At 66.8% G+C, this 57199-nt stretch carries 47 protein-coding genes (1 of these 47 cut by a window edge); 17 read left to right on the top strand and 30 right to left on the bottom strand.

Features of this window, described 5'->3' with window-relative positions; genetic code table 11:
* A partial coding sequence (locus ACK4MH_RS11805; protein WP_409718559.1) for a hypothetical protein occupies positions 1–232 on the bottom strand: 232 nt, incomplete at its 3' end.
* Positions 233–519: 287 nt separating this feature from the next.
* On the opposite strand from ACK4MH_RS11805, the gene ACK4MH_RS11810 reads away from it, so the two are divergent.
* Positions 520–2796 carry a WD40/YVTN/BNR-like repeat-containing protein gene (locus tag ACK4MH_RS11810; protein WP_409718562.1) on the top strand — a complete coding sequence of 759 codons (2277 nt, stop codon included), beginning with the start codon at positions 520–522 and terminating at the stop codon, positions 2794–2796.
* Entirely contained in the window at positions 2793–4412 is a 1620-nt protein-coding gene (locus ACK4MH_RS11815; RefSeq protein WP_409718565.1) for an alpha-L-fucosidase, read from the top strand. Before ACK4MH_RS11810 ends, ACK4MH_RS11815 begins: the two co-directional genes overlap by 4 nt.
* A gap of 4 nt (positions 4413–4416) precedes the next feature.
* On the opposite strand, the gene ACK4MH_RS11820 is transcribed toward ACK4MH_RS11815, so the two are convergent.
* From ACK4MH_RS11820 to ACK4MH_RS11835, 4 genes are all read right to left on the bottom strand, one after another.
* Positions 4417–6384 (bottom strand): sialate O-acetylesterase, encoded by a 1968-nt coding sequence (locus ACK4MH_RS11820; protein WP_409718568.1) that lies wholly within the window; start codon positions 6382–6384, stop codon positions 4417–4419.
* Positions 6385–6625: 241 nt separating this feature from the next.
* Complete coding sequence (locus ACK4MH_RS11825) at positions 6626–9562, bottom strand: TIM-barrel domain-containing protein (RefSeq protein WP_409718571.1); 2937 nt, start codon at positions 9560–9562, stop codon at positions 6626–6628.
* A gap of 25 nt (positions 9563–9587) precedes the next feature.
* On the bottom strand, positions 9588–11237 hold the full coding sequence (locus ACK4MH_RS11830; RefSeq protein ID WP_409718574.1) for a DUF5597 domain-containing protein: 1650 nt from the start codon (positions 11235–11237) through the stop codon (positions 9588–9590).
* Between the two features lie 75 nt (positions 11238–11312).
* Positions 11313–14186: a TonB-dependent receptor gene (locus ACK4MH_RS11835; RefSeq protein ID WP_409718737.1), complete on the bottom strand. Its 2874-nt coding sequence runs from the start codon at positions 14184–14186 to the stop codon at positions 11313–11315.
* Between the two features lie 296 nt (positions 14187–14482).
* Here ACK4MH_RS11835 and ACK4MH_RS11840 point away from each other — a divergent pair, with 296 nt between their 5' ends.
* Positions 14483–15994: a tryptophan halogenase family protein gene (locus tag ACK4MH_RS11840; protein ID WP_409718577.1), complete on the top strand. Its 1512-nt coding sequence runs from the start codon at positions 14483–14485 to the stop codon at positions 15992–15994.
* Complete coding sequence (locus tag ACK4MH_RS11845) at positions 15991–17502, top strand: tryptophan halogenase family protein (protein WP_409718580.1); 1512 nt, start codon at positions 15991–15993, stop codon at positions 17500–17502. The genes ACK4MH_RS11840 and ACK4MH_RS11845 overlap by 4 nt, the downstream gene beginning before the upstream one ends.
* A 24-nt stretch (positions 17503–17526) precedes the next feature.
* Here ACK4MH_RS11845 and ACK4MH_RS11850 read toward each other — a convergent pair whose 3' ends face one another.
* From ACK4MH_RS11850 to ACK4MH_RS11860, 3 genes are all read right to left on the bottom strand, one after another.
* Positions 17527–19311 (bottom strand): IlvD/Edd family dehydratase, encoded by a 1785-nt coding sequence (locus ACK4MH_RS11850; RefSeq protein ID WP_409718583.1) that lies wholly within the window; start codon positions 19309–19311, stop codon positions 17527–17529.
* A gap of 74 nt (positions 19312–19385) precedes the next feature.
* Positions 19386–20135: an SDR family NAD(P)-dependent oxidoreductase gene (locus ACK4MH_RS11855; protein ID WP_409718586.1), complete on the bottom strand. Its 750-nt coding sequence runs from the start codon at positions 20133–20135 to the stop codon at positions 19386–19388.
* 96 nt (positions 20136–20231) lie between these two features.
* Positions 20232–21005: an IclR family transcriptional regulator gene (locus ACK4MH_RS11860; RefSeq protein ID WP_409718589.1), complete on the bottom strand. Its 774-nt coding sequence runs from the start codon at positions 21003–21005 to the stop codon at positions 20232–20234.
* A 185-nt stretch (positions 21006–21190) separates the two neighbouring features.
* Between ACK4MH_RS11860 and ACK4MH_RS11865 the strand changes: the two genes are divergently transcribed.
* From ACK4MH_RS11865 to ACK4MH_RS11875, 3 genes are read left to right on the top strand one after another with little or no spacing between them, the layout of a single operon-like run.
* Complete coding sequence (locus tag ACK4MH_RS11865; protein WP_409718591.1) at positions 21191–22765, top strand: sodium/sugar symporter; 1575 nt, start codon at positions 21191–21193, stop codon at positions 22763–22765.
* Between the two features lies 1 nt (position 22766).
* Complete coding sequence (locus ACK4MH_RS11870; RefSeq protein ID WP_409718594.1) at positions 22767–23654, top strand: 2-dehydro-3-deoxygalactonokinase; 888 nt, start codon at positions 22767–22769, stop codon at positions 23652–23654.
* Positions 23651–24277, top strand: a complete 627-nt coding sequence (locus tag ACK4MH_RS11875; protein WP_409718597.1) for a 2-dehydro-3-deoxy-6-phosphogalactonate aldolase — start codon at positions 23651–23653, stop codon at positions 24275–24277. Before ACK4MH_RS11870 ends, ACK4MH_RS11875 begins: the two co-directional genes overlap by 4 nt.
* Before the next feature lie 347 nt (positions 24278–24624).
* Here ACK4MH_RS11875 and ACK4MH_RS11880 read toward each other — a convergent pair whose 3' ends face one another.
* The 3 genes from ACK4MH_RS11880 to ACK4MH_RS11890 are packed head-to-tail and all read right to left on the bottom strand — an operon-like array spanning position 24625 to position 26887.
* The gene (locus tag ACK4MH_RS11880; protein WP_409718740.1) at positions 24625–25218 is read right to left on the bottom strand and encodes a GNAT family N-acetyltransferase; all 594 of its coding nucleotides are present in this window, start codon (positions 25216–25218) and stop codon (positions 24625–24627) included.
* Entirely contained in the window at positions 25218–26324 is a 1107-nt protein-coding gene (gene aroB, locus ACK4MH_RS11885) for a 3-dehydroquinate synthase (protein WP_409718600.1), read from the bottom strand. The genes ACK4MH_RS11880 and aroB overlap by 1 nt, the downstream gene beginning before the upstream one ends.
* A complete protein-coding gene (locus ACK4MH_RS11890) occupies positions 26321–26887 on the bottom strand; it encodes a shikimate kinase (protein ID WP_135195364.1) in 567 nt (188 codons plus the stop codon). Before ACK4MH_RS11890 ends, aroB begins: the two co-directional genes overlap by 4 nt.
* Before the next feature lie 125 nt (positions 26888–27012).
* Here ACK4MH_RS11890 and ACK4MH_RS11895 point away from each other — a divergent pair, with 125 nt between their 5' ends.
* The 4 genes from ACK4MH_RS11895 to ACK4MH_RS11910 all read left to right on the top strand — a co-directional run bounded on the left by ACK4MH_RS11895 (position 27013) and on the right by ACK4MH_RS11910 (position 30120).
* The gene (locus ACK4MH_RS11895) at positions 27013–27933 is read left to right on the top strand and encodes a site-specific tyrosine recombinase XerD (RefSeq protein WP_409718604.1); all 921 of its coding nucleotides are present in this window, start codon (positions 27013–27015) and stop codon (positions 27931–27933) included.
* Positions 27934–28023: 90 nt separating this feature from the next.
* The gene (locus tag ACK4MH_RS11900; protein WP_159844693.1) at positions 28024–28971 is read left to right on the top strand and encodes an acetyl-CoA carboxylase carboxyltransferase subunit alpha; all 948 of its coding nucleotides are present in this window, start codon (positions 28024–28026) and stop codon (positions 28969–28971) included.
* A 121-nt stretch (positions 28972–29092) separates the two neighbouring features.
* The gene (locus tag ACK4MH_RS11905; RefSeq protein WP_159844698.1) at positions 29093–29644 is read left to right on the top strand and encodes a response regulator; all 552 of its coding nucleotides are present in this window, start codon (positions 29093–29095) and stop codon (positions 29642–29644) included.
* Positions 29641–30120 carry a chemotaxis protein CheE gene (locus ACK4MH_RS11910; protein ID WP_409718608.1) on the top strand — a complete coding sequence of 160 codons (480 nt, stop codon included), beginning with the start codon at positions 29641–29643 and terminating at the stop codon, positions 30118–30120. The genes ACK4MH_RS11905 and ACK4MH_RS11910 overlap by 4 nt, the downstream gene beginning before the upstream one ends.
* On the opposite strand, the gene ACK4MH_RS11915 is transcribed toward ACK4MH_RS11910, so the two are convergent.
* The 7 genes from ACK4MH_RS11915 to ACK4MH_RS11945 all read right to left on the bottom strand — a co-directional run bounded on the left by ACK4MH_RS11915 (position 30105) and on the right by ACK4MH_RS11945 (position 38686).
* On the bottom strand, positions 30105–31955 hold the full coding sequence (locus ACK4MH_RS11915) for an ABCB family ABC transporter ATP-binding protein/permease (protein WP_409718611.1): 1851 nt from the start codon (positions 31953–31955) through the stop codon (positions 30105–30107). The two genes, ACK4MH_RS11910 and ACK4MH_RS11915, sit on opposite strands and share 16 nt — an antisense overlap.
* A 110-nt stretch (positions 31956–32065) precedes the next feature.
* Positions 32066–33082, bottom strand: a complete 1017-nt coding sequence (locus ACK4MH_RS11920; protein ID WP_409718614.1) for a threonine aldolase family protein — start codon at positions 33080–33082, stop codon at positions 32066–32068.
* Complete coding sequence (locus ACK4MH_RS11925; RefSeq protein ID WP_409718617.1) at positions 33082–33978, bottom strand: mechanosensitive ion channel family protein; 897 nt, start codon at positions 33976–33978, stop codon at positions 33082–33084. Before ACK4MH_RS11925 ends, ACK4MH_RS11920 begins: the two co-directional genes overlap by 1 nt.
* A 117-nt stretch (positions 33979–34095) precedes the next feature.
* Positions 34096–35784, bottom strand: a complete 1689-nt coding sequence (locus tag ACK4MH_RS11930) for a cisplatin damage response ATP-dependent DNA ligase (RefSeq protein ID WP_409718620.1) — start codon at positions 35782–35784, stop codon at positions 34096–34098.
* Between the two features lie 96 nt (positions 35785–35880).
* Positions 35881–36357 carry an RcnB family protein gene (locus ACK4MH_RS11935; protein ID WP_409718623.1) on the bottom strand — a complete coding sequence of 159 codons (477 nt, stop codon included), beginning with the start codon at positions 36355–36357 and terminating at the stop codon, positions 35881–35883.
* Between the two features lie 124 nt (positions 36358–36481).
* A complete protein-coding gene (locus ACK4MH_RS11940) occupies positions 36482–38302 on the bottom strand; it encodes a response regulator (protein ID WP_409718626.1) in 1821 nt (606 codons plus the stop codon).
* A 78-nt stretch (positions 38303–38380) separates the two neighbouring features.
* On the bottom strand, positions 38381–38686 hold the full coding sequence (locus ACK4MH_RS11945; protein WP_409718629.1) for a BolA family protein: 306 nt from the start codon (positions 38684–38686) through the stop codon (positions 38381–38383).
* Between the two features lie 45 nt (positions 38687–38731).
* Here ACK4MH_RS11945 and ACK4MH_RS11950 point away from each other — a divergent pair, with 45 nt between their 5' ends.
* Positions 38732–39400, top strand: coding sequence for a J domain-containing protein (locus ACK4MH_RS11950; RefSeq protein ID WP_409718632.1), 669 nt, complete (start codon positions 38732–38734; stop codon positions 39398–39400).
* Positions 39401–39406: 6 nt separating this feature from the next.
* Here the strand turns inward: ACK4MH_RS11950 and ACK4MH_RS11955 are convergent, their stop codons facing one another.
* Together ACK4MH_RS11955 and ACK4MH_RS11960 are read right to left on the bottom strand one after the other, a co-directional pair.
* Positions 39407–40087, bottom strand: coding sequence for an SDR family oxidoreductase (locus tag ACK4MH_RS11955; RefSeq protein ID WP_409718635.1), 681 nt, complete (start codon positions 40085–40087; stop codon positions 39407–39409).
* 45 nt (positions 40088–40132) lie between these two features.
* Entirely contained in the window at positions 40133–41302 is a 1170-nt protein-coding gene (locus ACK4MH_RS11960) for an N-acetylmuramoyl-L-alanine amidase (protein WP_409718638.1), read from the bottom strand.
* 509 nt (positions 41303–41811) lie between these two features.
* Here ACK4MH_RS11960 and ACK4MH_RS11965 point away from each other — a divergent pair.
* From ACK4MH_RS11965 to ACK4MH_RS11975, 3 genes are read left to right on the top strand one after another with little or no spacing between them, the layout of a single operon-like run.
* A complete protein-coding gene (locus ACK4MH_RS11965; RefSeq protein WP_409718641.1) occupies positions 41812–44541 on the top strand; it encodes an Rne/Rng family ribonuclease in 2730 nt (909 codons plus the stop codon).
* Positions 44542–44600: 59 nt separating this feature from the next.
* Positions 44601–46001, top strand: a complete 1401-nt coding sequence (locus tag ACK4MH_RS11970; protein WP_409718644.1) for a M48 family metalloprotease — start codon at positions 44601–44603, stop codon at positions 45999–46001.
* 25 nt (positions 46002–46026) lie between these two features.
* Positions 46027–46809, top strand: a complete 783-nt coding sequence (locus ACK4MH_RS11975) for a thioredoxin domain-containing protein (protein WP_409718647.1) — start codon at positions 46027–46029, stop codon at positions 46807–46809.
* 151 nt (positions 46810–46960) lie between these two features.
* Here the strand turns inward: ACK4MH_RS11975 and ACK4MH_RS11980 are convergent, their stop codons facing one another.
* Both ACK4MH_RS11980 and ACK4MH_RS11985 read right to left on the bottom strand, forming a co-directional pair.
* The gene (locus ACK4MH_RS11980) at positions 46961–48682 is read right to left on the bottom strand and encodes a hypothetical protein (RefSeq protein WP_409718650.1); all 1722 of its coding nucleotides are present in this window, start codon (positions 48680–48682) and stop codon (positions 46961–46963) included.
* A gap of 62 nt (positions 48683–48744) precedes the next feature.
* A complete protein-coding gene (locus tag ACK4MH_RS11985; RefSeq protein ID WP_409718653.1) occupies positions 48745–50001 on the bottom strand; it encodes an ectonucleotide pyrophosphatase/phosphodiesterase in 1257 nt (418 codons plus the stop codon).
* 99 nt (positions 50002–50100) lie between these two features.
* Here ACK4MH_RS11985 and ACK4MH_RS11990 point away from each other — a divergent pair, with 99 nt between their 5' ends.
* Positions 50101–51012 carry an ABC transporter ATP-binding protein gene (locus ACK4MH_RS11990; protein WP_409718656.1) on the top strand — a complete coding sequence of 304 codons (912 nt, stop codon included), beginning with the start codon at positions 50101–50103 and terminating at the stop codon, positions 51010–51012.
* Entirely contained in the window at positions 51002–51859 is an 858-nt protein-coding gene (locus ACK4MH_RS11995; RefSeq protein WP_409718659.1) for an ABC transporter permease subunit, read from the top strand. The genes ACK4MH_RS11990 and ACK4MH_RS11995 overlap by 11 nt, the downstream gene beginning before the upstream one ends.
* Here the strand turns inward: ACK4MH_RS11995 and ACK4MH_RS12000 are convergent.
* The 8 genes from ACK4MH_RS12000 to ACK4MH_RS12035 form a co-directional block, all read right to left on the bottom strand.
* Positions 51831–52748, bottom strand: coding sequence for a LysR substrate-binding domain-containing protein (locus tag ACK4MH_RS12000; protein ID WP_409718662.1), 918 nt, complete (start codon positions 52746–52748; stop codon positions 51831–51833). The two genes, ACK4MH_RS11995 and ACK4MH_RS12000, sit on opposite strands and share 29 nt — an antisense overlap.
* A 189-nt stretch (positions 52749–52937) precedes the next feature.
* Positions 52938–53396 carry a GNAT family N-acetyltransferase gene (locus ACK4MH_RS12005; RefSeq protein WP_409718665.1) on the bottom strand — a complete coding sequence of 153 codons (459 nt, stop codon included), beginning with the start codon at positions 53394–53396 and terminating at the stop codon, positions 52938–52940.
* A gap of 89 nt (positions 53397–53485) precedes the next feature.
* Positions 53486–53905 carry a 50S ribosomal protein L17 gene (gene rplQ, locus ACK4MH_RS12010; protein ID WP_055753399.1) on the bottom strand — a complete coding sequence of 140 codons (420 nt, stop codon included), beginning with the start codon at positions 53903–53905 and terminating at the stop codon, positions 53486–53488.
* Between the two features lie 104 nt (positions 53906–54009).
* On the bottom strand, positions 54010–55029 hold the full coding sequence (locus ACK4MH_RS12015) for a DNA-directed RNA polymerase subunit alpha (protein ID WP_135195341.1): 1020 nt from the start codon (positions 55027–55029) through the stop codon (positions 54010–54012).
* Positions 55030–55122: 93 nt separating this feature from the next.
* Positions 55123–55512 (bottom strand): 30S ribosomal protein S11, encoded by a 390-nt coding sequence (rpsK, locus tag ACK4MH_RS12020; RefSeq protein ID WP_013268944.1) that lies wholly within the window; start codon positions 55510–55512, stop codon positions 55123–55125.
* A gap of 9 nt (positions 55513–55521) precedes the next feature.
* Positions 55522–55890 (bottom strand): 30S ribosomal protein S13, encoded by a 369-nt coding sequence (gene rpsM, locus ACK4MH_RS12025; RefSeq protein WP_135195340.1) that lies wholly within the window; start codon positions 55888–55890, stop codon positions 55522–55524.
* 128 nt (positions 55891–56018) lie between these two features.
* Positions 56019–56750 carry an energy transducer TonB gene (locus tag ACK4MH_RS12030; protein ID WP_409718671.1) on the bottom strand — a complete coding sequence of 244 codons (732 nt, stop codon included), beginning with the start codon at positions 56748–56750 and terminating at the stop codon, positions 56019–56021.
* Between the two features lie 27 nt (positions 56751–56777).
* On the bottom strand, positions 56778–57199 hold the 3' portion of the coding sequence (locus tag ACK4MH_RS12035; protein WP_409718673.1) for an adenylate kinase. 139 nt of this gene lie beyond the right edge of the window; only the last 422 of its 561 coding nucleotides appear in the window; its start codon lies beyond the right edge, outside the window; it ends in the stop codon at positions 56778–56780.

A 57199-nucleotide genomic window follows, 5' to 3' on the forward strand; every position in this document is an offset into this window, starting at 1 on the left:
TGACGAAGGCCTCGGTCCCCGCATCCGTCATCGCCGCCGGCGAGGCCGCACGGGGCCAAAGGCCGGGATGCGCACGCGCCGCGTCCGTCACGATCGAAGCCTGGGCCGTCACCGCCTGAACAGCCGCTTGGCGGGTCGAACCCGTCGCGGCGCAGGCGCCAGTAGCTAGCGCGACGCCCAAGGCGAGAGCGGAAACAGCGCTGCGGCGCGCGTTCGGGATACGCAGGGTCATGTCGGGTCCGTCAGGCTTTCGGCGAAAACGATGTGGCGAAAAACCCGGCGCGACCACGCGGGTCGCACCGGAAGTTCGCTCAGGGCTGCAAAAATCCGGGCGTCGCGCGACGCGCCGACAGCGGCGAAATCCGTTTGAACCCGAGGTTCGCTCCCGACACGTCTTTGATCGACGCCCTGATTTTTACAGACGCAACTTGATGCACCTATGACAATGATGTCAACTGCTCAAGTTAGCGCTAACATCGAGAGACGACTTAACGTCTCCGACCAGGGAGAGATGGCGACATGACGATAGGTGTGACACGACGCACGGCTGGCCTGTTGGCCCTGTCCGTCGGCGGGCTGGCGGCGACCGCCAGGGCGCAGGCGCGAGACGCAGTCCCCTATACCTGGCGCAACGTCGTAGTCGGCGCCGGCGGTTTCATTCCCGGCATCGTCTTCAGTCGCGTCGAACGGGGTCTGGCCTATGCGCGGTCGGACATGGGCGGCGCCTATCGGTTTGACGCCGCCGCCCGCCGCTGGAAGCCGCTGATGGATTCCAGCCCCCGGTCGGGCGACTTCGGCATCGAGAGCATCGCCGCCGATCCCATCGACGCTGATATCGTCCACGCGGCGGTCGGGGTCCACAAGGCAGACCCCGGCGCCATGCTGCGATCCTCCGACCGGGGCGAGACATGGCGGCGGACCGAAGTCCCCTTCCGCATGGGCGGCAACGAAGACGGGCGCGGCCTGGGCGAACGGCTGGCGATCGACCCGAACGACAACCGAATCCTCTATTTCGGATCGCGCCACGACGGTCTGCAACGCTCGACCGACGGCGGCGAAAGCTGGCGCAAGGTCGAAGCCTTTCCGCTGAAGGGGCTGGGAACGCCGACGGATCGCAGCACCCACGGCGGCCTCAGCTTTGTCGTCTTCGATCCCCGCAGCGGCCAGCGGGGCGAGGCATCTCGGACGCTGTTCGTCGGCGTCGCCGATCCGCACGAACACGCGCTGTATCGCTCGGACGACGCGGGGCAAACTTGGCGGCCGGTCGAGGGCGGGCCGCGCGCCGAACTGTCGGCCGCCAAGGCGGAGCTGGACGACCGGGGGGGCCTCTATGTCACCTGCACCCTTGGCATCGGCCCGAACGGAGTGACGGACGGCGAGGTCTGGCGGCTGGATGCGAACACCGGCGCCTGGACCGACATCACCCCGCCGCGACCCCAGACCACGCAAGGGGGTGGCTTCATGGGGGTGGCGCTGGACCAGAAACGGCCCGGCGTCATCATGGTCTCGACCCTGAACAGATGGCAGCCCGGCGACACCCTCTGGCGCAGCATCGACGACGGACGAAGCTGGACCAGCCTGCGCGAGGCCGCCCGCCACGACGTCAGCGCCACCCCCTATCTAAACTGGGGCAACGACGAGCCGGACTTCGGCTGGTGGATCGCGGCCCTGGCGCTGGATCCGTTCGACAGCGATCGGCTGGTCTATGCGACAGGGGCGACCGTCTATGAGACGCGCAATCTGTCCGCCGTCGATCACGAGCGGCCGACCGACTGGGCCCCTTGGGTCGAGGGGATCGAACAGACGGCCGTGATCACCCTAGTCAGTCCGCCCAAGGGACCGCATCTGCTGACCGGTTTCGGCGACATCTCGGGATTCGCCCATGAGGATTTGGACCGCTCGCCGCAGCGCCAGTTCACCACGCCTGTCTTCGCCAACACCAACCAGATCGACTATGCGGGCGCCGCCCCCAACATCGTGGTGCGCAGCGGTACGCCGCACGAGGGCGTCGCCTCGGAAGGTCACGACGGTTCGACCCTGGCCTGGTCAGACGATGCGGGGCTGAGCTGGAAGCCGCTGGGCCGCCCCCGGCCAGCCTCGGGCGAGACCGCGGCAGTCGCCGACAATCCGCGCATGGACCTGTATCGCGACGCGCCGATCACGGTGTCGGCCGATGGATCGACCTTTGTGCTGGCCACGCCTCAGGTCGTCTGGTCGCGGGATCGCGGCGCGACATGGAAGGCTTGCGCCGGCCTGCCGCCCCTGCTGAGGCCGGTCGCAGATCGCAAGGATCCGATGCTGTTCTACGCCTTGGATTTCCGCACCGGCGCCTGGTACGTCAGCGTGGATGGGGCCGAGAGCTTCGCCTTCGTGCCGTCACGCGGCCTACCCGATGTCTCCGGCGACCGCCCCACTTGGCGCGAGGTCGCCTTCCCGCTGAGGGCCGCGCCTGACCACGAAGGCGACCTGTGGTTCGTGTCGCACAGCGGCCTCTATAACAGCCGCGACGGTGGTCAGAGGTTCGACCGGATCGACGGGGGGTTGAGCGTCGAGATGCTGGACTTCGGCAAGCCCCCAGCCGGTTCGACCTACCCTGCCCTGTTCGCTATCGGCACGCGAGGAGATGTGCGCGGCGTCTTCCGGTCCGACGACCGGGGCCGATCCTGGGTCCGGGTCAATGACGACCAGCATGAGTATGGGCGCCGCTATCGCGCCATTGCGGGCGATCCCAGGGTGTTCGGCCGCGTCTATGTGGCCACAGACGGGCGCGGCGTCGTCTATGGAGAACCGGCATGACCCTGTCGCGACGCGGACTTCTGGGAGCCGGCGCATCAGCGTCAATGCTGGGCGCGTGCGCCACCACGCCTGGAGCGACGACGGCCGGGCCGTTCAAACCGACCTGGGACAGTCTGGCGGCGGGCTACAGGACGCCCGACTGGTTCCGGGACGCCAAGTTCGGCATCTGGTCGCACTGGGGCCCGCAGTGCGTGCCGGAGTTCGGCGACTGGTACGGCCGCCAGATGTATATCCAGGGCAACCCCGTCTACGACCACCATGTCGCGACCTACGGCCATCCCAGCCGGTTCGGCTTCATGGAGTTCATCGACCAGTGGAAGGCCGACCAGTGGGATCCCGAGGGCCTGCTGGATCTCTATCAGGCAGCGGGCGCCCGCTACATCATGTCGATGGCCAACCATCACGACAATCTGGACCTGTTCGACAGCGCCCATCACGACTGGAACGTGATGCGGGTCGGGCCAAAGCGCGACATCGTCGGCACCTGGGAGAAGGCGGTGCGGGCGCGGGGCCTGCGGTTCGCGGTGTCGAACCATGCGGCCCACGCCTGGCACTGGTGGCAGACGGCCTATGGCTATGACGCCGAGGGGCCTTTGAAGGGCGTGCGCTACGACGCCGCGCGGCTGACCAGGGCGGACGGCGCCGGCAAGTGGTGGGACGGGCTGGACCCGCAGGAGCTTTACACCGGCCCGACCTTCGCCCCGCCGGAGGGGATCGGCTCCATCGCCGAGATGAACGCCTGGCATGACGCCCGCGACGGTCAGTGGATCGAGACGCCGCCTGCGAACAACCCGGCCTTCGTGCGGTCCTGGGTGGCGCGTCAGCGCGACCTGATCACCAAATACAAGCCGGACATGGTCTATTTCGACAACTACGGCCTGCCGCTGGGGCGGTACGGGCTGGAGGCGACGGCCGAATACTACAACGCCTCGCTGGAGTGGCGCGGCGAACTGCCGGTCGTGAACGGCAAGCGGCTGGACGACCGCCAGCGCAAGGGCATCACGGAAACCATAGAGCGCGGCTTCTCCGACAGCCTGAAGCCCGAGCCGTGGCAGACCGACACCTGTATCGGCGACTGGCACTACAACCGTGCCCGCTACACCAGCCACACCTACGTCCCGGCCCACAGCGTGGTGCAGCGGCTGGTGGATGTCGTCTCCAAGAACGGCAATCTGATGCTGAACATCCCCCAGCGGGGCGACGGATCCATCGACAGCGACGAGCGCCAGATCCTGACGGACATCGCCGCCTGGATGAAGGTCAACGGCGAGGCCATCTTCGACACCCGACCCTGGCGCATCTATGGCGAGGGGCCGACGGCGGTCGTAGGCGGCATGCATGGCGAGGGCGCGGCGCGGCCGTGGACCGGCCAGGACATCCGCTTCACCGCCAAGGGCCAGACGCTCTACGCCTTCGCGCTGGACTGGCCCGCAGACGGACGGATGGTGGTGCGCGCCCTAAACCAGAAGGCGGGCCGCGTCGAGGCGGTCGAACTGCTGGGTGGGGGCGCCCTGCCCTTCCGCCAGACGGTCGAGGGTCTGGTCATCGACCTGCCGGCCGCGCGGCCGGTGGCGGTCGCGCCGGCGGTGCGGTTGAGTGGCGCGGGCCTAGTCTGAGCGCCTAGCGGATTTCGGCCTCGAACGGGACCGCCGGGAGGCCGGCGGGGCCGTAGAGGTTGCAGACCGGGCTGTCGGCCCAGCAGAAGCGGACCTTGAGGTCCGTCGCCATGGCCGAGGCCAGCACGACTTCGTCGGCCGCTAGCGTCGCATCGACGAAGCGGCAGGCATTGTCGGACCCGCACAGCTCGAACCCGACCGGGCGGTTCGAACCATGGGCGACCAACTGGGCCGAAGCGGCATAGCGGACGTGGACGCCGTCGGCGGCGCGGGTCACGGCGACCGGCTGGGGCGAGACGGGCTGGACCTGGCCGTCGAGGCGACGGGCCTCCAGCGCCAGACGGCGGCCGACCTCCAGCTTGTTGGTTGGATGGATGTCGTAGCGGTCGCCGATGTCGATGGCGACGGCGAGCCCTGCCAGAGGACCTTCGTTCACCACCGTGCGCTGGCTCTCGCGCAAGGCGGCCCAATAGGAGTTGGTCGGCTGGCTGGCGGCGGGACCGAAGTTCGCGAGTTGCACCACAAGCATCCGCATCTCGGGGTTCTCGAACTGCGCCCGCCAGTCGGCGAACAAGGCCCGCAGTAGGCGGCGATAGCCGACATAGTCGCCGATGTTCGATTCGCCCTGATACCAAGCCATGCCCTTCAGGCCGTAGGCGCCCAAGGGCGCGATCATGCCGTTGTACAGGGTCGTCGTGCCGCTGCCGCCGATCCAGGGCGTGCGCGGCGGATTGGGCAGGTCGCCCAGGGGCGCGGCGACGCGGTGACGCCAGCCCGAAGACAGGGCGACGGCCGTACCGTCCGCCAGCACCAGCCGCTTGTTCGCCGCCGGTCCCCAGGCGCCCCCGCCGCCGTTGGTGTCCAGCACCCCGACCGCGATCAGATTGCGACCCGCTTTCAGCGCGCCGGCGGGAATGGCGTACGTGCGGGGCGAGTCCCAGCCCTGCTGGCCGCCGACATATTCGCCGTTGACCCAGGTCACATCGGCGTCGTCTACCGGACCCAACTCAAGCGTCGCGCCCTGGCGCGCCTGGGCGGCGGTCAGCTCGACCTCTTTTCTCAGCCAGACGATGCCGTCGAAGGTGGCCAGACCCGGCACGGTCGATTCCCAGAACCCCTCGGCGGGGATCGGCGCCCAGTCGGCGTCATTCGTGCGGGGCAGATGCCAGCCCTGTTTTGTGCCGGGATCATTGGCGCGCCACCAGTCTTGGGTGACCTGCCGCCAGATGGCGTCGCCCCGGAGCGGGTCGCGAGCATAGGCGTCCAGCGCGTTCAGCGCCTCCTGATGGCCGCCCAGTTTTTCCACCGCGCTGCGGCTAAGCCAGTCCTCGATGATCGACCCGCCCCAGGAGGCGGCGATCAGGCCGACGGGGACATCTTCGGTACGGCGCAGGTCACGGCCCATGAAATAGCAGGCGGCCGAGAAGTCGCGCACGCTTTGCGGGCTGGTGGTGCGCCACTGGCCGACCGAATGCGGGGTCGATGACGGGGCCGGCAGGCTGGAGCGGCCGACCAGGAACAGACGGATTTTGGCGTCGTTGGCGTTGGCGATCTCGCTCTCGGCGTTGCTCGCCTGGCGAACGGCGAACTCCATGTTCGACTGGCCCGAGCACAGCCAGACGTCGCCGACCATGACGTCCGAAAGGGTCTGGATCGCGCCGCCCGACTGTGCCGTCAGGACATAGGGGCCGCCGGCGGTCAGGGTCGGAAGAGCGGCGCGCCAGGCGCCGTCAGGGCCGGCCGTGGCCTGAACCTGGGTCTGGCCGAGGCTGACCGAGACGGCGGCGCCGGGGGCCGCCCGGCCCCAGACATTGACGGGACGACCGCGTTGCAGGACGGCGTGATCCTGGAACATGGCGTCGAACAAGGGGGCGGAATCCGGCGCCTGCATCTGCGCTTCGGCCAGGGCCAGCGCCGGGGCGGATGTGGCGAGGACGCCCATGGCGACGGCGGTGAGCAAGAACGAGCGCATGCGCGCCTCCTGATGGTCCGCTTGGGGCGGAGGGTCCGAATTGCACTGCACCTCAAAAACGAGTGCAAAGTGCAAGAAAGTGCAATTTCGTCCGTCGGACGCAAGGATGTCAAAGACCGGACCGCCAGTATAAGGCCGTTCCGACCCCTGTATCGTCGATCGTCTTCGTTTCGAACGAACCCTATCAAAGACAAGGTGTTGAGGATCGACATCGTGTCAGATATCGATCCTCGCATATCCCCTAGCGGCGAACCTCGACCGTCTGCCCGTCGTACTGGATCGTCCTGGCCGGCGCGGCGTCGAAATCGCCGACATCGGCGCCCGGTCCGCTGACGAAGCGCACATTGATGGTGCGGTTCGCCGGCATGGTCGGATACGAACCCGTTCGCGCGCCGATGGTCAGGACGCCGGTCGCATCGTTCCAGGTCATGGGGATGTTGGAGAACTCGCCACGCTCGTAGGCATAGGTCGTGCCCTGATCCTCATAGAGGGAGAAGGTCCCGTTGGCGCCGGTATAGATCACCAGGGTCAACGGGCCGTCCAGCTTCTCGGCCGTGTACTGGATCGCCGGACCGGTGGGCAGGATGGAGCCGGCGCGCACGTAGACCGGGATCTTGTCGACCGCCGCCTGGACCGTGACCGAACGGCCGCCCGTGTATTTCTGGCCGGTCAGCATGTCGTACCAGTCGGCGCCTTGCGGGAAATAGACCGAGCGGCTGCGCGCCTTGTACTCCGTCACCGGCGCAACCAGCAGGGCATGGCCGAACAGATACTGGTCGTTGATGTCGCGCGCCTTCAGGTCGGACGGGAAGTCCATGACCAGGCCGCGCATGATGGTGCCGTCGCGCTGATAGACGTCGCCGGCCAGGCTGTAGATGTAGGGCATCAGCCGGTAGCGGGTGCGCATCTGCTCGGCATAGGCGTCGTACATCGGCGTGCCGGGCTGGGCCAGGTTGTAGACCTCACGCAGCGGGAACTCGCCGTGCGAGCGGAAGACCGGCGAGAAGGCGCCGAACTGGAACCAGCGCAGGTTCAGCTCGTCCCACTCGGCCTTGTCCTCGGGCTTCATACCGGCGGGATTGGAATAGCGGCTCTCGACCGAGAAGCCGCCGATGTCGTGGGTCCAGTTGGCCAGGCCCGACAGGCCGGTGTTCACGCCCGCTGAAATCTGGTCCTTCAGATTGTCCCAGCGCGCCACGACGTCGCCCGACCACAGGGTCGAGCCGGTGCGTTGCAGACCGCCCCAGGCCGAGCGGGTCAGGATATAGGTCCGCTCGTCGCCCTTCTCACGCCGGAAGTTGTTGTAGACGTTCTCGGCGTTGATCAGCGGATAGGAGTTGAAGACATAGGCGCCCGGACCGATGGCCGTCGGTCCCATGCGCAGGGTCCGCTCGGGGATGTCCAGGTTGGAGTGCATGTCCGGTTCGACCGAATCCAGCCACCAGCCGTCGAAGCCCATGCCCTTGAAACTGTCGGACATCTGCTTCCAGTACAGGTCGCGGGCGGCGGGCAGATAGGGGTCGTAGAAGCTGTTGGCGTAGCCGGGTCCGACCCAGTCGCGCGCGCCGACATCGACGTTGCGGGTGTACATGCCGCCGATGGCGTCCAGCTGCTTGTAGTGGTCGGTGGTCGGATAGAATTTCGGCCAGACCGAGATGATGATGTTGGCGTTCATGTCGTGAACGTCCTTGACCATCTGGGTCGGGTTCGGGAAGCGCGCGGGGTCGAACTGGTGCGAGCCCCAGGCGTTCTCGGGCCAGTAGAACCAGTCCTGAACGACGTTGTCGATCGGCAGGCCCAGCTCGCGATAGCGGCGCACCGTGTCCACCACCTCGGCCTGATTGTTGTAGCGCTGTCGGCTCTGCCAGAAGCCATAGGCCCAGCGGGGCAGCATCACCGACTTGCCGGTCAGGCCGCGGTAGTTGGAGATGACGCCGTCTAGGTTATCGCCGCCGATATAGTAGTAGTCGATGGCCGTGCCGACTTCCGAGGCCAGGCTGAGCGCGCCCTGGTCGGCGGCGGGCAGCGGGTCCTGGTGGCGCAGCGAGATATAGCCGTCCTCGGGGACCCATTCGATCTTGATCGGCACGCGGGCGTTTGCGGCCATCTGGACCTGGAAGTCGTGGTCGAACGGGTTCCAGTTCTGGCGCCAGTTGTCCTCGACCATCTGGCCGTCGATCCAGACCTTCACATAGCCGGACGAATAGAGGCGGAACTTGTGCAGGCCGGCCGTGGCGGTTTCCAGCGTGCCTTCCCAGACGACCTTGACCCCGGCCTGGCCGGGCTTGCCCATGTCGCCGGTCTGGACCGGCTGGCCGGGCTGCGACTTGAAGCCCTCGGGCCAGCGCGACCATTCGCGGATGAACTCGTAGTTCACCTCGGTCTCCTGGCGCTGAACCTTCAGCTGGTCGTTCTGATAGTAGCTGGCGGTCAGTCCGCCGAACCGGCCCGTGGCGTCGCGCACGATGAACTGGTCGGCGATCATGCCGTAGGGGCGCGGGTCGCCGAAGCGGGTGATCGAGTTGTTGTCCCACAGGACGCCGTAGTTGCGGCTGGATACGACCAGCGGAATGCCGACGTCGATATTGTGCTGGGCCAGCTGAACGTCGTGGCCCTTGTAGTTCATCACGCCCTGCTGGTGCTGGCCCAGGCCGTAGAAGGCCTCATCCTCTGGGCTTTCCCAGACCTGGCGCGTGGCCAGGAAGCGGTGGTCGCCCTTCTGGTCCTCGACGGTGACGGGGCTGAGCTCGCGGCTGCCGGGGCGCTCCTTCAGCACCTCCTGGCCATTCTCGTCGAGGAAGCGGATAGCCCCGGTCTCGCGCGAGACCTCGGCTGTGGCCTCGGCGGTCTTCAGCAGCACAACGTCGCCGCGCGTCTCGACCTGGAACGGGGTGGTGGTCGAGGGCTGGGCCGTGACCATCAGGCTGGCGGGCAGGTTCAGGTCGGCGTTCTCGGTCGCGGTGACGCGGATGGTCTCGGGGCCATAGACCTCCAAACGCACGCGGCGGGCGGCGCCCTCGGCCGGGGTGACGACGATGCCGCTCGCGGTGCGTTCGAACGCCGCCTGTTGGATCGCGCCGGCGGAGGCGCCGTTCATCAGCCCCTGACCTGCGCAGGCGGCCAGAGGCGCGGTCATCAGGGCGGCCAGGAACAGGCGGCGGGCGAGGATCGGGATCATGGCAGGCGCTCGCGTTTTCAAAGGATCAATAGGTGGCGGTGACGACGCGCAGCAGGCGCGGTCGATCGGTGAAGTTCAGGCCGTAATCAACCTGGTCGCCGTTCCAGATGCGTTCGAAGACCCATTTGCCGGCGTCGTCGAAATGACCTTCCTCGTAGCGTACGACCATGCGGCGCTTGCCATCGGTCGAGGGCTTTGCGTCGAAATCTACGCGGGCGTGCAGGCCGCTGACGAAGAACACATTGGGATCGTCGAGCTGGGCGACGACGACGCCGCCGTTGGGATTTTCGGTGCCGGACGCCGGCCCCTGTTCGCCCAGCCAGGTCCATTCCGGCAGTCCGAATTGCCACAGGCGATAGCGGACACGGGCGGTCCAGTCGCCGAGGTCGATCTTCTGCTCCGAACGGTCGTCTGGTTCGGATACGCCCCAGACGCGGCCCTCCCAGGCGGCGCGCGCCCAGACATGGGCCCAGGGCCGCACGACGGCATAGGCGGTCTTCAGCGGCGTCAGGGTTTCGGGCGTCACCGTCTTGGCGCCCAGCGGCCAGTTGGCGTAGCCGGTGTAATCGATGCCGAAGGCGGAATAGCCTACTCCGCCGCGTCCCAGCGTCGAGAAGAGGAAGCGTCCGAACGAAGGATCATTGCCGGTTTCGGCGACGAACAGGGCGTTGTCCGGTCGTGCGTATCGACCCAGCGTGCCTTCGTAGCTGACGGAGCCGCGGTCGTAGATGTCGGGCGCCAAGAGGTCGATGGAGGGTGCCGCCGCCTTCCAGACGTCGAGCACGGGCCAGACGGGGCCGCCGGACGCATAGTTGGTCGGCGAAACGCGCGTGATCGGGTCCGTCAGCGCTGCATTGACGTACATCGGCAGCGGATATTCACGCTTGCCCGCCTCGGTGACCGTGTTGACGTAGGCAGCGATGGACCAGGCGTGGAAGAACTCTTCCGCCTCGTCGCCGAATACGGCGGACCAGGTTCCGGCCGCCTTGCCCGTCCGGTCCAGCAGGGCCTGGGGCACGGGGCCATCGAAGGCGGCCTGGGCGGCGGGGGAATAGTCGCGCACCGAGCCGTAGGTGCCGACCTCGTTCTCGGGCTGGACCATGATGACGGTGCGCTGGCGCTCGTCGATCTGGCGGATATGACGCATCAGGGCGGCGAAGGCGCGGGCGTCGGCGGCCAGCGTCTCCGCGCCATAGGGCGACATGGCGTAGGATTCCGTCCCGTCCTTCTGGATCAGGTGCGGGAACCGCGCGGGGTTCAGCTTGACCCAGGCCGGGGCATATTTGGGCGCGGTGTTCTTCCAGGTGGCGAACCACAGGATGACGAGACGCACGTCGTTGCGGCGCGCCTCCTGCACCAGATGATCGACGAAGGAGAAGTCGAACTGGCCCTCGACCGGTTCGAGCTGTTCCCAGGCGATGGGCACCTGAACCGTATTGGCGCCGATGTGGTGGACGGCAGGCCAGGCCTCGGCCAGGGGCGCAGGGTAGTTGGAGGAGTTGTTGACCTGGGCGCCGAGGATGGTGAAGGGCGCGCCATCGACCATCAGGGCATGACGGCCGTTCTGCTCGACCAGCTGCGGGATCGGCGACTGCGCCAGAGCCGGCACCGAGGTCACGGCTGCCAGCGCGGCAGCGCCCAAGGCAAGATTCAATCCGCGTGCGAAAAAGCCCATCGCCGCCTCCCAACGTCGATAAGAAAACGATCGGGGCGCCGACGACTGCCGACGCCCCGTCAGGTCAGGCCGGGATCAGAAGGCGGCGCGAAGCACCACCGCGATCCGGCGATCGGTATCCACCCAGTTGTACGGCGGCTTGCGGGTCTCGTTGCCCACCTTCAGCACGGTCCGTTCGTTCAGGATATTGGTCGATTGAATGCCGATCTTCACTTCCGAGGTCAGGTTGTAGAAGATCGAGCCGTCCAGCTGGCCATAGTCACTGGCCCACACGGGCGCGTTCACGTTCGCGGCCGAGGTGGTCATCAGATACTCCTCGCGCCAGTTGTAGGCGAGGCGCGCCGAGATGCCGTATTTCTCGTACAGAAGCGCAGCATTGTAGCTGGTCCGCGACAGGCCTTCGAGCGGCAGTTCGGCGCCGGCCGCACCGTTCTGGATCGGGTCCAGAATGTCCTGGCTGGTGTTGCGACCGCCGCTGCTGTCGACGTAGGTGAAGTTGGCCTGGACGCCGAACCCGCTGAGGGGACCCGGCAGGAAGTCGTAGAACTGCTGATAGGCCAGTTCGAAGCCGTCGATCTTGCCGTTGTCGCCATTGGTGTAGCGCGTGATCAGGAAGTCGTTGGTTACGCCGCCGTTGGTGAAGGTCTCGGTCGAGCTGCCCGAGAAGATGTAGTCCTTCAGATCCTTGTGGAAGGCGGCGAAGGTGATGCTGCCGGTCGGGGCGAAATACCATTCCAGGCTGAAGTCGTAGTTGGTGGCCTTCAACGGCTCCAGGTTCGGATTTCCGCCCGTGCCCGTATAGGGCGTCGTCGGGTTCAGGGTAACGCCGTCGGGCTGGAAGTTGATCGCCAGGTTGGTGAACGGCTGAAGCTGATACATTTCCGGGCGCAGGATGGCGCGCGACACGGCGAAGCGGGCCTGAAGCGTATCCGTCAGAAAGGCCCGCAGGTTCAGGCTGGGCAGGACGTTGGTGTATTCCTTGCTGATGTCGGCGCCGTCCAGCGGGCCGCCATTGGCGAACTGGACCGCGCGGTTGAAGGCGGTGCAGTCGGCGCCGGGATTGGTCGCCGGCGGGCAGGCCGTCGTGATCGCCGGCAGGGTGATGACCTGGTTGGAATCCGTATTCGTCTTGACGACGCGGAGGCCGATGTTGCCGTCCAGACCGCGACCGAAGAAGGCCGTATCGTTGCCGAAGCGGGTGTAGACGTAGGCGGCCTCGGTCTTCTCCTGCAGTTCGGTGACGCCGCCGGCGCCGCTGCCCAGACGATAGCTGTCGAAGTCGTTCGACAGCGGGGTCCAGCCCCAGCCCGAGCTCTGGGTGTTCTTCAGGATGTCATAGGCGTGAGCCGTGCCCTGGTTGAGCAGGCCGGCGGTCGGGAACCAGGCGACGCCCGGAACGACCGTGTCGCCACGGAAGAAGTTGTCGAAGCGATAGAGGGTGGAGGATTCGATCAGGCGCGGATCCTGAACGCCGCCGGGGAAGCCGGTGTCGTCCAGATAGACCACGGCGCCGCCGCCGTTGCCCCAGTACTGGTTGGACAGCAGGCCCCAGTTATAGCCGGTCTGGCGGTTGGTGTAGTTCTTGTCGGTGGCGCGTACGCCGAACTCGACCGAGCGGAAGAAGCTGTTGTTCTGGAAGTCGTAGCGGGCGTCCAGGCGACCAGCCAGTTCGTCGGCCTCGTTGTCCTCGATGTGGTCCATCGCGGCGGCCCACCAGTAGCTCGACTTGTCTTCCATCGACCCGCCCGTGGAGGTGATGGTCGGCAGATCGCCGTCGATGGTGAACTGTAGACTGGGACGATCTTCCAGCTGGGTGAAGGCCGTCATCGAATAAATCTCGGCCGTCGATTTGACGTATTGGAGATCACCGCTGAACGACCAGGCGCCGCCCGGCGTATATTTGAAGTTCAGCGCGACATCGCCGGTCTTTTTCGTGTCGTCGCCGATCCGGGTGTTGGTGTTGTAGTTGGCGTTGGGCACGATGCCCGAAACAAAGACGTTGTCTTCGTTATACGAATAGGTCGAGTTCGGCGTCAGGATGCTCTCGCTGCCCATCGCGTATTCGACGTTATTGGTGTCGGCCTGCGAACCCAGCGCCTGCAGGGTGAACAGCCACTGGTCATTCGGGCGCCATTGCGCCGCCAGCGCGACCGCCGTGCGCTTCTGTTCCCAGTCGATGGTGCGCCAGCCCATATTCTTGGGAATATAAACCGTTTCGTTGGCCTGCCCCGTGCCGTCAGCGCTGTCGGCCGTCAGGACCACCGGGTCATAACGGTCGGCCGAGATGCTGTCGGTGCGGTTGCCGACGTTGGAGACGCTGACGTTGGCCAAGAGGCCGAACTCGCCGAAACGGGTATCCCAACGATCGGAACCGATCACGCTACCGGACCAGAAACCCTTCTCGGACAGGTCGCCGTAATTGTAGTCGGCGTTGATTGCCAACAGGCGGTCGGCGTTGTCAAACGGCACGCGGGTGCGCAGGTTGATCGTACCGGCGATGCCGCCCTCGATCATGTTGGCGGCGACGTTCTTGTAGACGTCCACGCCCGACAGCAGGTCGGCCGAGACATCCTCGAAGCTGAGACCGCGGCCCGAGGCGGCGGAGAAGATGTCGCGACCGTTGGTTTCGGAACGCACGCCCGACAGGCCGCGCACGAAGACGCCGCCGCCTTCGGCCGCCAGACGGGCGGGGTCGCGGGCGGAGTTGGTGCGTTGCAGGGTGATGCCGGGAATACGTTGCAGAGCCTCGGACACCGAACGGTCCGGCAGGGCGCCGATGTCCACGGCGGTCACCGAATCGACGATCACCTCGGAATTCTTCTTGATGGCCTGGGCCGAGCGAAGCTGAGCGCGAATGCCGGTAACGACCACTTCATCGACCGTGGTGGCGTCGTCCGACTGAGCCGGATTCTGCTGGGCGAGCGCGCCCGTCGGCAGCGCTGCGGCCACCGTAAGCAAGGACGCTCCACACAACAGAGCGACACGACGCACGTGATTTTGACGAGACATGTGTCTCAGAACCTTCCTGCTGGTCGCGCCCGCCGCTTATTGGCGACGTGGGACGACATCCCTCCCGAAGTGAAGCCGCGCATCGTTCGATGTCACTGCGACCTTTCAAGGATGCACAACTTTTCATGCGTTGAAAAGCATTTTCTGATAGCGCTACCACGGTGGCGCCCTGACCGTATTCGGCTAGGGTTCAGGCAAGCATGATCGGCGAAAAGCCGGCGTCGGGGAGAACAGGAATGACCGAGCAGACAGGAGAGGTCCGCCACGTCGCCATCGTCGGCGGCGGGACGGCGGGATGGATGGCGGCGGCGGCTCTGGGCCGGGCATTCACGCGTCCCTCAGGCCTGGCGCTGAAAATCACCCTGATCGAGTCGGAAGCCATCGGCACGGTCGGCGTGGGCGAGGCCACGATCCCGCCAATCCGTCAGTTCGTGCAGATGGTGGGCCTGTCCGAAGAGGACTTCATCCGCTCCACGGCCGCGACCGCAAAACTGGGCATCGCCTTCAAGGACTGGACCGCGCCGGGTTCGGAATATTTCCATGGGTTTGGCGACTATGGCCCCACCGTCGCCGGACAGGCCTGGCGGCAATATCTGTTTCGCTTGAAGGCCGCCGGTCGGATCGACAGCCTGGACGCCTGGTCCATGCCCACCGCCATGGCCCGCGCAGGCAAGTTCGCGCCGCCAGTCGAGGACAGCCGTTCGGTGCTGTCCCACTATTCATACGCGTATCAGTTCGACGCTGGTCTGTTCGCGCGGCGGCTGAGGACGCTGGCGGAAACGTTGGGGGTCGATCGGCGCGAGGGGCGGATCACGGGCGTGGATCGCGACGGCGAAACCGGCCTGGTGCGGGCCGTGAAGCTGGAAGACGGAAGCGAGGTCGAAGCGGACCTGTTCATCGACTGCTCCGGCTTCAGGGGGCTGTTGATCGAACAGACGATGCAGGCCGGATACGAGGAATGGACGCACTGGCTGCCGTGCGACCGCGCCGTCGCCGTGCCGTGCAACTCCGCCCTGGCGCCTGAGCCCATCACGACCGCCCGCGCCCGCGAGGCCGGCTGGCAATGGCGCATTCCGCTGCAGCACCGGGTCGGCAACGGCTACGTCTATTCCAGCGACCATGTGGACGACCAGGTGGCGCTGGACGACCTGTTGGGCCAGATCGAATCCGAGCCGCTGGCCGAGCCCAATCGGTTGAGGTTCGTCACCGGCCGACGGCGCGAGGCCTGGAAGGGCAATGTGGTGTCGCTGGGCCTGGCGTCGGGCTTCGTCGAGCCGCTGGAATCGACCAGCATCAACCTGATCCAGACCGGCATCGGGCGGCTGCTGGAAATGTTCCCCGACCGCAGTTTCGATCCGGCTCTGATCCGCGAATACAATCGGCGCTCGGCCCAGGAGTTCGAGCGCATCCGCGACTTCATCATCCTCCACTATCACTTGGCGGGTCGCGCGGGGGCGATGTGGGACCGATGCCGCGAGACGGCGCCGCCCGATACGTTGATGGAGAAGATTGAGCTGTTCCGGGCGCGGGGCGAGATCGGACTGCTGGAGGACGAATCGTTCCGCGAGGACAGCTGGACCGCCGTCTTCACGGGCCTGGGGACATGGCCGAAACAGGCGTCGCCCCTCGCCTGCCTCGACGACCTGGACGGAGTCGATCGCCAGGCGCGGCAGTTCGCGCAGTTGATCGAACGCGCCGCCGCCGCCCTGCCCGCCCATTCCAACACTTTCACTGGTTACGCTCGATGACCCCCGCCCCGCTGAAGCGCATCCTGATCGTCGGCGGCGGCACGGCCGGCTGGATGGCGGCCGCCGCCCTGTCACATGTGACGCGCGGCACGGTGAAGGTCGAGCTGGTCGAGTCCGAAGCCATCGGCACCGTCGGCGTCGGCGAGGCGACCATCCCGCCGATCCTGCTGTTCAACCAGTTGCTGGGCATCGACGAGGACGCGTTCGTCCGCGCCACCCAGGCGACCTACAAGCTGGGCATCCAGTTCCATGACTGGTTCCAGAAGGGCCAGAGCTATTTCCATCCGTTCGGCGTCTATGGGACGCGCATCGATGCGGCGTCGTTCCACCAATACTGGCTGCGGCTGAACAAGGCGGGGCTGGACGACGACCTGGGCGCCTATTCGGTCACGACGGTGGCGTCGCAGATGGGGCGTTTCACTCGGCCTGACAGCGATCCGCGCGGCGTCGCATCTCAAATGACCTACGCCTTTCATTTCGACGCCGGCCTATACGCCAGGTTCCTGCGTCAGCGCGCCGAAGCGCAAGGCGTGGTGCGCCATGAAGGCAAGATCGCCGACGTGGTGCTGCGCGACGGCGACGGCTTCATCCAGTCGGTGCGGCTGGATGATGGAGGCGAGTTGGAGGCGGACTTCTTCATCGACTGCTCGGGCTTCCGGGGCCTGCTGATCGAGGGGGCGCTGAAGACAGGCTATGAGGACTGGACCCACTGGCTGCCGGCCGACCGGGCGGTGGCCATGCCGTGCGCGCGGGTCGGAGAGCCGACCCCCTATACCCAGTCGACGGCGCTGGAGGCCGGATGGCGCTGGCGCATCCCGCTGCAGCATCGGACCGGCAACGGCTACGTCTATTGCAGCCCCTTCATCTCGGACGATGAGGCCCAGGCCAAACTGCGCGCCTCGCTGGACGGCGAGGCCATGGCGGATCCGAACTTCCTGCGGTTCACCACCGGACGACGCAAGAAGACCTGGAACAAGAACTGCCTGGCGCTGGGCCTGGCCTCAGGATTTCTGGAGCCGCTGGAATCGACCAGCATCCATCTAGTGCAGTCCGGTATCTCCAAGCTGCTGCTGCATTTCCCCGACACGGGCTTCGCTCAGGCCGACATCGACAACTACAACCGCCTGATGCAGGTCGAGGTCGAGCGGATCAGGGACTTCATCATCCTCCACTATCACGCCACGGCGCGGGACGATTCACCCCTGTGGCGGCATGTGCGGGCCATGGACGTGCCAGAGACCCTGAAACAGAAGATGGACCAGTTCCGCAGCCGGGGCCGCGTCTTCCGCTATGACGACGAACTGTTCCAGGAGACGAACTGGATCGCGGTCCTGCTGGGTCAGGGCGTGATCCCGGAACGCCACGACCCGATCACGGAAACCCTCCCTCTGGATCACATCCGACAACGGCTGCAGCAGATGAAGGCGATGATCCGCCAGGGCGTGGAGCGCATGCCGACCCATGACGCCTTCATCGCCGCCCACGGCAAGGCGCCGCCGCTGCAATAAGACGGCGGCGGCGCCCTCACCCGGTCAGTGGTTGTCGCGCGGCAGGCCGAACTGGTCGATGATGCGGTGGTATTTGATGGCCGGTTCCAGCACGGCGCCGGTTTCGAGCTGTCCGACGACGGCCCGCTGCATCTCCTGCCACGGGGTCTGGGAGGCGGGGTATTTGTAGCCGCCTGCGGCCTCGAACGCCTTGCGCCGCTCGGCCAGTTCCTCGTCGGAGATCAGGATGTCGGCCCGGCCGGTGTTCAGGTCTATGCGGACCCGGTCGCCGGTCTTCAGCAGGGCGATGTTGCCGCCCGCCGCCGCCTCGGGCGAAGCGTTGAGGATCGAAGGCGAGCCGGAGGTGCCCGACTGACGACCGTCGCCGATACAGGCCAGGGCGCTGACGCCCTTCTTGATCAGGTAGGACGGCGGCCGCATGTTCACGACCTCGGCCGCGCCGGGATAACCGATGGGGCCCGCGCCGCGCATGAACAGCAGGGTCTGTTCGGTGATGCCCAGGCTCTCGTCGTCGATGCGGTTGTGATAGTCCTCGGGCCCGTCGAAGACGACGGCCGGGCCTTCGAAGGCGTTCAGGTCGTCGGGGTTTGACAGATAGCGTTCGCGGAACTCCGGGCTGATCACGCTCAGCTTCATGATGGCCGAGTTGAACAAGTTGCCGGTGAAGACGACGAAGCCGGCGTCGGTCTTCATGGGGGCGTCGAAGGTCTTGATGACGTCGGGCAGGACGATCTCGGCCCCACGACAGTTGTCGCCGATGGACTTGCCGGTGACGGTCAGGGCGTCTTCGTTGATCAGTCCCTGTTTCATCAGCTCGGCCATGACGGCCGGCACGCCGCCGGCGTGGAAATAGTCCTCGCCCAGATAGTCGCCGGCGGGCTGAAGATTGACCAGCAGCGGCACATGCAGCCCTTGCGTCTGCCAGTCCTGCAGCGGCACATCGACGTGGGCGTGGCGAGCGAGGGCCGTCAGGTGGATCGGGGCGTTGGTCGAGCCGCCGATGGCCGAGTTGACGACGATGGCGTTGTGGAAGGCTTCCTTGGTCAGGATGTCGGACGGCTTCAGATCCTCGCGCACCATCTCCACGATGCGCAGGCCGGTCTGATAGGCGACCTGGGCGCGCTCGCGATACGGCGCCGGAATGGCGGCCGAGCCAGGCAGCGACATGCCCAGGGCCTCGGCCAGGGAGTTCATCGTCGTCGCCGTGCCCATGGTGTTGCAGTAGCCGACCGAAGGCGCCGACGAGGCCACCAGTTCGATGAAGCCGTCATAGTCGATCTCTCCGGCCGCCATCATCTGGCGCGCCTTCCAGATGATCGTGCCCGAGCCCGTGCGCTCGCCCTTGTGCCAGCCGTTCAGCATCGGACCGACCGACAGGGCGATGGCGGGGATGTCCACGGTGGCGGCGGCCATCAGACAGGCCGGCGTGGTCTTGTCGCAGCCGATGGTCAGGACGACGCCGTCCAGCGGATAGCCGTAAAGGCTCTCGACCAGACCCAGATAGGCCAGGTTGCGGTCCAAGCCGGCCGTCGGGCGCTTGCCGGTTTCCTGGATCGGATGGACCGGGAATTCCATGGCGATGCCGCCCGCCTCGCGGATGCCCTCGCGCACCCGTTCGGCCAGCACCAGGTGGTGGCGGTTGCACGGCGACAGGTCCGAGCCGGTCTGGGCGATGCCGATGATCGGCTTGTCCGACTGCAGCTCTTTGCGCGTCAGGCCGTAGTTCAGGTAGCGCTCCAGATACAGCGCCGTCATGTCCGGGTTTTCCGGGTTGTCGAACCAGGCGCGGCTGCGGAGGGTCTTGGTCATTGATCAGGTTCTCGGGCCGCGAAGACGATGCAGCATATAATATTACAAATGGTCCGTTGTAGTTCAACCCGAGATCAGGTCCAACCACCGTCGACGACATAGTGTTGATTGGTGATCGCCCCGGCTTCGTCCGAGCACATAAAGACGACCACCTTGGCGATGTCGTCGGGCACGAGCCGGCGCTTGAGACACTGGTTTTCATTGATGTATTTGTCGGTTTCCGGCGTGACCCACAGCGCCAGCTGGCGCTCGGTCATGATCCAGCCCGGCGCCACCGCGTTCACGCGGATGCCGAAGGGGCCGAAGTCGCGGGCCAGCGAGCGGGTCAGGCCGATCACCGCCGACTTGGACGCCGTATAGGCGGCCATGCCGCCCTGGCCGATGACCCAGGAGGTCGAACCCAGGTTGACGATCGCGCCCTTGCCCGTCGCCTGCATGTCCGGCAGCACGGCCTGGGCGGCGAAGAACTGGTGCTTCAGGTTCACGGCCATGCGGCCGTCCCAGTAGTCTTCGGTCACCTCCAGCGTGGCGTGACGCTCGTCATGAGCGGCGTTGTTGACCAGGACGTCGATGGGGCCGAAGACGTCGCGCACCGTGACGATAGCCGCCTTCAGGGCGGAAATATCGGTCAGGTCGCAGGCGACGAACCGCGTCCCACCCCCCAGTTCGGCCTGTAGTTTCTTCCCGCGCGCGGTGTCGATGTCCAGAAAGCCAACCTTGGCGCCTTGAGCATGAAAGGCTCGGACGATGCTCTCGCCTATGCCGCCCGCGCCGCCTGTGACGACGACTGTCCTACCTTTGAGGTCCGAATAGATGGCGGCCATGGACAAGCGCTTTCCCGACGACAAACGACCGTCTGCGCGGCCTCACGCCTTTTCACAAATGAAAACTGTTGCCGTCAACAAAAATATCTTCGTCGCTCAGGCTTGGGAGACAGCGCCCATCTGATCCGAGATGATCGCAGCGGTTCGCACCAACAGCGTCGTCGCCTCGTCCTTTGTGCAGGCCATCGGCGCCTGTTCGATAAATGGTGTGATCAGGGTGGCGATGACGCCGTCCGACCCCATGATCGGGGCTACCAGGTCCGTGACGCCCTTTACGAAATCGCTGGCCCGCTCGACGTAATCGCCCTGGGTCATCGCCAGAGCGCGTTGAGCAAACGCCTCCACCTCCGACCGGCTGAACTGCGCGGCCAGCGTCTCGTGCAGATGGGCCCGCGCCCGCTCGTTGGCCCGCGAATAGAACATCAGGCCCGAGGTCGCGTGCAGGATGCTGCGCCGATAGCCGATCCGCACCGAATAGCCGAGGTCGCCTGGGCTCTCGATCCGGGCGATGACCACGATCTGGTCGCCCGACGGCACGACGAGATGACAGGATTGCATGGTGCTGGACGCCAGATCCCGCATCGCCGGCATGGCCACATCCACCAGCGACTTGATCGGCGCCTGGGTCATGCCCAGGGTGAACAGGCGGTTGGTCAGGCGATAGCCGTCCGACGACTGTTCGATATAGCCCCGAAACTCCAGCACCTGGATCATGCGGAACAGTTCGCTGACCGACCGGCCCAGGGTGACCGACATCTGCGACGGGGTCATCGCCTCGCCCTGGGACGACAGCAGCTCCAGAACGTCCAGACCCTTTTCGAGGGCGGGGGCGCGATATTTGCGGTCGTCGGTCGAATCTTGGTCGGTCATGAAAATCCTGTGGCGTGGTCCATAGGCGAACGGCGGCGCTCGCTCGGCAAACCTGCGTCTCTGGCCAGACTACATTATCGCGGGTGAAATCGCTACGCACATATAAAAAGCCGTTGCGGCAGACTGACGCCTAACCTAGGCTTCTGCCCGAGCCCGAACCAAAGGGCCATGTGGGGGAATGCACCATGTCGCTTGCGGGCATCGATCTGGCGATCCTGGCGATCTACGCCGTCTTCATCTTCGGCCTGGCCCAGTGGGTCTCGCGCACCAAGAAGGGGGAGCAGAAGACCTCCACCGACTATTTCATGGCGTCCAAGAGCCTGCCCTGGTGGGCCATCGGCGCCTCACTGATCGCGGCAAATATCTCCGCCGAACAGATCATCGGCATGAGCGGCTCGGGCTATGTGATCGGCCTGGGCATCGCGTCGTACGAATGGATGGCGGCGCTGACCCTACTGATCGTGGGCAAGTTCTTCCTGCCGATCTTCCTGCGCAACGAGATCGTGACCATGCCGCAGTTCCTGCAGCAGCGGTACGGGCCGACGATCCGCAACGTGATGGCCGTCTTCTGGCTGCTGCTCTACGTCTTCGTCAACGTGACCTCGATCCTGTGGCTGGGCGCCATCGCCGTCCACACCGTGACCGGCTTCAACCAGGATTACGCCATCGTCGCCATCGGCGTCTTCGCCCTGGCCTACCAGCTGTGGGGCGGGCTGAAGGCCGTGGCCCTGACCGACATCGTCCAAGTGGCGCTGCTGGTCTGCGGCGGATTGATCATCGGCTTCATCGCCCTGTCGACCATCGGCGGCGCAGGCGGCGCAATCGCCGGCTTCCAGACCCTGCTGACCCAGTTCCCCGACAAGTTCGACATGATCCTGTCCAAGGACAGCCCCCATTATCAGGAACTGCCGGGCATCGCCGTGCTGCTGGGCGGGCTTTGGGTCATGAACATCAGCTACTGGGGCTTCAACCAGTACATCATCCAACGCGCCCTGGCCGCCAAGTCGCTGCCGGAAGCGCAAAAGGGCATCGCCTTCGCCGCCTATCTGAAGCTGCTGATGCCGGTGATCGTGGTGCTGCCGGGCATGGCGGCCCTGATCCTGGCCCCGAACCTGTCGGCGCCGGACCAAGCCTATCCGACCATGATGAACCTGCTTCCGGTGGGCCTGAAGGGCCTGGTGTTCGCAGCCCTGATCGCCGCCATAATCGCCTCGCTGGCGTCCAAGGTGAACTCGATCTCGACCATCTTCACCCTGGACCTCTACGCCAAGATCAAGAAGGACACGCCCGAGCATCAGCTGGTCACGGTCGGCCGCATCGCCGCCGTCGTCGCCGTGATCATCGGCATCCTGACGGCCCGCCCGCTGCTGGGCGGGTTCGATCAGGCCTTCCAGTTCATCCAGGAATTCACCGGCTTCTTCACCCCCGGCATCGTCGTCATCTTCATGCTGGGCCTGTTCTGGAAGCGCGCATCGGAAGCGGGCGCCCTGACCGCCGCCATCGGCTCGGTGGTTCTGTCGGCCGTCTTCTGGTGGCTGCAGGAAACCGGTCAGTTCATCTTCCCCTTCATGAACCGGGTCGCGGTCGTCTTCGTCGTCTCGCTGATCGCCGCAGTGATCGTGTCCCTGCTGGTCCCGGCCAAGCCCGACGCCATGAAGATCAAACTGGACAAGATCAGCTACAAGACCTCGCTGGGCTTCAACCTGGCCGGGGTCGGCGTGATCGCCTTCCTGATCCTGGTCTATTGGATCTGGTGGTGAGGTGAGCGGTACGCGCCTGATCGGTGTCGACTGGGGCACCAGCAATCTGCGCGTCATGCGGATCGCCGAGGGCGGCGCGGTGCTCGACAGCCGTTCCGACCCGCGCGGCGCAGGCGGTCTGGCGCCGGATCAGTTTCACGGCGTGCTTAAGAAGGTCGCCGGCGACTGGTTGGCCCAAGGCCTGCCCGTCCTGGTCAGCGGCATGGCCGGCGCGCGCGGCCGGTGGCGCGAGATGGCCTATCTGCCCTGCCCGGCCGGCGTCGCGGACCTGGCGAGCGCCGTGGCCAGTCCTTACGATGCGCCCCACGTCCGCATCGTGCCCGGCGTCGCCGTGTTCGAGAACGGCTTTTTACAGGACGTGGTGCGCGGCGAAGAGACCCAGGCCTTCGGCCTGGACGCCCCGGACGATGCTGTGGTCGTCGCCCCCGGCACCCACAGCAAATGGATCCGTACCGCAGGCGGCCAAATCACGGGCTTTAGGACCTTCATGACCGGCGAACTGTTCGCCGCCATCCGCACGGGCACGATCCTGGGCGCCGACATGGGCGACCCCGGTGTGGACGACGAGGCGTTCGCGGCTGGCGTGGGCCGGGCCTTGCGCGATCCTGCCGTCACCGCCGCCCTGTTCTCGGTGCGGGTCGAGGGCCTGGCGGGACGCCTTTCGCCGCCCTCGGCAGCTGACTATCTCTCAGGTCTGCTGATCGGGGCCGAGGTCGCGGCCCAGGTCGACGCCAACCACCGCCCCGTCATCCTGATCGGCGCCGAGGCGCTGTGCCGCCGCTATGCCGCCGCCCTGGCGCTGGGCGGTTTCCACGACGTTCGCATCGCGGACGGCGCCGCCGCCACGGCCAGAGGTCTGTGGCGCATTCACGAGGCCGTATCCCGATGATCCCAGTTTCCATCGAAAGCCTGGACGCCCTGCCCCTGATCGCCATCCTGCGCGGGCTGACGCCGGACGAAGCCGTGGATGTGGGCGAGGCCATCGTCGCCGCCGGCTTCCGCTGCCTGGAAGTGCCGCTGAACTCGCCGGAGCCGCTTGAGAGCATCCGCCGCCTGCGCCAGGCGCTGGACGGCCGCGCCCTGGTCGGGGCGGGCACGGTGCTGAACGTCGCGGCGGCCCGCGAGGTCGCAGCGGCCGGTGGCCAGCTGATCATCTCGCCCAACACCGACACCGACGTGATCCGCGAGACCAAGACCCTGGGCCTGCTGTCCCTGCCCGGCTTCTTCACCCCGTCCGAAGCCTTCGCCGCCCTGGACGCCGGCGCCGATGCGTTGAAACTGTTTCCCGCCGAGATCGCCGGTCCGAAGGGATTGAAGGCCGTTCGCGCCGTCCTGCCCGCCGCCACGCGCGTCTATCCGGTCGGCGGCGTCGATCCCGACAGCATGGCCGCCTGGCTAAGCGCCGGCGCCTCGGGATTCGGTATCGGTTCGGCCGTCTTCAAGCCGGGCCAGACCGCCGATCAGGTCGGTCGCCAGGCGAAGGCATTTGTACAGGCTTGGCGCGCCGCCTAGGTAGTTTGCAGGTCAAACGGAAGCCAATTCCGAGGCCCCCACCGGCGCCAAGCCCTTCGCAATGATCCGCGAGCCCGCCGCAGTGGGGTGGATGCCATCAGCTTGATTGTAGCGCCGATCCAGCGCAACGCCTTCTAGCAGGAAGGGATAGGCGGGCACGTTTTCCTGGCGCGCCAGATCGACGAAAATCCGGTCGAACTCGGCGGCGTAGCGCCAGCGCCTACATCTCGGCCAGCAGCACCAAAATCGCGGGCCTTCAGCTCCTCTTGAGGATAGACTTCAGGTTGATAAGGACTGTCGTGCGATCGATGCCCTGTCCGAGGGAAGCCTTTTTTTGAAAGCGCTGCCTAATCGGCCCCGAATGCTGCCAGCCTTCGATCCAGCCTGTTGCGCACCTCGGGCCAATCGTCGTCGATCACGGCGAACATCGCCGTGTCACGCGCCCGGCCGGTCCAGGTGATCTTGTGCTTGCGCAGGACGCCTTCCGCCTTGGCGCCCAGCTTCAGGATGGCGGCCTGGCTCCGGGCGTTGACGGCGTCGGTGATGATCTCGACCCGCACCGCGCCTGCGTCGAAGGCTTGGCCCAGCAACAGCCGCTTGCACGCAGGATTGATCGCACCGCCCCGCGCCTGCGGCCGATAGAAGGTCGAGCCGATCTCGCAGCGGCGATAGGCCGGGTTGATCTCGTACAGGCTGGTCGTGCCGACGACGACGCCGTCGGACCGCCGCCGCACCGCATAGGCGATCCGTGTCCCCGCCTGCATCGCCGCCATGGCGCTGTCCCACCAGCCGTCGAAATGCGCGCCATAGGCCGGCGCCACCATGATGTCCCAGGCGGCGGCGTCGCAATCGAGCGCCGTCCGCACCTCGGCCTTCAGCCCGTCCTCGAACGGCTCCAGCCGCACGAACCGGTCCTCCAGCGGGACCGTGGCGATCCGCATCACGCCGTCGCCCCTTCCTCCATCAGGAAGACCCTGACCTTGTCCGCATCCACGCCCTTGGCCACGAAGGCCTGGCCGATGCCGCGCGCCAGGATCAGGGTCAACGCCCCGCCCTCGGCCTTTTTGTCCCCGGCCATCAGGGCCAGCAGCCGGTCGGCTGTGAACGACCCCGTTTGCGTCAGGCGTGTCGGCAGCCCCGCCGCCGCGACCACCGTCTCGACCCGTTCCACGTCGGCGGCCGAACACAGCCCCTCGCGCGCCGAATACCGGAAGGCCATGCAGCAGCCCAGGGCCACCGCCTCGCCGTGCGCCAGCGCGCCTTCGTCGAAGCCGACCTCCGTCTCGATCGCATGGCCGAAGGTGTGGCCCAGGTTCAGCAGGGCGCGTCGCCCCGCCTCCTTCTCGTCCTCGCCAACCACCGCGCTCTTGATCTCGACCGAGCGGATCACCGCCCGTTCCAGCGCCGTCGGATCGCCCGCCGCGCCCGCCGCGCCCTCGCCTGCCAACCAATCGAAGAATGCCGCGTCGCAGATCAGCCCGTGCTTCAGCACCTCGGCCCAGCCGGACTTCACCTGCCGCGCCGGCAGGGTCGCCAGCACGTCGATGTCGGCCAGGACCAGACGCGGCTGATGGAAGGCGCCGACCAGGTTCTTGCCCCGCGGCGTGTCGATGGCCGTCTTGCCACCGACGGACGAGTCCACCTGGGCCAGCAGGGTCGTGGGGATCTGCACGAAGTCGATGCCGCGCATGAACAGCGCCGCCGCCAGACCTGCGAGGTCACCCACGACGCCGCCGCCCAAGGCGATCACCACATCCTTGCGGTCCAGCCCGATCTCCAGCAGCCGGTCCAGCACCCGCTCCAGCTCGGTGAAGGACTTGGAGCTCTCGCCCGCCGGCACGGCCACAATCTCGCTTTTGACGCCCGCCGCCGTCAGCGACGCCGTCAAGGCCTCGGCATGGATGCCCGCCACCGTCTCGTCGGTGACGATGACCGTCCGCCCCTTGGCCAGCGGCGCGATATGCGCACCCGCCCGAGCCAGCAGGCCACGTCCCACCACCACATCATAGGCCGCAAAGGCCCCGCCGCTGACCGGAATGATCGTCACGTCTTCGTCTCCGCGCGCCGTCTGTGGCGCCAGTGCCGCCGCAGGTTCTTGTGAATGGCGTCCACCGCCTGGCCGTGCGAGCCCTGCCCGACGTCCACCGTCACGTCGGCCTCGCCATAGATCGGATAGCGTGCCTCGGCCAAGGTCGTCAGCACCTCCAGCGGGTCCTTGCCCCGCAGCAAGGGGCGCGTGTCGCGCCGCGCCACCCGTTCCGCGATCACCGCCAGATCGGCCCGGAGCCACACCGTGTCGGACCGCGCCTTCAGCAGGGCGCGCGTCTCTGGGTTCATCATCGCCCCGCCGCCGGTGGCCAGCACGATGGGCGGCCCTTCCAGCAGACGTCGGATCACCCTCGCTTCGCCCGCCCGGAACTCGGCCTCGCCCAGGGCGGCGAAGATTTCCGACACCGTCATCCCGGCGGCCGATTCGATCTCCACGTCCCCATCGGCGAACGGCAGTTTCAACCGATTGGCCAGCCGGCGCCCCACAGACGATTTACCCACCCCCATCAGCCCGACCAGGGCTATGGTGCGGGTCGGTCCCGGATTCGCGCGCCGCCTCATCCGGCGGCTCCGGCGGAACGGTCGGTCGAAAGGACGGCGAAGGCGGCGACGCAGGCAGGCATGATCGATCAAACCTCTACACCAAGCCCGCCCGCACGCCATCCGTTCGAAGGACGGACGGTGCGATGACGCCCCAGATCGAGGCCTTTCTGGAGATGATGGCGGTCGAACGTGACGCCTCGCCCCATACCCTGTCCGCCTATGGCCGCGATCTTGCCGACGCCGAGACGGCGCTGTCGGACGCCGGCGGTCTGATGAAGGCCGACGCCGAGGCGGTCGAGGCCTGGTTCGCCGACCTGTCACGGCGCGGCCTGTCCGCCGCCACCGCCGCGCGCCGCCGGTCCTCCGCGCGTCAGTTCTATCGCTTCGCCCTGGCCGAGGGCTGGCGCACCGACGACCCGTCGCGCCGCCTCGACGCGCCGAAACAGGGCCGGTCCCTGCCGAAGGTGCTGAGCCGCGACGAGATCGACGCCTTGCTGGCCGCCGCCGCCGCCCGCGACGCCGCAGGAGGGCTGCGCCTGGTGGCGCTGGTCGAGATGGCCTACGCCTCGGGCCTGCGCGTCTCGGAACTGCTGGGGCTCAAGGTCGAGGCCATACGCCGCGACCCCGCCTATCTGATCGTGCGCGGCAAGGGCGGCAAGGAACGCCTCGCGCCTCTGAACACCGCCGCCCGCGAGGCCATCAAGGCCTGGCTGACGGCCCGCGACGCAAAGCTCAAGGGCAAAGTTGGGCGAAAGCCCGAGGCGCCCGACAGTCCCTGGCTGTTCCCCTCTTCAGGCCGCACCGGCCACCTGACCCCGCGCCGCTTCGCCCAACTGCTGGACGAGGCGGCGCTGGTCGCCGGCATCGACCCGGCTCGCGTCAGCCCCCACGTCCTGCGTCACGCCTTCGCCACCCACCTGCTCGAAGGCGGCGCCGACCTGCGTGTCGTCCAGACCCTGCTGGGCCACGCCGACATCGCCACCACCCAGATCTACACCCACGTCGCCACCGACCGCCTGGCCCAGGTCGTCCAGCAAAACCACCCCTTGGCGCGCGACGACTGAACCGCCGCTTGCCCGGCGGCGTTGACCTCTCTAGGTTCCCCCGCCTTCCCTAAGGGCGCTCTTGCCCGCTCGCAATTCCCGGACGCCTTGATGGCCACGCACTATCTCGACTTCGAAAAGCCGATCGCCGATCTGGAAGCAAAGATCGAGGAGCTGTCGCTGCTGTCCGACGCCTCGGGCGATTTCGACAATGAGATCGAGGGCCTGCGCAAGAAGGCCGAGCAGCTGCGAAAGAAGACCTACGCCGGTCTGGATCCCTGGATGAAGACCCAGGTCGCGCGCCATCCGCAGCGTCCGCACTTCATCGACTATGTCCAGAGCCTGTTCACCGACTGGAACGAGCTGCACGGCGACCGTCAGTTCGGCGACGACCAGGCCATCCTGGGCGGCCTGGCCCGTTTCCGGGGCCGTCCGGTCGTGATCATGGGCCATGAAAAGGGCCACGACACCGCCACCCGTATCACCCACAACTTCGGCATGGCCCGGCCCGAGGGCTATCGCAAGGCCGTGCGCCTGATGGACATGGCCGAGCAGTTCGGCCTGCCGGTCCTCAGCTTCATCGACACGGCCGGCGCCTATCCGGGCCTGGGCGCCGAGGAGCGCGGCCAGGCCGAGGCCATCGCCCGTTCGACCGAGCGCTGCCTGACCCTGGGCGTGCCCTCCATCGCCACCATCACCGGCGAAGGCGGCTCGGGCGGCGCCATCGCCATCGCGGCGGCCAGCCGCGTGCTTATGCTGGAGCATTCGATCTATTCGGTCATCTCGCCCGAGGGCGCGGCCGGCATCCTTTGGCGCGACGGCGCACGGGCCAGGGACGCGGCCATGGCCATGAAGATCACCGGCCCGGACCTGATGGGCCTGAAGATCGTGGATCGCCTGATCGAGGAGCCGGTCGGCGGCGCCCACACCGATCGCGACGCCGCCATGGCCAATGTCGGCGACGTGCTGGCCGAAGAGCTGAAGGGTTTCGAGGGCCTGTCGCCCCAGCAGATCAAGAAGCGCCGCGCCGACCGCTTCTACGCCATCGGCGCGCTGTAACAGAACAGCGTTAACGCAGCGTCCACCATCGTCTGCCAACCTTGGCCTTTATCGAGGGGCTTCGGGGTTTGCGACCGGCCATGATCATGACGACGGCGGGACAGACCGAGGCCTTCGCGACATGAGCGGCGGCGAATCCCTGCGCGAAAGCGCTGTCTTCAACCTGGGCGGCGCGATCACGATGATCGTCGACGATTCGCCCTTCTCGTTGACGCTGACGTCCAACGCCCTGACCGGGTTCGGCATCCGCCCGGCCTTCGCCTGCGGCACGGGAACCCAGGCCAAGAAGCTGCTGACCGACAAGCCCATCGACCTACTGGTCGTGGACACCGACATGCCCGACATCGACGGGTTCGAGCTGGTGCGCTGGCTGCGCCGGTCGGGCCCCAATCCCAACGCCTTTACCCCCGTCATCATGACCGCCAGCCACATCCGGCGCGGGCGTGTGGCCGAGGCTCGGGACTGCGGCGCCAACTTCGTCGTCACCAAGCCGTTCAGCCCCGCCATGCTGCTGGAGCGCATCCTGTGGGTCGCGCGCGACAGTCGACCCTTCCTGGAGGTCGGCGATTACCTGGGACCGGACCGCCGCTTCCGACACAGCGGCTATGAGGGCGTCGAACGCCGGGCCGACATGCTGCGCAAGGCCAATGCGATGGAGAGCCTGGCCCTATGACCGTCATCACCCACACCCAGCGAAAGTCGCGCCTATCCGAAATGCTGGATCGCCCCGGCGGCGTCAGCGTCGGCGTCGCCCTGGCCCAGGCCAGGGCCAATCTGGACGCCTTGCAGGATCAGGCCCGCGCCATCATCGCCGACAATATCGCCGTCCTGCTGGCCAAACCCGAGCCCGGCCTGATCGAACCGATGCGGCTGGACTTGGCCTATTCCGCGGCCAGCCAGATCATCGACGCGGCCAGCCCATTCGCGATGGACGATCTGTGCACCGCGGCCAAGGGCCTGTGCGACCTGCTGGACGCCGCGCCGCGCCAGGGCGGATTCGACTGGCGCATCGCCACAGTTCACGCCCAGGCGATGAAGGTGCTGCTGTCCCTGCCGCCCGAGGAACAGGCCGCGCGAACGGCCATCCTGACCAATCTGCACGAAGTCCTGCGCAAGAAGCTGCCCGCTAGCGATCAGTCCGCGATCTGAGGCGTCTTTCCGGCGCGCGTCTGCTTGCGCCACAGGGCGGCGTATTCCCCACCCTGGCGCGCTACCAGCTCATGGTGCCCGCCGCGCTCGACGATCCGCCCGGCTTTCAGCACCAGGATCTGATCCGCATCCGCCACGGTCGACAGCCTGTGCGCCACCACCAGGGTCGTGCGGCCGTGACGCGCCTTCTGCAGGGTCTTCTGGATCGCCGCCTCGGTGCGGCTGTCCAGGGCGCTGGTCGCCTCGTCCAGGATCAGGATGCAGGGATCGGCCAGCAGGGCGCGGGCGATGCCGACACGCTGACGCTCGCCGCCGGACAGCTTCAGGCCCCGTTCTCCGACCTTGGTCTCCATCCCGTCCGGCAGGCCGCGAATGAAGTCGGCCAGTTCCGCCGCTTCGGCCGCCGCCCACACCTGGGCCGCGTCGGCTTCGGGTCGCGCGAAGGCGATATTGGCGCCCAGGGTGTCGTTGAACAGCGCCACATCCTGCGGCACCAGGGCCACCGCCGCACGCAACGACGCCTGCGTCACCTGACGCGCATCGTGACCGTCGATCAGCACGCGCCCTTCCTGCGGATCCAGCAGCCGCAACGCCAGTTTGACGATAGTGGACTTGCCCGAACCGGAGGGACCGACCAGCGCGGTCGTCGTGCCGGGCGCCGCAAAGAAGCTGACGTCCTCCAGCCCGCTTGCCCGCGCGTCGTGGCGGAAGCCGACGTTTTCGAACCGGACGGACGCGCCGCGCGCATCGACCGGACGCGGCAGGGCCAGCGCATTGGAGGCGTCTGCGACCTGGGGCGTCTGACGCGTCACCTTCAGCATCTCCTCCATGTCAATGAAGGACTGGCGGATTTCCCGATAGGCGAAACCCAGGATGTTCAGCGGCGCATATAGCGAGATCATGATCAGCACGGCCGCCGTCACGTCCCCCGGCCCCATCCGCCCGGCCGCCGCCTCGAACCCGGCCATCACCGCCATGACGCCCAGCCCCAGGTTCATCACCAGGGCCTGCATCCCGTTCAGCATGGCCAGCGAGCTGTTGGCCTTCAGCGACGCCTCGGCATAGTCGCCCAGCGCCCGGTCATAGGTCTGTGCCGCACGCGTCTCGGCGCCGAACGACTTGACCGTCTCATAGTTCAGCAGGGCGTCGACCGAGACGCCGGCGGCCTCGGAATCGGCCGCGTTCATGATCCGGCGATGCTCCAGCCGCCAGTTGGACATGGCGAAGGTGGCGGCGGTGTAGATGACCACCACGACTACCGCGACGGCCGCGAACCGCCAGTCGTATTTCGCGCCCAGCACACCCGCCGCCAGCACCAGCTCGACCCCGGTCGGGATCAGGTTGAAGGCCAGGATGCGCAGCAGGAAGTCCACCGCGCGGGATCCGCGATCCATCGTCCGTGACAGGGCGCCCGAGCGTTTGGTCTGGTGGAAATCCAGCGACAGGCTCAACGCATGAGCAAAGGCCTCGGCCGCCGTGGTGCGCTGGGCGGCGGCGCGCACGGGCGCGAACACCACGTCCGAAATCAAGGGAGAGGCGGCCGACAGGAACCGCACGAAGGTCCAGCCGATGGCGAAGGCTGCAAAGCCCAGACCGACGGCTGTCGCCGCGCCCTGCCCCGCCGCCAGCCGATTGACCGCCGCGCCCAGCACCAGCGGCGCCATCACGCCCAGCCCCTTGCCCGCCAGGGTCAACAGGATGGCGAAGATCAGCCTCAGTTTCAGGTGCGGCGCGCCCGAACGGGCGACCAGCCGCGCAAGGTCCGCCAACGCCGTCAGCGTCGGGGGTCCGTCCGTCTTGTCCTGTGTGCTCCCGGCCTGCTGCGCCTTGACCATCGGGTCACGCCTGCCGCCGGAGCGTTCGCCTCGTATCGCCATGATCCGCATATGGAAACCCAATGCGACCGGGGAAAGGCCACGCTGGCGCGCGACCGGGGATTAGTCGCTCAACCTAGGCTGACGACCGCCTCGATCAACTCGTCCACGGCCGCTTCCTGCGTCGCCCAAGAACAGACGAACCGCACCGATCCATCGTCGAACGGGTAGCAGGCCCAGCCCAGAGCGTTCAGGCGCGCGTGCGCCTCAGGCGACATCCGCACGAAGACGGCGTTGGCCTCGACCGGATGCGCCAGCACGAAGGGCGTGCGTACCGCGATCCCCGCCGCCAGCTTCTGCGCCATCAGATTGGCGTGGGCGCCGCCCGATTCCCAGTCTCCGCTTTCCAGCAGTCCCAGCATCGGCCCCGACAGCATCCGCGCCTTCGACGCCGTCTGCCCCGCCTGTTTCAGTCGATTGTCCAGACGCCGCGCCAGGCGCTTGTCGAACAGGACGATGGCCTCGGCGCAGTTGGCGCCCGCCTTGGCCCCGCCGAACACCAGCACGTCCACGCCCAGCCGGGCGATGTCCTTCAGATCGAACCCCGAGGCGACCGCATTGGTCAGCCGCGCGCCATCCATGTGGACGCCGTAGCCCAGCGCCTTGGCCGGCTCGATCAGGTGGCGCAGCTCTTCCTCGGTATAGACCGCGCCATATTCGGTGGCCTGGGTCAGCGACAGGGCCGCCGGCGGCTGGCGATGGCCGACTTCCGCCTCCCCCAAGTGCGCCTGCAAGGCCAGCGGATCGATCTTGCCCGAAAAGCCCGGCAAGCCGATCAGGCCGACGCCATGACCGAAGAAGCCCGGCGCGCCCGTCTCGTCGGTGCAGATATGAGCGGCGTTGTGCGCCAGAACCGCCTCATAGGGCTGGGCCAGCATCGACAGGGCGATGGCGTTGGCGGCCGTTCCGCTGAAGACGAACCGCACCTCGGCGTCCGCATCCAGCCGCTGGCGGATCTGATCGGCGGCGCGCGCGGTGACGTCGTCGGCGCCGTAGGCGCGGGCGAACCCCTTGTTGGCGCGCACCAGGCCTTCGATAGCGCTCAGGGCCATGCCGGCGGTGTTGTCGGATCCGAAATCGTAGCGCATCAGCGGGTCGTCGCCTTCAAATCAGCTGCGTCATCGTCGACAGTCCGCACACGGACCACCGGCATCACATCCTCGTCGCCATACGGCACGGCGACCTGATGCGGGAACGGGATTTCGATACCGGCGGCGTCCAGCGCCTCCTTGCCGCCCTGCATCAGATCAGCCTGGGTCTGCCACCAGTCCCCGACCTTGACCCAGGCGTGCAAAGTCACCTGCACGGAACTGTCCAGAAGGCCGGTCACCCCTGTCCAGGGATGGGGGTCGTGCAAAACCTTGTCGTGCGCCTCGGCCATGTCCGCCAGAACGCAGCGCGCCTGGTTCAGGTCGTCGCCATAGCCGACGGAGAAGTTGATCTCGATCCGGCGCGTCTGCTGTCCTGTCAGGTTGGTCAGGGAATCGCTCAGCACCTTGGAATTCGGGATGACGATCTTGTGGTTGTTGGCGTTCGACAACTGCGTCGTGAACAGGTCCAGCCGCTGCACCGTGCCGCTCATCCCGCCGACATCGACGATGTCTCCGACGCGATACGGCCGCAGCACCAGCAGCATGATCCCCGACGCCACGTTCGACAGCGTGCCCTGCAGCGCCAGGCCGACGGCCAGAGACGCCGCGCCCAGCACCGCGATGATCGAGGTGGTCTGCACGCCAAGCCGCTGCAACACGGCGATCATGCCGATGATGAACACCACCACCCGCACGACCTGCACCGCAAAGCTCAGGACCGTCGGATCGTGACGGAAGCCGCGCACCCGCGACAGGCCGTTACGCGCCGCCCTTGACGCCCATTTCGCCGCAAACACCGTCGCGGCGAAGATCAGGATGGCGATGGTCAGGTTGATCGCAAAATCACCGGCCATATCGGTCAGCTTGGCGATCACGGCGGCGTCGATGGACACAGCCTTGCGCCCTGCGGCGACCGCTTCGGCAATAGGAGTGATATCGGCTGGGATGGGCGAAGACATAAGGCCGGGTCTAACGCCTGACGCGCCGATTGGAACCCCCGGCGCCCGTTTTCAAGCCTTGGCGATCCGTCCGCCGCCGCTTTCGATGGCGTCCAGCAGGTCCATCACGTCGTCGATGGTGTTGGCCTCTCGCGCCGGCTTGTCCCAGCGAATGCGACTAACGCGCGGGAAACGCATGGCCACGCCCGACTTGTGCCGCGTCGAACGGTTCAACCCCTCGAAGGCGATCTCCAGCACCAGGCCGAAGTCGCGCTCGGCCCGGACCGACCGCACGGGCCCAAACCGGTCGATGGTGTGGTCGCGCACGAACTTGTCGAGCTGTTTCAGCTCCTCGTCGGTGAAGCCGAAATAGGCCTTGCCCACCGGCGTCAGCGCGCCCTCCGGCGTCCAGACCCCGAAGGTGTAGTCGGAATAGAAGCTGGATCGTTTCCCATGTCCGCGCTGGGCGTACATCAGGACGGCGTCGATGACGTGCGGATCGCGCTTCCACTTGAACCACGGCCCCTTGGGCCGTCCCGCCAGATAGGGACTGTCCCAGCGTTTCAGCATCAGCCCTTCCGCCGCCGCCCCGACCGGCGGATCGGCCCTGAGCCGCGTCAGCTGATCCCAGTCGGCATATTCGACCACCGGTGACAAATGCAGCCGCTCGCCCGTGTGACCGGCCACCAAAGCTTCCAGCCGCGCGCGACGGTCGCGCAGAGGCAAACTCCTCAAGTCTTCGCCGTCCTGGGCCAGCAAATCATAGGCGATCACCGCCGCCGGAAAGGCCTGCATGGCCTTGGCGTCCACCGTCTTGCGGTTCAGCCGCTGCTGCAGATCCCCGAACGGCGCCACCGCCCCGTCGCGCCACACGATCAGCTCGCCGTCGATCGCGCCCTGGAACGCAAGAGCCTCCATCACATCGGGAAAGGCGGCCGAAATCTCGTCGCCGGTGCGGGAATACAGCTTGCCGACATCGCCCTCCAGCACCGCCTGGACCCGTATACCGTCCCACTTCCATTCGGCGGCGTAGTCGGCGGGCGAAAGTTTGGGCAGATCGACCGCCTCGTCGATGGCGACCGCCAGCATGACGGGTCGGAATCGGCCGGGCGCATCCGGGCTGGGCCGCTCCGCCCGGCCCTCCAGCCAGGCGAACAGGTCGGCGTATGGCGGCTCGACCGCGTGCCAGACCTCTTCGATCGCCGAAGCGTCGATGGCCTCCAGCGTCGTCTGGGCTACATCGCCGTCCGGCGACGGCGGCGCCATCACGGCGTCCGGTCGCATCATCGCCGCCGCCGTCTTGGCCAGCCGCGCCGACAGGCCCACACGCAAGGCCCCGGTCATCAGTTTCAGCAGCGCCCAACGGCCCTTCGGCTCCAGCGCGTCCAGCCAGCCTTCCAGCAGGCCCCGCACCTCGGCCCGGCTGGCGGTGCGCAGGGCTTCGACCACCTCGGCCAGTTCCGGCTCACGATTGGGCCGGTGATCGGGGCTGACGGGCCAGATCAGGGCCACCGTCTCGGCTAGATCCCCCACATAATCGTAAGACCAGCCGAACAGCACGTTGTCCACCCGCCCTTCGACCGCCTTTCTGATCATGGCCGGTTTGGCGGCGTCGAACGTCAGGTCGCCCGTCAGCGCGGCCAGCGCCCAGCCCCGGTCGGGGTCGGGCGTCGCCCTCAGATAATCCCTCACCAGGACCAGTTTCGCATTGCGCGAAGCCGTCAGGGACAGGCGATCCAGAAGTTCGGCGAAGGCGCGCATCGTCATCCATCTTGGGCGCTCGAAGCGTCGCCGCCAGTCCAGAACGAAAAACGCCCCGGAGGTTTCCCTCCGGGGCGCGTCTCCGATCTCAAGGGATCAATTGAACAGGCCAGCGATCACGGCAGTGATCAAGCCCCCGGCGACGGCGGCCAGAACCACGTCATTGCCGCTGCGGACATATTGGTAGCCACGCGGCGGGGCGCGCAGGCCATAGCGGTTGTAGTCGTTCACCACATAGGCGTTGGTGCGGTAGTAGGACGGCATCCGCTGACCATAGCTCCAGGTGCGCACCGCATATCCGCGCGGGGGCGCATAGCGGGGAGCGTTGTAGCGACGTTCGGCCCGCTGCCAGCGGTCATAGGCGCGCTGTTGCTGGCGATACTCCTGGCGGTCCTGGCGTTGGTCCTGACGGAACTCGCGGCGGTCTTCACGACGATCCTGGCGGTTGTCGCGACGGTCATCGCGTTGCTCGTAACGATGATCGCCGCGCGACTGGGCCGAGGCGGCACCGGCGGCGCCCAGTGCGGTGGTGGCCATCAACGCGGCCATCGTAGCGGTAAGGATCTTTCTCATGATCGTGTCTCCAACTGCGCCGAAGGGTTTCGACTTGAGTGCAGTTATGGAGCGCGGCGGCTGAGGCGTGTCTGAACCGCCGTCAGAGGCCTACATTCATCTGAAGAACACGCCCCGGCCGCAATCAGGCGGCGACGGAGGCCTGGGACGGCGGCAGCGCCATCTGCGCGACCGCGTCACGTCCGCCACCGGCTCGTCCCATCAAGGCGGCCAGAGCGCCGAAGTCGATGGGCTTGTTCAGATAGGCGTCGGCGCCGGCCTCCAGGCCGGCCTTGTGATCTTCGTTGCGGGCGGAGGCCGACAGGACGACGATGGGCGTGCCCGCATTCTGCCCCCCGCCGTCGCGAATAAGTCGGGTCGCGGTCAGGCCGTCCATGACCGGCATGTTCACATCCATGATGATCAGGTCGAACGGCTGATCCTTGGCGATTTCGACCGCCATCTGGCCATTCTCGGCCGTCGAGGTGACGTGGCTGGCCGAACTCATCCAGGCTTCCAGGATCATGCGGTTCACAGGATGATCCTCGACCACCAGCACGCGCAGCGATTCGCCGCCTGCAATCTCGGCATGGACTTCATCGGCCGCAACCGGCTTGGCCCACTCCACCACCTCAGCCTCGATCTCCAGGGTGAAGCACGACCCTTCGGCAAGACGCGATGTGACCGTGATGTCGCCGCCCATGATGTTGGCCATGCGCCGCGCAATGGTCAGGCCCAGCCCCGTGCCGCCGAACCGGCGCGTGGAGGAGGTATCGACCTGGGTGAACGGCAGGAACAACCGCTCCAGATCCGCCGCCGCGATGCCGGTGCCGCTGTCCTTGACGATGAACTCGAACCGCACCCGTTGGTCCGACACGCGATGACCGCGCACGATGTAATGGATCTGGCCAGATTCGGTGAACTTGACCGCGTTCGACAGCAGGTTTTGAACCACCTGGCAGACCCGCAGCGGGTCGCCACGCACCACCGTCGGGATCTCGCCTTCCAGGGTCGAGACGAACTCCAGCCCCTTGGCCTCGGCCTGGGCTTCGAATGGTCCGGTGATCCGCTTGTGCAGGCTGTCGACGGCGATATCGACGACCTCGAAGTTCATCTTGCCCGCCTCGATCTTGGTCATGTCGAGGATGTCGTTCAGCAGCGACAGCAGGTTGTCGCCCGAGTTGCGGATGATCGACAGATACTCGCGCTGCGTCGCCTCCAGACGCGTGGCGCTGAGCAGTTGAGCCGCGCCCAGGACGCCGTTCATCGGTGTGCGCAGTTCGTGGGAGATCACGCCCAGGAAGTTCGACTTGGCGTCGTTGGCGGCATTGGCCTTGTCGCGCGCAGCTTCCAGTTCCTCGATCAGATGGGACTGATGCGACTGGAAGGCGCGGATGCGCTCTTCGCGCAGCAGGGTCATGGTCACCAGGACGAACAGCCCCGCCGCCGTGAACGGCAGGACGGCCAGCATCGACCAGAACTCGCTCGTGCCCCACAGGCTGAACAGAATGACCGCCGCCGCCGCACCATAGGGCGACGAGATGATCAGGGCCTGACGCGGCGAGCTGCGGAGCTGGGCGAACACCAGCACATAGCCGGAGATGATCAAGGCAAGGGCGAGCGGTCGTCCGAAATCGGAAGGTGAAAACCAGGCCAGCAAGGGCGCGATGGCCCAGGCGCCGGTCGTCACCGTGGCGACGATGGGGAAGATCACTCCCCAGTTCGTGCCCACGCGATGGCTCAGCCGGTGTTCGACCAAGCCGCGAACCGCGCCCGCCGCGACCGTCACGCCGAACCACAGCACCGCCTGCCACAGGCCCACCGTGCCCAGCAGCCCGAGAGCCCACGAGGCGATGATCAGGTAGCGCAGATATTGCGTTTGCAGGATGGCCGTCAGGGCCTGGGCTGCATCGCCGGCGCGCTGATCGCCTTCAAACGCCTTCGCGACGCCGTCGGATTCCACCATAAGCCCAGATCCCCACGTTCTGTTTGGTCGCGTGACGCTAAGACGAAGGTTCTAAGACGATGTGAACGCTGTTTTCCGTCATGCCGATTCCCCCGCCTCCTCGGGCGTCAGCGCCTTGATCGACAGGGCGTGGACGGGTCCGGCCATCTCGTCCTTGAGCAAGGCGTTGACCGCACGCTGTCGCGCCAGACGCGACTGCCCCTGGAAAGCCGCCGAAACGATCACCAAATTGAAGTGGCTTTCCCCACCGGGTTTGGCATCCATCCCGCCTTCGTGATGGTGGCCGGCGTGTCGCCAGCTGTCATCTTCGACCTCCAGCCGTTGCGGCGAGAGCCCATCGGTCAGTTTTGCACGAATAATCGTCGCAACCGGGCCTTCTGACATGATCGATTCCTTGATGCTGTCCCATTCGGCCTTACACTTCGGCTGATGTCCGCCTCCTTTCAATACAAGCCGCGCTTCACCGACATTCGGGTGAAGCCGCCCAAGCCCGAGGAAGAGGCGGCGAAAGCCGATGTCCTTCACCTCAAGCCGGGCGAGACGCCGTGCCAATGGCCCGACTGCCGCAGGGCGGCGGCCGCCAAGGCGCCGAAGTCGCGAGAACGGCTGAACGACTTCTATGAATTCTGCCAGCCTCACGCCGGCGAGTACAACAAGGGCTGGAACTTCTACGCCGGCATGAGCGAAGGCCAGATTCGCAACCTTCAGGAAAATGAGGCCATGACCGGCGGTCGCCCGACCTGGGAAATGCAGGCCGGCAAGTTCACGCGCGAGGCCGCCGCCTTCGCCGCCAAGATGGGCACGTCCAACACCACCGGCGCAGGCTCATGGCGCGACAGCTTCGGTCTGTTCGGGCGCAAGGGCGACCAGGCGCCCCAGTCTCCGACCGAGGATCGGCGCATCGGCAAGCTGGAACGCGCCGCTCTGGCCGACCTGGATCTGGACCCCGGCGCGGACAAGGCCAAGATCAAGGCCCAGTACCACGACCTGCTGAAACGCTTTCACCCCGACACCAACAATGGCGACCGGGGCGCGGAAGCCAAGCTGCAACGCGTCATCAAGGCGTGGAAGACGCTCAGGAAGGCCGGCCTGGCCTGATCTTGCCTATTCGGCGTAGATCATCTTCCGCGTCATGCCGCCGTCCACCGTCAACACCTGACCCGTGACGAAGCCCGCGTCGGCTAAATAAAGCACGGCCTGGGCGATGTCCTCGACGCGTCCCACCCGGACGACGGGATGCTGTTCGTGATCGACGGGACGCAGGTCGTCGTCGCCGGAAATCCAGCCCGGCGCGATCGCATTCACCCGCGTCTTCGGCCCCAGGCTGATGGCCAGGGCGTGGGTCAGGGCGACCATGGCGCCCTTGGACGCGGCATAGGCCTCGGTCTCGGGTTCCGACATGAAGGCGCGGGTCGAGGCCATGTTGATGATGCTCCCACCCTTCGCCATCAGCGGAATGGCGCTGCGCGTCGTCAGGAAGGCGCCAGTCAGATGGCTGTCCACCGTCTTGCGCCAGGCCTCCAGCGACAGTTCGGCCAGCGGCCCGTTGACGGGATCAGCCACGCCGCCGTTGTTCACCAACAGGTCCAGTTCCGACCAGCCGAGTTCCTCATAGGCTTTGGCGACCGAGGACTCGTCGCCGATGTCGCACAGGATCTGGCGGGTGTCGGTGCTCATGCCGGCCTTCAGGTCGAAAGACGCGACTTCCCAACCGCGCGCGACCAAGGCCCTGCAGACGCCGGATCCGATAAGACCTGCGCCACCCGTAACGATTGCTCTTTTCATGGGCTTGGAACCGGCTAACGCGGCCTTGGTTGCGCCGCGCCTGCCCTAACCCGCCGCCCCGCTGTTCGAGGCGGTCATCATCGGCGCCGACGGTTCGCGGAAATAGCGGTCGATGCCGTCCGCGACCGACTTCATCAAACGACGGCGTGCGCGCTCGTCGGTCAGCAGCCGCTCGTCCTCGGGATTGGTGATGAAGCCCATCTCCAGCAGCACGGCCGGCACGTCGGGCGCCAGCAGAACGGCCAGACCCGCGTCTCTATGGCTGCGGCGCAGCAGCGGCTGGTCCGAGCCTTCCAGATGGGTCAGCAGGACGCGGGCGAACTGGGCCGAGCGATTCTGGGTCGCGCGCTGGGTCATGTCCAGCAGGATACGGTCCACCGACGGGTCGCGGCCCGGCAGGTGCAGTTCGCGGTGCCAGTTGTCGCCGCGCGTGAACTCGCGCACGGCCCGGCCTGCGCCCTGTTCCGACAACGTATAGACGCTGGCCCCGCGCAGCGCGGGATCGGCCCCGGCGTCGGCGTGCAGAGAGATGAACAGGTCGGCGTCCGACTGACGCGCGATGGACACCCGGCGATACAGGTCCACATACCGATCGTCGGACCGCGTCAGCCGCACGCGGTAACGACCGTTCTTCTCCAGTTCGGCTTTCAGCGCCAGGGCGGCGGCCAGGGTGACTTCCTTTTCCTTGGCGCGGGCGCCGCTGGCGCCGGGGTCATTGCCGCCGTGGCCGGCGTCGATGACGATCAGCGGCCGTTCGGCCCGGCGCGGCGGAGCGCTGGGTCGCGGCGCAGGCGTGTTGGACGCGCGTACGGCCGCGCCGGTCGCCTTCAAATCCACGACATAACGATAGTGGCTGACGCCGTCGCCGGGCGGCAGCAGGAAGCGTCGCTCGATCTCGCTGCCGCGCGCCAACTCAAGCTGCACCCGCGACGACCCGCCGGAAGACGTGACCTCATAGGACCGCACCAGGCCCGAACCGCCGCCGTTCAGCCCTCGCCCCGGCGCGACGCCGTTCAGGGCCAGAACCACGCGACCTTCGCCGCCCGCGTCAATGACACTTCCCTGCGCCGACTTGTCCAGATCGATGACGACGCGGGTTCGGTCGCCGTCTGCGCCGAAACGCACGGCCAGCACGTCCCCTTGAGCGCCCCATGCGAAACCGCGCGTCGCGAACAGACCGACCACGCAGATGACCACGAAGGCCAAGGCGGTCATCGCCCATTCCTTCGCGCCCCAGCGCATCAGACCTGTCAAAACGCGACCGCTCATTGCGACGCCAAACCCACTTTAAGCCTACTAGAGCGTCATGATGCCAGACGCTCGTATTCAGGGGGTTAAGGCGAACACCTTTTAATTCTCCAGTTGCGTGACTATGCTGTGAACCGCTCGCGAACCGATCGCGCCGATTTCGCCTCTGCGAATCTTGGCGCGCCCTCCTCGCGGCGTTGACTTTCACCAATCCGAGAACCGCCCCGGCATCGCCGATGGTTCGAAGAGCGGACCAGGGACGCGGCCTTCCCAAGGGATTGGCGCGCCCGGTTCAGGACCGACGACTTCAATGGGCCTTTCCGCCTGCGTTCCCCAACGGCTTGATCAAGCCCGCTTCGCCGTTCTCGGCGAGGGGATGTCGCGCGCGCCGGCCCTCACCTTCATTCGGCGAGCCGCCATGACCCTGCCCGGTGTTCCGGGACGGTCGGCCTGCGCGCGCCAGAGAGAGACTATCCATGTCAAAGACAATGCTGATCGATGCGGCGCATCCCGAGGAGACCCGGGTCGCCATCGTGGACGGACGCCAGATTGAGGAATTCGATTTCGAATCCCGTGCGAAGCGCCAGCTTCGCGGCAACATCTACCTCGCCAAGGTCACCCGCGTAGAGCCCAGCCTGCAGGCTGCGTTCATCGAATACGGCGGCAATCGCCACGGCTTCCTGGCCTTCAACGAAATCCACCCGGACTATTACCAGATCCCGGTCGCCGACCGCGAAGCCATCATGGCCGAAGCGCACGACGATGAGGACGAGGACGATCTGGATCGGGAATCGACCGGCGACGACGTCGATCCCGAAGGCGCCCTGGCCGACGAGGAACGTCTGAAGCGCCGCCTGATGCGTCGCTACAAGATCCAGGACGTCATCAAGCGCCGCCAGATCCTGCTGGTTCAGGTCGTCAAGGACGAGCGCGGCGCCAAGGGCGCGGCCTTGACCACCTGGCTGTCGCTGGCTGGCCGCTACTGCGTCCTGATGCCCAACACGGGCAAGGGCGGCGGCATTTCGCGCAAGATCACCAACACTTCCGACCGTCGCCGCCTGAAGAGCGCCGTCTCGGCTCTGGACGTGCCCAAGGGCATGGGCCTGATCATCCGCACGGCCGGCGCCAAGCGCACCAAGGCCGAGATCAAGCGCGACTATCAATATCTGCTGCGCCTGTGGGAGACGATCCGCGAGACCACCCTCGCCTCTCATGCCCCCTCGGTCATCTACGAGGAAGAAAATCTGGTCCGCCGCGCCGTGCGCGACATGTTCGACAAGGATTTCGACGGCATCCAGGTCGAGGGCGTCGAGGGCTTCAAGGAAGCGCGCGACTTCATGCGCGTGCTGATGCCCGCCCAGGCCAACAAGGTTCACCTGTATCGCGGCTCGCGGCCCCTGTTCGCGGCCAACGGCATCGAGGAGCTGCTGACGCAGATCCACCAGCCTGTCGTGCCGCTGAAGTCCGGCGGCTATTTGGTCATCAACCAGACCGAGGCCCTGGTGGCCATCGACGTCAACTCGGGTCGCGCCACCAAGGAACGCAACGTCGAGCAGACGGCGTTCAAGACCAATATGGAAGCGGCCGAAGAAGCCGCCCGCCAGCTGCGCCTGCGGGACCTTGCCGGCCTGGTTGTCATCGACTTCATCGACATGGATGAGAGCAAGAACAACCGCGCCGTCGAGCGCGTGTTGAAAGAGGCCCTATCCTCCGACCGCGCCCGCATCCAGATGGGCCGCATCTCGCCGTTCGGCCTGATGGAGATCAGCCGCCAGCGTCGCCGCCTGGGCGTGATCGAGGGCGCGACCGAGGCCTGTCCGCACTGCCAGGGCACGGGCCGCATCCGCTCGGCCGAATCCGCCGCCCTGATGACCCTGCGCGCGGTCGACATCGAGGCCGGCAAGAACGGCGCGGGCGTCGTGGTGCTGAAGGTCTGCACCGCCGTCGGCCTGTACATCCTGAACCACAAGCGCGCCTACCTGCAGTCGCTGCTGGAGCGTCGCGGCCTGAACGTCATCGTCCAGATCGACGACAGCCTGGGCCAAGGCGAGCACAATATCGAGCGCACCGAGACCAACGAGGACTTCGTCGCGCCCGAGATCGAGATGCCCAATCTCGACGACGACTTCGACGCCTCGCTGTACGAGGACGAGGATGAGGACGACGACGAGGAAATCGTCGGCGACGACGACGACGATGTCGAAGCGCTGGACCGCGAGGACAGCGACGACGACGAGCCCCGCGAACGGGCTGAACGCGCCGAGTCCGGCGGTCGTGATCGCGATCGCGGTCGGGGCCGCAATCGCCGCCGTCGCGGCGGTCGTCGCGACGAGGAGACCGCAGAGGTCGCCGAAACCGTCGAAGCCGCCGATACGCTGAACATCGATGACGCCTCGGACGACGAGGAAGATGAGAACGGCCGTCGCCGTCGCCGTGGCCGCCGTGGCGGTCGCCGTGTCCGCGAGGATGGCGAGCGCGACGTCTATACCTGGGTGCGCGGTCGCACGCCGTCGCTGGACGACCCCTATGTCTGGTTCGACCCGCTGAATCCGGGCCGGTCGGAAGGTCGTCCTGAGCGCCCCGAACGTGCGGAGCGTCCCGAGCGCGTCGAACGCCCCGCTGTGGCTCAATCCGAAATCGAAGGTCTGGACGTGGCAGCCGGCGAAGGCTCAGGCGAGGAAGGCGGCCGTTCGCGCCGTCGCCGTCGTCGCGGTCGGGGTCGTGGCGACGCGCCTGTCGGTCACGAGATCAAGGTCGAGAACCGCGCCACCAACGAAGGCATGCCGCCCGACGGCTCGCCCGAGACGCCGATGGCCGTGATGGTCGATACGCCCGCCGAGACGACCGAAGACGCCCCGGCTGTCGCGCCGGAACCGCAACGTCGTCGCGTTCGCCGTAAATCGGCCAGCGCCAACGTCGAGATCGCGGCCGAACCGCATCCCGACACGGCCATCGAGCCGAACGAGGCTGCGGTCGATGGCGACCCGGTCGAGCTGGACGTGACTCCGCACGAAGCCCTGGCGGCTGAGCCGGTCGAGGTCTCGCCGGTCGAGGAGCCGGCTCCGATTCCGGTCGCAGAAGCTGTGCTGGCCGAGCCGTTCGTCGCACCGGTCCCCGAGATCGATGTGGAGGCGATCATCGCCGAAGATCCGAACCAGATCGTCGCACCGCCTGAAAAGCCCAAGCGTGGGTGGTGGCGCCGCTGATCGGTCACGATTAGACTGTCAGGATGCAGGCGGGGGCCGGTCGCTATTGGAGTAGAGCCATGAGATGGCTTCCCCGATCTGCATCTCGCGTTCTGGCGGCGACGGCGGCGGGCCTGATGGCTCTCGTCGTCGCCGGCCAGGCCTCGGCCCAGAGCCTGATCCGCGACACCGAGGTCGAGGGCATCGTGCGCGAATGGGCCGATCCGGTCTTCGTCTCGATGGGGCTGAACCCGACCGACATCCAGGTCCTGCTGGTCAATGACGACGACCTGAACGCCTTCGCCACGCGCGGGCGGATCATGGGCGTCAACACCGGCCTGATCCTGCGCACCAAGACGCCCGGCGAACTGCTGGGCGTGATGGCGCACGAAGCCGGCCACATCAAGAACCGCCACACCCTGCGCGACGGGGCCCAGAACGCCGGCCGCCAGCCCATGCTGATGACCATGGCCCTGGGCGCCCTGGCCATCGCCGCCGGCGCGCCCGACGCCGGCGTCGCCCTGCTGGGCTCCAGCCAGTATTTCGGCGCTCTGGGGGCCTTGCACTACATGCAGAGCCAGGAGGGCGAGGCCGACATTACGGGCGCGCGGGCGCTGGAGGGCGCCGGCGAATCGGGCGCAGGCTTGGTGTCCTTCTTCGAGAATTTCCGTTCGCAGGAAGTCTTCTCTGACGCCCGTCGCTATCCCTATTTCCGCAGCCACCCCCTGTCGTCGAACCGGATCGAGACCCTGCGCCGCTATGTGCAGGAACAGCCGCACTACGATCACCGCGACAGCCCCGAACGCATGGCCCAGCACGCCCTGATCCTGGCCAAGATCCACGCCTTCATGGATCCGCCGAACGCGACGCTGCGAGACTATCCGTCGACCAACACCTCCCTGCCCGGCCGCTACGCCCGCGCCATCGCCTGGTATCGCGATGGCCAGACGGAAAAGGCGCTGACGGCGGTTGACGAACTGATCGCCGGCGACGTGACCAATCCCTATTTCCAGGAATTGAAGGGCCAGATCCTGTTCGAGGAAGGCCGCGCGGCCGAGGCCGTCGCCGCCCACCGCGAGGCGGTTCGCCTGAAACCTGACGCCCCCCTGCTGCGCGTCAACCTGGCCCACGCCCTGATCGAGACCAACGACAAGGCCAATCTGGACGAGGCCATCGACCAGCTGAAGCACGCCGTCGTCGCCGAAAAGGACAACACCATGGCCTGGCGCCTGCTGGCCCAGGCCTATGCCTCACAAGGCAAGGAGGGCGAGGCGCGCCTGGCCTCGGCCGAATACTATTTCGCGGCCGGCAGCGAGAAGGAGGCGACCCAGTTCGCGCTTCGCGCCCGCTCCATGCTGGACCCCGGCTCCATGGAATGGCGCCGGGCCGTGGACATCGTCCTGGCCTCGGGCGCCACGCCCGACGATCTCAACGACCTGGACCGTCGCGACGCCGCGCGCCGACCGGCCACCCTCAACTGACCCCTTCCCCCGACTGCGAGCCTGTATGACCGACGACGCCCCCACGCCTGCGCCCGAAACCAAGACCGCCAAGCCTGCGTGGCTGAGCGGTGCGCGCGCCGGCTATCTGGCCCTCGGCCTGTCGGTCATCGCCCTGGGGTTCTCGGTCGCGCCCTACTTCAGCGCCGGTGGTTCCGACATCCGGTCCTATCTGCTTGAGCACCCCGAGGTGCTGCAGGAGACGCAACTGGCGCTGCAGTCCAAGGAAGCAGAGGCCAGCGTGGAAGAGACCAACCAGGCCGCCGCCGCCAACGCCGGCCTCTTGGCGCCCGATGCCCGCGACCCCGCCTTCGGTCCGGCGAACGCCAAGGTCACGGTGGTTGAATTCTTCGACTTCCGTTGCCCCGGCTGCAAGGCCGTGGCCCACGACTATCGCGCCCTGATGGCCGCCCACCCGGAAGTCCGCTTCGTCTTCAAGGACTGGCCCATCCTGGACCGCGGCGACGACATCGCCTCGCAATACGCCGCCCGCGCCGCCTTGGCCGCGCATCAGCAAGGCAAGTATCTGGAGGTCTACGACGCGCTGATGACCGAGCGCGCCCTGTCGATCGAGTCCATCGACGCCATCCTGGCCGCAAACGGCGTAGACATGGCCCGCGCCAAGGCCGCCATCGCCTCGCCCGACACCACACGCCACATCGCCGACATCCACACCACGGCCGCCGCCCTGCGCCTGCGCGGCACGCCCACCTTCTTCATCAACGGCAAGGCCAGCCCCGGCATCGACCCCGCCGAAATCGCCAAACTGATCGAAGCCGCGAAGCAATAACCCTCTCCCGTTGGGAGAGGGCTTGAGCCTCGGAGAGCGCAGCGATCAGCAAGGCGAAAGGGTGAGGGTCGAGTTGTGCGAACTGGCCCACTGGCCAACCCTCATCCGGCCCTCCGGGCCACCTTCTCCCAACGGGAGAAGGGACCGCTATTCAGGCCTCGGCCAGGCTCATCTTCCCGCCGATCCATTCGACGCCCGCATGCCGCAGGGCGTCGTTCGCCGCAGCCTCGTCGCCCATCGTCTGCTCGGCGCGATAGAGTACATAGTAACTATAGGGATCGTTGGGCCAGTCCGTCAGCAGTTCGGCGATCTTGGCCTTGGCCCCGGCCGCATCCCCTGACGCCAGCATCGCGGCGGCCAGACTGCGGCGCGTCGGGTACCAGATCATCGGCGGATCGCCGCCTTCGGGATTCATCGCCTGGATCGCGGCCGCCCGGCCGTAGGCGGCGATGGCGGTCGGATAATCCTGATCGATCATGGCCGCGCGACCTTCCAGCACCTTCTGGAACAGTTCGGCGAAGCCGACCTGACGATCCGCCATCGCGCCCTTGAACGCCTTGTCTGCCAGCAGGGCCGCGATAGCCTGGGCCTCGATCCGCACGGCCGCCGCGTCGCCGCGCCGGGCTGCGGCTTCGCCGCGCGCATAGCGCCAGCCGACCCGCATGAGCGGCCGACCGACGTCCGGCTCGGGCAGGGCCGCGACCTGGGCGTCGGAACCGAACCGGCCGTAAAGCGCATAGGCGTCGGCCGCCATAATCTGACGATAGACGACATAGCCGTCGTCACCGGGTTCGGGCGCGCCCAGAAGCTGAGGATAGGTCGCCATATACCAGTCGGCCAGCTCCAGCCCCCGTTCGGCCCCGCCCGCCATCAGGGCGCCGCCCATGCCGAAATGGATGTTGTGGGCGTGAAGCCTCATGCCGCGAATGCCGCCTGGCGGGCTGGCCAGCCGGTCGTAGGTCTTGTCCAGCGCCACGGCGTTGACGTTGGACATCATGGCGTCCTTGTACCGCCCGACGCGATAGAAGGTGTGCGACGGCATATGCACCAGGTGGCTGGCGCCCGGCGCCAGCAGCGCCAGCCGCTCGCCATAGGCCAGCGCCCGATGCGGATCGTCCGACCATTCGGTCAGGTGGATATAGAGGTGGATGGAGGCCGGATCGTTCGGCTTGACCGTCAGGCTGTGTTCCAGGATCGCCATGGCGCGCGTCACGGCGGGATCGGCCGCCTTGCCGTTCTCGTCCCACCAGTCGCCCTCGGGCTGCAGCATCCAGGCGTCGGCGGTGATCGACCCCACCGAGACGTTGTCGGGATGGCGTTTGGCGATCCGGTCCATGGCGCGGGCGAAGCGCAGGGCGCGGGTGTTCTCCTTGCCGGAGTAACGCTGGATCAGGGCGTCGATCATCTGGCGCTGCATCGGCGTAGCGTCGCGCGCCAGCCTGCGGGCTTCGCGCGCCGTTCTCAGGCCCGTGGCGAGGGATACAGGGTCGTTCCCGCCGCCGTTCAGGTTGGGCCCGATGGCCCAGGCCTCGCCCCAGGCGCACATGCCGCACGCCGGATCCAGCTGCCGCGCCTTGCGAAAGGCCCGCACCGATTCCGAATGTTCGAACGCCCAGCGCAGCCGTACCCCGTGGTCGAACCAGGCCTGAGCCTCGGGATTCTTCGTATCGACGGCGAAAGCCTCGTCGCCGAAACCGGGGACCATGACTATGTCCGCCATGGGCTGGACATCGCCGACCGCGTCCACGCGACCGCAGACCTGGGGATTAGCGATCAGGGCCAGGGTCGCCGCCGTCGCCGTGGCGTCGGCGACCGCGACCGGCGCCATCAGGCAGGCGGCCGAAACCGTCGCCACCCACAGACCCTTGCGCATTCCCGCCTCCCCCGCTTGGGCGACCTTTGTGCGCTTAATTGGCCGGCTCGCCAATCATCCGATCAGGGCGTGGTGACGGGCAGGGTGTCTGCGGCTCGGCCGTCGCCCGCAGGCGCGTCGAGGCCCAGCATGCGCGCCAGGAAGGGCTGCACGTCCACGCTGTCCAGATCGGTCAGCCGACGACCCGCGACGACGCCCGGCCCGTGGGCGATGAAGACCGCCGCCATCTCCGGCGACTGATTGTCATAACCGTGGGCGCCGCCCGCGCGGGTCACCGGCCGATCGCGCGTCGCCGCCAGCCAGCCGGTCTCGACTAGGCAGACGATCTGGGCCACCCGCGGGTTGGAGCCATAGACCAGACGCGCCGGCACATCGGCCTTGTTCCAGCATTCCATATGCGGATGACGCCCGACTAGCTTGGCCTGCACCTCGGCCTCGCGGCCCGGCGCGGGATCGGCGATCAGGACCGCCCCGCCATAGCCGATCTTCAGCGCCGCCGGGTCGATGATGTCGTCGATCCAGACCACCCGGTCCGGCGATGTGGCGGCCATGCCGTGATCGGACACGATCACCAGCATCGTCCGATCATAGAGCCCCCTCGCCTTCAGCCCCTCGACCAGCCGCCCCATTGACGCATCGACCGAGACCACGGCGGCACGCGTCTCTGCGCCGTCGGGACCATGGCGATGTCCGGCCGTATCGACGATGTCGAAATAGAGGGTCTCCAGCTTCGGCCGCTGATCCGCCGGCAGGTCCAGCCACGACAGCACCCGATCCACCCGCCCGTCGCCCGGCATGGACTGATCGAAGGGCATCCAATGGCTGGGGCGAACGCCTTGCAGTTCGACCTCCGAACCGGGCCAGAACATCGTGCCGGTGCGGATGCCGGCCTTTTCCGCCGTGACCCAGATCGGCTCGGCCTGATCCCAGAAGCCGGTCTCCTTGCTGGCCATGGTGAAGGCGCCCAGCTGCGCGTCCGTGAACCGGTTGCCGACCACGCCGTGATGGTCCGGGTGCAGACCCGTCACCAGCGTGTAGTGGTTGGGGAAGGTCACGCTGGGGAACGACGGCCGCATCGGCCCAAAGGCGCCGCCCGCCACAAGCCCGTCCAGCACGGGCGTCTGGCCCTTGCCCAGATAATCCGGAGAGAAGCCGTCGATCGAGACCAGAATCACCAGATCGGGTCGCGGCGCCTGAGACTCCGTCCCCTCGACAACCGACGACTGCACGACCGATGGAGCCGAGACTGGCGCGCCCGCGCAGGACGCAACCCCAAGTGCAGCGGCCAAGGCGAGACCAAAGGCGGGAAGACGGGACATAAGCTTACTCACAGGCGACATCGAACCATTGCCTAAACTTAATGGACGACAGGCTTGCGACGCCTTGTGGGAATATCTTTCTCGCGCCAAGCTTGCGCCATGGAAACCGTCATCGATATTCGCGGCCTGACCAAGACCTATGGGACGGTGAAGGCCCTGGACGGCCTGACCCTGTCGATCCCACGTGGCGGGGTCTATGGCATTCTGGGCCCCAACGGCGCGGGCAAGTCGACCCTGTTCCGCACCCTGCTGGGTCTGATTCGTCCGACCGAGGGCGAGGCGACGGTGATGGGGGGGCGGATCGGCGATCCGGCGTCAATGCGCCGCATGGGCTCAATGATCGAGACGCCGCGCTTCCCACCCTTCATGACCGCGCGCCAGGTGCTGGAATGGCTGGCCCGCGCGCACGGCGGCGTGACCTCGGCCGAGATCGACAACTGGCTGCAACGCGTGGGTCTGACCGAGGCGGCGAATCGGCGCGTGAAGGGCTTTTCGGTCGGCATGCTGCAACGCCTCGGCGTCGCCGCCGCCCTGATGACCAAGCCGGACCTCGTCATCCTGGATGAACCGACCAGCGGCATGGATCCGCCCGGCATCCAGGAAATGCGCGCCCTGATCCGCAGCCTGGCCGATCACGACGGCGTGACCGTCATCCTGGCCAGCCACCAGCTGCAGGAAGTTCAGCGCGTCTGCGACCGCGTCGCCATCTTTAACAAGGGCAAGGTGATCACCGAGGGCAAGGTCTCCGACCTGACCGCGTCGGGCGAACGTCTGCGCCTGTCCGTCACCCCCCTGGCCAAGGCCCTGTCAATGCTGGGCGACCGCGCCACCCTGGACGGCGACGCTGTGGTGGCCGCCGTGCCGCGCGCCGATGCCGCCGCCGCCATCAAGGCCCTGGTCGACGGCGGCGTCGATATCGAGGAGGCCCGCTGGATCGGCGCCGACCTGGAAGACGTCTTCATGAGCGAAACCGGCTGGACCGGCGTGCAGGAGCAAAACCGTGCTGGCTGACGCGATCCGATCCGAAACCTACCGCCTGTCCAAGAACCGCACCGCCCTGTTCTGGAGCGTGCTGTTCATCCCGATCATGGGCATCCTCCTCGCCACCCTGGGCTTCGTGGTCGCCAAGGCCAACGAGGCCAAGCTGGCCGGCAAACTGCCGCCCGAACTGATGAAGGGCGGCCCGCTCGATCTGGGTCTGACCCTGGTCAAGAGCGCCGGCGACTTCGCCAATCCCGCGATCCTGATGTTCGTCCTGATCGGGGCGGCCACCATTTACGCCGGCGACTATCGCTGGGAGACTTGGCGGCTGATCAGCGCGCGCAACACCCGGCCCAACCTGCTGACGGGCAAGGTCGTGGTCGTGGCCCTGGTGATCGTGCTGGCGACCTTCGCCGCCCTGATCTCGGACGTGATCGCCAGCCTGATCCAGGCGGGGGTGTTCGGCCGCCCCGTCACCTTCTCGATGACCGGCGCGGCCGCGGCCGATTTCGGCCTGCTGACCCTGACGTCATGGGCGCGCATCCTTCAGTTCACCATGCTGGGCCTGCTCGGCGCCGTGGTGACCCGGTCGCTGCTGGCGGCCCTGTTTGCGCCTCTGGTGATCGGCATCGCGCAGTTCTTCCTGCCCCAGCTCCTGCTGCCCATGGGCGTGACGCCGGACGGCTGGCTGCTGCCCCTGTTGTCACCGGGCCTGGCCACGGACCTGCTGAAAGCCGTCATCCAGGGCGGCATGGCGGCGGCCGAACTGCCCGATCACGCCGTCGCCAAGGGTGTGATCAGCCTGGCCCTGTGGATCGGCGTCCCGTTCGCCGCCGCCGTGGTCTGGTTCAACCGCCAGGACCTGTCGAAGGAATAGGCGGCGGCGGGCTGCGCGCGCCTTCCGCGACCAGCCAGTCGCGGAAGGCGTCAACCGCCGCATCCCTGCGCCCCTCCGGCCTCAGGAAGGCGAACCACGACGGCCGCTCCACGAAGCCGAACGGCGCCGACAGACGTCCCGCGATGACATCCGGCGCGACGAAGGCCCAAGGCGCGATGGCGACGCCCAGGCCCGAGATCGCCGCCTCGACCAGCGAATGGTTGTGCGCGAACTCCCGCTCCGTCGTCGCCGTCGGCAGAGCCACGCCTGCCAGTTCCGACCACGCCGGCCAGGCCCGCCGGAAGGTGGCCGGGCGCAGGCGCGGCGCATGCGCCACGGCCTCCAGCGTCGGCAACCCCGCCATCAAGGCCGGCGCCCCGACCGGCCCCTGATACTGCGCCAGAAAGCGCGTCGCTTGCGTGCGGGCATGAACCTGATCCGGCTCGACGATGCGGATGGCGCCGTCGAACCGATCACGCCGATAATCGACCGCCGCATAGGATTCCGACAACCTGACCCGCACCTCGGGATGGGCCTCCAGGAACGCCGGCAGGCGCGGGATCAGCCATTTCAGGGCGAAGGTGCCCAGACAGGAGATCTCGATCTCACGCGCCGCGCCTTGGCGCACGCCCTCCACCGCATCGGCGATCGCCACAAAGGCCGGCGTCAGCCGCTCGGCCAGTTGCGCCCCCGCCTCGGTCAGGGTCAGCGCATGTCGCGGTCCGGTGACCAGGGTCACGCCCAGCGAAGCCTGCAGGGCCGCGATCTGGCGGCTGACCGCACCGTGGGTCACGCACAGCTCGGCCGCCGCACGGGTCATGCTCCTGTGCCGGCCAAAGACCTCGAAGGTTCGCAAAGCATTCAGCGGTGGCGGCGCCCGGCCCGACATGTGATCTCCCCTCACAGACGCCGACCCGCTTAATCGATTTCTGCGCCTTGGGAAATCGGGTTCAAGCTTGGCGATGCCGCTCCCGAACCCGCCGCCAACGCCGCCCCGCCCCTCACGCCAGGACCAGATCGCCTACGGCCTGTGCATTCTGCTCATATGGGGCATGGCGGTCGCCGCCATCCTGGACGGTTAGAGCCGCTTCTCCATGAAGACATCGGCGCGGGCATAGGGCGTCGGCCGCGCCGGCAGACGGACGAAGCCGAAGCTCTCGTAGAGAGCGATGGCCGTGGTCAGGGCGCTGTTGGTCTCCAGGTAGAGCCGCACCGCCCCCGCCTCGCGCGCTGCAGCCTCGCAGGCCTGCAACAGCTGTCGCGCCAGACCCAGGCCGCGCGCGGCCGGCGTCACTGTCATCTTGGATACCTCGAACCCGTCATCGAGCCGGATCAAAGCGCAGCAGCCGATCGTCTCGCCTTCCCGCTCGACGATGAAGATGCGGCCGCCGTCGGCGAGGAAGACGCCGTTCGGATCGTCGATGGACCGCCGGTCCTTCGCCTCGATGGCGAATCCACCCTCGGCCAGCCAAGCGGTGTTCAGCCGCGCCCAAGCGGCGGCGTGATCAGGACGGAAATCAACGATCGAAACGCTCATCCGCGCGTCATGCCTCATGTCCGCGCAAAGCAAAAGGGCGGTCGGATTGCTCCGACCGCCCTTTCGGCGTTTGGTCCTGCGACCAAATCTTAGTCTTCGTCGCCGCCTTCGAAGGCTAGGACCGGACCGGAGTCCTTGCCCTTGGCTTCGACGTCGCGATCGACGAACTCGATGACGGCCATCGGGGCGTTGTCGCCGTGACGGAAGCCCGCCTTCATGATGCGGATATAGCCGCCGTTACGCTCGCTGTAGCGCGGGCCGAGCGTTTCGAACAGCTTGCCGACTTGCGGCACGTCGCGAACCTGGCTGATGGCCTGACGACGAGCGTGCAGGTCGCCCTTCTTGGCGAGGGTGACCAGCTTCTCGACGAAGGGACGCAGTTCCTTCGCCTTGGGCAGGGTCGTGGTGATCTGCTCGTGCTTGATCAGCGAGGCGGCCATGTTCGCGAACATGGCGGTGCGGTGGCTGCTCGTGCGACCGAGTTTACGATGGGCGGCGCCGTGGCGCATCAGGGTCTCTCCTACTCCGGAACCGGTATCCTCAAAGGGACCTGGAACCGTAATCTTCTAACCGCCCCGGCATTCTCCCAAGGGAGACGGGCGGAGGGTTGAACTTAGATCTGGTCGTCGAACTTCTTGGCCAGGTCTTCGATGTTTTCGGGGGGCCAGTTCGGCACATCCATGCCGAGGCTGAGGCCCATCGTCGTGAGAACTTCCTTGATCTCGTTCAGCGACTTGCGGCCGAAGTTCGGGGTGCGAAGCATTTCGCCCTCGGTCTTCTGGATCAGGTCGCCGATGTAGACGATGTTGTCGTTCTTCAGGCAGTTGGCCGAACGAACCGACAGTTCCAGCTCGTCCACCTTCTTCAGCAGCGCCGGGTTGAAGGGCAGGTCGGGCTTGCCGTCCGACTGCTCGACAGCCTTCTTGGGCTCTTCGAAGGTGATGAAGATCTGAAGCTGGTCTTGCAGGATGCGCGCCGCATAAGCGACGGCGTCAACCGGCGTGACCGCACCGTTGGTTTCGACTTCAAGCAGGAGCTTGTCGTAGTCCAGCGACTGGCCCTGACGGGTCGGCTCGACGCGATAAGCCACCTTCTTGACCGGCGAATAGAGGGCGTCGACGGCGATCAGGCCGATCGGCGCATCTTCCGGACGGTTCAGCTCGGCGGCGACATAGCCTTTGCCGTTCTGGACGGTCAGTTCCATGCGGACCGACGCGCCGTCGTCCAGCGTGCAGATGACGTGGTCGGGGTTCAGAACCTCGATGTCCGCCGGCACGTCGATCTGGCCGGCCGTCACGACGCCGGGGCCCGTGGCGCGCAAGGTCATGCGCTTGGGGCCTTCGGCGTGCATGCGCAGCGCCAGTTGCTTGATGTTCAGGACGATGTCGACCACGTCTTCCCGCACGCCTTCCAGCGACGAGAATTCATGAACGACGCCGTCGATCTGGATGGCCGTGACAGCCGCGCCTTGCAGCGAGGACAGCAGAACGCGACGGAGCGCGTTGCCGAGCGTCACGCCGAAGCCACGTTCGAGAGGTTCGGCCACCAGGCGCGCCTTGCGCTGGGCGTCGGAACCGATCTCGATCTGCGGCTTCTCGGGACGGATCAGCTCTTGCCAGTTTCTTTCGATCATTTTGTCCCTCGAACGGGTTTCGCCTGCTCCGGCCTTGTCGACGAGGCCATGATGGAGCGGACGGAGATGGGGGGTGCCTTAGGACGCTATCGCTTAGACGCGACGACGCTTGGGCGGACGGCAACCATTGTGCGGCATCGGCGTGACGTCGCGGATGGTCGTGATCGTCAGGCCGACCGACTGCAGAGCGCGCAGGGCCGACTCACGACCGGAACCCGGACCCGAGACGTTCACTTCCAGCGTCTTGACGCCGTGTTCCTGAGCCTTCTTGCCGGCGTCTTCTGCGGCCATCTGGGCGGCGTAAGGGGTCGACTTACGCGAACCCTTGAAGCCCATGTGACCTGCCGAAGACCACGAGATCGCGTTGCCCTGGGCATCGGTGATCGTGATCATGGTGTTGTTGAACGAAGCATTCACGTGGGCGACGCCCGAGGTGATGTTCTTGCGCTCGCGCTTCTTTACGCGACCCGGTTCCTTGGCCATGTGTCTGTCTTACTTCTTCTTGCCGGCGATCGGCTTGGCGGGACCCTTGCGGGTGCGGGCGTTCGTATGGGTGCGCTGACCGCGGACCGGCAGGCCCTTACGGTGACGCAGGCCGCGGTAGCAGGCCAGATCCATCAGACGCTTGATGTTCATCGACGTCTCGCGGCGCAGGTCGCCCTCGACGGTGTGATCCTTGTCGATCGTCTCGCGGATCGACAGGACTTCGGCGTCCGTCAACTGGTTCACGCGACGGGCGGACTCGATGCCCACCTTCTCGGTGATGTCCTTGGCGGCGGCGGGGCCGATGCCATGGATATACTGAAGCGCGATCTCTACGCGCTTGTTGGTCGGGATGTTGACGCCAGCAATACGGGCCACGAAATTCTCCAGATACGCGTTAGTCAGACGCAACAAACGCTCCGGTCAACAGACCAGGAGCGTGGCGCCCTTCGCGGGAAGGCGCCCTTATACATGTGATTCACGAGGCGTCAACATCTAGGGCGGCGTCAGCGCGGCGGACGGCCGAAGTCCACACCGACAGTGACCCGCTGACCTTCCACCGGGCGACCCTCCTCGGTCGGCGGCTGGAAACGGAAGAAGCCGGAGACCTGAAGGCCCGCTGCGCCGAAGCCCAGGCCGGGCGGCGACTCGTCCACGACGCGGCAACCGTCCAACCGACTGTCCAGACGAATGATGCACGACAGCTCCACCCGGCCATACCGGCTGCGTGCGCCCGAGGGGTGATTGGCGCGAATCTGGCCGATGGTGGGGCCGGTGACTAGGCGCGGGCCGGTCGAGCCGCTTCCGGGACCGCTGCCGGATCCAACGCCCGAACCGCTGCCGGTCCCCTGCCCGCCCTGGCCAAAACCGGGCTGTGGCGACGGCGCGGGCGCAATACCCACGACAGGCGCGGGTTCGGGCGCTTTCACGGGCGGCGCAGGAACCTCGCGCGGGCGTTCCCTGGGCGGAGGCGGAGGCGTGTGGATGACGGAGGGGGCCGCGGGCGCGCCGCCGCCCGTCTCGGGCGCAGGCGGTTCATCCGATATGGGCGGCGGAGGATCGTAAAGCACGACCTCGAACGGCGGCGGCTCGACCACAGGCGTCTGCGCCGGTCCCCTCACCCGCCCCAGCAGCAGGAACAGGCCGATCTCAGCGACGGCGACGGCGACGAAGATACCCGCCATGCGCCAGCGACGCAGGCGGGTCTTCTCAGGTCCGGGATCGGCAGGAGCGTTCATCAGGCGATCAACGCCCGAGATCGCAAATCAGGCCAGGGCCTCGTCGATGGCCTTGGCCACGGACTCGATAGTGCCCATACCGTCGGCCTCGGTCAGCTTGCCTTGGGCTTCATAGTAGGGAAGCAGCGGAGCCGTGTTGCGGTTGTAGGCCTCAAGCCGAACCTTGAATGATTCGGGATTGTCGTCGGGCCGGCCCTGCTCTGCGAATCGCTTGGCGATCCGTTCGGTCAGGGCGGCGTCATCCACCTTCAACCGCACGACGGCGTCGATCTGGACACCGCGCTTGGCCAGCATTTCGTCCAGCGCCTCGGCTTGGGCCACGGTGCGGGGGAAGCCGTCGAAGATGGCGCCGCCGGCGGCCTCGGCCTCCGTCAGGCGATCCTCGATCAGGGCGATGACGATCTCGTCGGTGACCAAGTCGCCACGCGCCAGCACGTCCTTGACCTTGA

Origin of the sequence: Brevundimonas sp. (assembly GCF_046295075.1) — a bacterium.
Classification (GTDB): Bacteria; Pseudomonadota; Alphaproteobacteria; order Caulobacterales; family Caulobacteraceae; genus Brevundimonas.

Excerpts from the sequence above, each read along its gene's own strand:
- ACK4MH_RS11810 (WP_409718562.1), top strand. The coding sequence starts at position 520 with ATGACGATAGGTGTGACACGACGCACGGCTGGCCTGTTGGCCCTGTCC.
- ACK4MH_RS11815 (WP_409718565.1), top strand. The coding sequence starts at position 2,793 with ATGACCCTGTCGCGACGCGGACTTCTGGGAGCCGGCGCATCAGCGTCA.
- ACK4MH_RS11820 (WP_409718568.1), bottom strand. The coding sequence starts at position 6,384 with ATGCGCTCGTTCTTGCTCACCGCCGTCGCCATGGGCGTCCTCGCCACA.
- ACK4MH_RS11825 (WP_409718571.1), bottom strand. The coding sequence starts at position 9,562 with ATGATCCCGATCCTCGCCCGCCGCCTGTTCCTGGCCGCCCTGATGACC.
- ACK4MH_RS11830 (WP_409718574.1), bottom strand. The coding sequence starts at position 11,237 with ATGGGCTTTTTCGCACGCGGATTGAATCTTGCCTTGGGCGCTGCCGCG.
- ACK4MH_RS11840 (WP_409718577.1), top strand. The coding sequence starts at position 14,483 with ATGACCGAGCAGACAGGAGAGGTCCGCCACGTCGCCATCGTCGGCGGC.
- ACK4MH_RS11845 (WP_409718580.1), top strand. The coding sequence starts at position 15,991 with ATGACCCCCGCCCCGCTGAAGCGCATCCTGATCGTCGGCGGCGGCACG.
- ACK4MH_RS11850 (WP_409718583.1), bottom strand. The coding sequence starts at position 19,311 with ATGACCAAGACCCTCCGCAGCCGCGCCTGGTTCGACAACCCGGAAAAC.
- ACK4MH_RS11855 (WP_409718586.1), bottom strand. The coding sequence starts at position 20,135 with ATGGCCGCCATCTATTCGGACCTCAAAGGTAGGACAGTCGTCGTCACA.
- ACK4MH_RS11860 (WP_409718589.1), bottom strand. The coding sequence starts at position 21,005 with ATGACCGACCAAGATTCGACCGACGACCGCAAATATCGCGCCCCCGCC.
- ACK4MH_RS11865 (WP_409718591.1), top strand. The coding sequence starts at position 21,191 with ATGTCGCTTGCGGGCATCGATCTGGCGATCCTGGCGATCTACGCCGTC.
- ACK4MH_RS11875 (WP_409718597.1), top strand. The coding sequence starts at position 23,651 with ATGATCCCAGTTTCCATCGAAAGCCTGGACGCCCTGCCCCTGATCGCC.
- ACK4MH_RS11880 (WP_409718740.1), bottom strand. The coding sequence starts at position 25,218 with ATGCGGATCGCCACGGTCCCGCTGGAGGACCGGTTCGTGCGGCTGGAG.
- ACK4MH_RS11890 (WP_135195364.1), bottom strand. The coding sequence starts at position 26,887 with ATGAGGCGGCGCGCGAATCCGGGACCGACCCGCACCATAGCCCTGGTC.
- ACK4MH_RS11895 (WP_409718604.1), top strand. The coding sequence starts at position 27,013 with ATGACGCCCCAGATCGAGGCCTTTCTGGAGATGATGGCGGTCGAACGT.
- ACK4MH_RS11900 (WP_159844693.1), top strand. The coding sequence starts at position 28,024 with ATGGCCACGCACTATCTCGACTTCGAAAAGCCGATCGCCGATCTGGAA.
- ACK4MH_RS11905 (WP_159844698.1), top strand. The coding sequence starts at position 29,093 with ATGAGCGGCGGCGAATCCCTGCGCGAAAGCGCTGTCTTCAACCTGGGC.
- ACK4MH_RS11910 (WP_409718608.1), top strand. The coding sequence starts at position 29,641 with ATGACCGTCATCACCCACACCCAGCGAAAGTCGCGCCTATCCGAAATG.
- ACK4MH_RS11915 (WP_409718611.1), bottom strand. The coding sequence starts at position 31,955 with ATGGTCAAGGCGCAGCAGGCCGGGAGCACACAGGACAAGACGGACGGA.
- ACK4MH_RS11920 (WP_409718614.1), bottom strand. The coding sequence starts at position 33,082 with ATGCGCTACGATTTCGGATCCGACAACACCGCCGGCATGGCCCTGAGC.
- ACK4MH_RS11930 (WP_409718620.1), bottom strand. The coding sequence starts at position 35,784 with ATGCGCGCCTTCGCCGAACTTCTGGATCGCCTGTCCCTGACGGCTTCG.
- ACK4MH_RS11935 (WP_409718623.1), bottom strand. The coding sequence starts at position 36,357 with ATGAGAAAGATCCTTACCGCTACGATGGCCGCGTTGATGGCCACCACC.
- ACK4MH_RS11940 (WP_409718626.1), bottom strand. The coding sequence starts at position 38,302 with ATGGTGGAATCCGACGGCGTCGCGAAGGCGTTTGAAGGCGATCAGCGC.
- ACK4MH_RS11945 (WP_409718629.1), bottom strand. The coding sequence starts at position 38,686 with ATGTCAGAAGGCCCGGTTGCGACGATTATTCGTGCAAAACTGACCGAT.
- ACK4MH_RS11950 (WP_409718632.1), top strand. The coding sequence starts at position 38,732 with ATGTCCGCCTCCTTTCAATACAAGCCGCGCTTCACCGACATTCGGGTG.
- ACK4MH_RS11955 (WP_409718635.1), bottom strand. The coding sequence starts at position 40,087 with ATGAAAAGAGCAATCGTTACGGGTGGCGCAGGTCTTATCGGATCCGGC.
- ACK4MH_RS11960 (WP_409718638.1), bottom strand. The coding sequence starts at position 41,302 with ATGACCGCCTTGGCCTTCGTGGTCATCTGCGTGGTCGGTCTGTTCGCG.
- ACK4MH_RS11965 (WP_409718641.1), top strand. The coding sequence starts at position 41,812 with ATGTCAAAGACAATGCTGATCGATGCGGCGCATCCCGAGGAGACCCGG.
- ACK4MH_RS11970 (WP_409718644.1), top strand. The coding sequence starts at position 44,601 with ATGAGATGGCTTCCCCGATCTGCATCTCGCGTTCTGGCGGCGACGGCG.
- ACK4MH_RS11975 (WP_409718647.1), top strand. The coding sequence starts at position 46,027 with ATGACCGACGACGCCCCCACGCCTGCGCCCGAAACCAAGACCGCCAAG.
- ACK4MH_RS11980 (WP_409718650.1), bottom strand. The coding sequence starts at position 48,682 with ATGCGCAAGGGTCTGTGGGTGGCGACGGTTTCGGCCGCCTGCCTGATG.
- ACK4MH_RS11985 (WP_409718653.1), bottom strand. The coding sequence starts at position 50,001 with ATGTCCCGTCTTCCCGCCTTTGGTCTCGCCTTGGCCGCTGCACTTGGG.
- ACK4MH_RS11990 (WP_409718656.1), top strand. The coding sequence starts at position 50,101 with ATGGAAACCGTCATCGATATTCGCGGCCTGACCAAGACCTATGGGACG.
- ACK4MH_RS12000 (WP_409718662.1), bottom strand. The coding sequence starts at position 52,748 with ATGTCGGGCCGGGCGCCGCCACCGCTGAATGCTTTGCGAACCTTCGAG.
- ACK4MH_RS12005 (WP_409718665.1), bottom strand. The coding sequence starts at position 53,396 with ATGAGCGTTTCGATCGTTGATTTCCGTCCTGATCACGCCGCCGCTTGG.
- rplQ (WP_055753399.1), bottom strand. The coding sequence starts at position 53,905 with ATGCGCCACGGCGCCGCCCATCGTAAACTCGGTCGCACGAGCAGCCAC.
- ACK4MH_RS12015 (WP_135195341.1), bottom strand. The coding sequence starts at position 55,029 with ATGATCGAAAGAAACTGGCAAGAGCTGATCCGTCCCGAGAAGCCGCAG.
- rpsK (WP_013268944.1), bottom strand. The coding sequence starts at position 55,512 with ATGGCCAAGGAACCGGGTCGCGTAAAGAAGCGCGAGCGCAAGAACATC.
- ACK4MH_RS12030 (WP_409718671.1), bottom strand. The coding sequence starts at position 56,750 with ATGAACGCTCCTGCCGATCCCGGACCTGAGAAGACCCGCCTGCGTCGC.